General features: G+C 41.6%; 41 protein-coding genes and 1 pseudogene (2 of these 42 cut by a window edge). 24 read left to right on the forward strand and 18 right to left on the reverse strand.

Annotation, left to right across the window (positions count from 1 at the left end):
* From infB to rpsO, 4 genes are all read left to right on the forward strand, one after another.
* A protein-coding gene (gene infB / locus Q4557_RS08805; protein ID WP_102477160.1) for a translation initiation factor IF-2 crosses the window boundary here: on the forward strand, positions 1-2,274 show its 3' portion. The gene continues 357 nt to the left of window position 1, outside the view; 2,274 of the gene's 2,631 nt are visible here — the last part of the coding sequence; its start codon lies off the left edge, out of view; the stop codon is at positions 2,272-2,274.
* Between the two features lie 59 nt (positions 2,275-2,333).
* Positions 2,334-2,759, forward strand: a complete 426-nt coding sequence (gene rbfA, locus Q4557_RS08810) for a 30S ribosome-binding factor RbfA (protein ID WP_102439559.1) — start codon at positions 2,334-2,336, stop codon at positions 2,757-2,759.
* Complete coding sequence (gene truB / locus Q4557_RS08815) at positions 2,759-3,703, forward strand: tRNA pseudouridine(55) synthase TruB (protein WP_303412150.1); 945 nt, start codon at positions 2,759-2,761, stop codon at positions 3,701-3,703. The genes rbfA and truB overlap by 1 nt, the downstream gene beginning before the upstream one ends.
* Positions 3,704-3,880: 177 nt before the next feature.
* Positions 3,881-4,150: a 30S ribosomal protein S15 gene (gene rpsO, locus Q4557_RS08820; RefSeq protein ID WP_076542867.1), complete on the forward strand. Its 270-nt coding sequence runs from the start codon at positions 3,881-3,883 to the stop codon at positions 4,148-4,150.
* A gap of 113 nt (positions 4,151-4,263) precedes the next feature.
* Here the strand turns inward: rpsO and Q4557_RS08825 are convergent, their stop codons facing one another.
* Entirely contained in the window at positions 4,264-6,300 is a 2,037-nt protein-coding gene (locus Q4557_RS08825) for a bifunctional diguanylate cyclase/phosphodiesterase (RefSeq protein ID WP_303412152.1), read from the reverse strand.
* Between the two features lie 365 nt (positions 6,301-6,665).
* On the opposite strand from Q4557_RS08825, the gene pnp reads away from it, so the two are divergent.
* The 11 genes from pnp (at position 6,666) to deoD (ending at position 20,175) form a co-directional block, all read left to right on the forward strand.
* Positions 6,666-8,768, forward strand: a complete 2,103-nt coding sequence (gene pnp / locus Q4557_RS08830; RefSeq protein ID WP_102439556.1) for a polyribonucleotide nucleotidyltransferase — start codon at positions 6,666-6,668, stop codon at positions 8,766-8,768.
* A 163-nt stretch (positions 8,769-8,931) separates the two neighbouring features.
* Positions 8,932-9,837, forward strand: a complete 906-nt coding sequence (gene nlpI, locus Q4557_RS08835; protein ID WP_102439555.1) for a lipoprotein NlpI — start codon at positions 8,932-8,934, stop codon at positions 9,835-9,837.
* A 164-nt stretch (positions 9,838-10,001) separates the two neighbouring features.
* Positions 10,002-11,585 carry a peptide chain release factor 3 gene (prfC, locus tag Q4557_RS08840; protein WP_076542871.1) on the forward strand — a complete coding sequence of 528 codons (1,584 nt, stop codon included), beginning with the start codon at positions 10,002-10,004 and terminating at the stop codon, positions 11,583-11,585.
* Positions 11,586-11,758: 173 nt separating this feature from the next.
* Complete coding sequence (locus Q4557_RS08845; protein ID WP_102439554.1) at positions 11,759-12,520, forward strand: TatD family hydrolase; 762 nt, start codon at positions 11,759-11,761, stop codon at positions 12,518-12,520.
* A 184-nt stretch (positions 12,521-12,704) separates the two neighbouring features.
* The gene (locus Q4557_RS08850) at positions 12,705-13,967 is read left to right on the forward strand and encodes a NupC/NupG family nucleoside CNT transporter (RefSeq protein WP_102439553.1); all 1,263 of its coding nucleotides are present in this window, start codon (positions 12,705-12,707) and stop codon (positions 13,965-13,967) included.
* Positions 13,968-14,031: 64 nt separating this feature from the next.
* Complete coding sequence (locus tag Q4557_RS08855; RefSeq protein ID WP_303412158.1) at positions 14,032-14,292, forward strand: hypothetical protein; 261 nt, start codon at positions 14,032-14,034, stop codon at positions 14,290-14,292.
* Between the two features lie 360 nt (positions 14,293-14,652).
* Positions 14,653-15,480 (forward strand): outer membrane protein OmpK, encoded by an 828-nt coding sequence (locus tag Q4557_RS08860; protein ID WP_303412160.1) that lies wholly within the window; start codon positions 14,653-14,655, stop codon positions 15,478-15,480.
* 394 nt (positions 15,481-15,874) lie between these two features.
* Positions 15,875-16,648, forward strand: a complete 774-nt coding sequence (deoC, locus tag Q4557_RS08865; protein WP_076543290.1) for a deoxyribose-phosphate aldolase — start codon at positions 15,875-15,877, stop codon at positions 16,646-16,648.
* Positions 16,649-16,776: 128 nt separating this feature from the next.
* Complete coding sequence (gene deoA / locus Q4557_RS08870; protein WP_303412162.1) at positions 16,777-18,108, forward strand: thymidine phosphorylase; 1,332 nt, start codon at positions 16,777-16,779, stop codon at positions 18,106-18,108.
* Positions 18,109-18,121: 13 nt separating this feature from the next.
* Positions 18,122-19,339: a phosphopentomutase gene (locus Q4557_RS08875; RefSeq protein ID WP_102436196.1), complete on the forward strand. Its 1,218-nt coding sequence runs from the start codon at positions 18,122-18,124 to the stop codon at positions 19,337-19,339.
* 125 nt (positions 19,340-19,464) lie between these two features.
* Complete coding sequence (gene deoD, locus Q4557_RS08880; RefSeq protein ID WP_076543293.1) at positions 19,465-20,175, forward strand: purine-nucleoside phosphorylase; 711 nt, start codon at positions 19,465-19,467, stop codon at positions 20,173-20,175.
* A gap of 63 nt (positions 20,176-20,238) precedes the next feature.
* On the opposite strand, the gene Q4557_RS08885 is transcribed toward deoD, so the two are convergent.
* The gene (locus Q4557_RS08885; RefSeq protein ID WP_303412165.1) at positions 20,239-21,057 is read right to left on the reverse strand and encodes an AhpA/YtjB family protein; all 819 of its coding nucleotides are present in this window, start codon (positions 21,055-21,057) and stop codon (positions 20,239-20,241) included.
* Positions 21,058-21,144: 87 nt separating this feature from the next.
* Between Q4557_RS08885 and serB the strand changes: the two genes are divergently transcribed.
* Positions 21,145-22,131 carry a phosphoserine phosphatase SerB gene (gene serB, locus Q4557_RS08890; RefSeq protein ID WP_102477167.1) on the forward strand — a complete coding sequence of 329 codons (987 nt, stop codon included), beginning with the start codon at positions 21,145-21,147 and terminating at the stop codon, positions 22,129-22,131.
* A gap of 206 nt (positions 22,132-22,337) precedes the next feature.
* Positions 22,338-23,234 (forward strand): alpha/beta fold hydrolase, encoded by an 897-nt coding sequence (locus tag Q4557_RS08895; RefSeq protein ID WP_102436190.1) that lies wholly within the window; start codon positions 22,338-22,340, stop codon positions 23,232-23,234.
* A gap of 244 nt (positions 23,235-23,478) precedes the next feature.
* On the opposite strand, the gene Q4557_RS08900 is transcribed toward Q4557_RS08895, so the two are convergent.
* The gene (locus Q4557_RS08900) at positions 23,479-25,860 is read right to left on the reverse strand and encodes a PilZ domain-containing protein (protein WP_303412169.1); all 2,382 of its coding nucleotides are present in this window, start codon (positions 25,858-25,860) and stop codon (positions 23,479-23,481) included.
* 226 nt (positions 25,861-26,086) lie between these two features.
* Between Q4557_RS08900 and radA the strand changes: the two genes are divergently transcribed.
* Positions 26,087-27,460, forward strand: coding sequence for a DNA repair protein RadA (gene radA / locus Q4557_RS08905; protein ID WP_102477169.1), 1,374 nt, complete (start codon positions 26,087-26,089; stop codon positions 27,458-27,460).
* 95 nt (positions 27,461-27,555) lie between these two features.
* On the opposite strand, the gene Q4557_RS08910 is transcribed toward radA, so the two are convergent.
* A complete protein-coding gene (locus tag Q4557_RS08910; RefSeq protein ID WP_102477222.1) occupies positions 27,556-28,833 on the reverse strand; it encodes a YjiH family protein in 1,278 nt (425 codons plus the stop codon).
* Between the two features lie 467 nt (positions 28,834-29,300).
* On the opposite strand from Q4557_RS08910, the gene Q4557_RS08915 reads away from it, so the two are divergent.
* Positions 29,301-30,068 (forward strand): hypothetical protein, encoded by a 768-nt coding sequence (locus tag Q4557_RS08915; RefSeq protein WP_303412172.1) that lies wholly within the window; start codon positions 29,301-29,303, stop codon positions 30,066-30,068.
* 156 nt (positions 30,069-30,224) lie between these two features.
* Here the strand turns inward: Q4557_RS08915 and Q4557_RS08920 are convergent, their stop codons facing one another.
* Together Q4557_RS08920 and Q4557_RS08925 are read right to left on the reverse strand one after the other, a co-directional pair.
* Complete coding sequence (locus Q4557_RS08920) at positions 30,225-31,121, reverse strand: U32 family peptidase (RefSeq protein ID WP_303412231.1); 897 nt, start codon at positions 31,119-31,121, stop codon at positions 30,225-30,227.
* Between the two features lie 8 nt (positions 31,122-31,129).
* Positions 31,130-32,131 carry a peptidase U32 family protein gene (locus Q4557_RS08925; protein WP_102477171.1) on the reverse strand — a complete coding sequence of 334 codons (1,002 nt, stop codon included), beginning with the start codon at positions 32,129-32,131 and terminating at the stop codon, positions 31,130-31,132.
* A 136-nt stretch (positions 32,132-32,267) separates the two neighbouring features.
* On the opposite strand from Q4557_RS08925, the gene Q4557_RS08930 reads away from it, so the two are divergent.
* On the forward strand, positions 32,268-32,789 hold the full coding sequence (locus Q4557_RS08930) for an SCP2 domain-containing protein (RefSeq protein WP_102477172.1): 522 nt from the start codon (positions 32,268-32,270) through the stop codon (positions 32,787-32,789).
* 102 nt (positions 32,790-32,891) lie between these two features.
* Here the strand turns inward: Q4557_RS08930 and Q4557_RS08935 are convergent, their stop codons facing one another.
* Complete coding sequence (locus Q4557_RS08935) at positions 32,892-33,143, reverse strand: YfhL family 4Fe-4S dicluster ferredoxin (protein ID WP_055023738.1); 252 nt, start codon at positions 33,141-33,143, stop codon at positions 32,892-32,894.
* Positions 33,144-33,610: 467 nt separating this feature from the next.
* On the opposite strand from Q4557_RS08935, the gene Q4557_RS08940 reads away from it, so the two are divergent.
* Positions 33,611-34,789 (forward strand): threonine/serine exporter family protein, encoded by a 1,179-nt coding sequence (locus Q4557_RS08940; protein ID WP_303412176.1) that lies wholly within the window; start codon positions 33,611-33,613, stop codon positions 34,787-34,789.
* Positions 34,790-34,877: 88 nt separating this feature from the next.
* Here Q4557_RS08940 and Q4557_RS08945 read toward each other — a convergent pair whose 3' ends face one another.
* The 4 genes from Q4557_RS08945 to yegQ all read right to left on the reverse strand — a co-directional run bounded on the left by Q4557_RS08945 (position 34,878) and on the right by yegQ (position 41,479).
* Positions 34,878-36,536: an amidohydrolase family protein gene (locus tag Q4557_RS08945; RefSeq protein ID WP_055023740.1), complete on the reverse strand. Its 1,659-nt coding sequence runs from the start codon at positions 36,534-36,536 to the stop codon at positions 34,878-34,880.
* A gap of 116 nt (positions 36,537-36,652) precedes the next feature.
* Entirely contained in the window at positions 36,653-37,636 is a 984-nt protein-coding gene (locus Q4557_RS08950; protein ID WP_102436176.1) for a GTP-binding protein, read from the reverse strand.
* Positions 37,637-37,713: 77 nt separating this feature from the next.
* Positions 37,714-39,387, reverse strand: coding sequence for an amidohydrolase family protein (locus Q4557_RS08955; RefSeq protein ID WP_102520094.1), 1,674 nt, complete (start codon positions 39,385-39,387; stop codon positions 37,714-37,716).
* Positions 39,388-40,078: 691 nt separating this feature from the next.
* Complete coding sequence (yegQ, locus tag Q4557_RS08960; protein WP_102438026.1) at positions 40,079-41,479, reverse strand: tRNA 5-hydroxyuridine modification protein YegQ; 1,401 nt, start codon at positions 41,477-41,479, stop codon at positions 40,079-40,081.
* A gap of 226 nt (positions 41,480-41,705) precedes the next feature.
* On the opposite strand from yegQ, the gene Q4557_RS08965 reads away from it, so the two are divergent.
* Positions 41,706-42,548: an HDOD domain-containing protein gene (locus Q4557_RS08965; RefSeq protein WP_303412180.1), complete on the forward strand. Its 843-nt coding sequence runs from the start codon at positions 41,706-41,708 to the stop codon at positions 42,546-42,548.
* A gap of 82 nt (positions 42,549-42,630) precedes the next feature.
* Positions 42,631-44,124, forward strand: a complete 1,494-nt coding sequence (locus Q4557_RS08970; RefSeq protein WP_303412182.1) for a bifunctional diguanylate cyclase/phosphodiesterase — start codon at positions 42,631-42,633, stop codon at positions 44,122-44,124.
* 15 nt (positions 44,125-44,139) lie between these two features.
* On the opposite strand, the gene Q4557_RS08975 is transcribed toward Q4557_RS08970, so the two are convergent.
* From Q4557_RS08975 to ettA, 7 genes and pseudogenes are all read right to left on the reverse strand, one after another.
* On the reverse strand, positions 44,140-44,574 hold the full coding sequence (locus Q4557_RS08975; RefSeq protein WP_102438032.1) for a thioesterase family protein: 435 nt from the start codon (positions 44,572-44,574) through the stop codon (positions 44,140-44,142).
* Between the two features lie 179 nt (positions 44,575-44,753).
* Positions 44,754-48,536, reverse strand: coding sequence for an EAL domain-containing protein (locus Q4557_RS08980; RefSeq protein ID WP_303412184.1), 3,783 nt, complete (start codon positions 48,534-48,536; stop codon positions 44,754-44,756).
* 231 nt (positions 48,537-48,767) lie between these two features.
* Positions 48,768-49,241 carry an NYN domain-containing protein gene (locus Q4557_RS08985; RefSeq protein ID WP_102438036.1) on the reverse strand — a complete coding sequence of 158 codons (474 nt, stop codon included), beginning with the start codon at positions 49,239-49,241 and terminating at the stop codon, positions 48,768-48,770.
* A 27-nt stretch (positions 49,242-49,268) separates the two neighbouring features.
* Positions 49,269-52,370, reverse strand: a complete 3,102-nt coding sequence (locus Q4557_RS08990; RefSeq protein ID WP_303412186.1) for a multidrug efflux RND transporter permease subunit — start codon at positions 52,368-52,370, stop codon at positions 49,269-49,271.
* Positions 52,370-53,494: an efflux RND transporter periplasmic adaptor subunit gene (locus tag Q4557_RS08995; protein WP_102438040.1), complete on the reverse strand. Its 1,125-nt coding sequence runs from the start codon at positions 53,492-53,494 to the stop codon at positions 52,370-52,372. Before Q4557_RS08995 ends, Q4557_RS08990 begins: the two co-directional genes overlap by 1 nt.
* 379 nt (positions 53,495-53,873) lie before the next feature.
* The gene (locus tag Q4557_RS09000; RefSeq protein ID WP_102520088.1) at positions 53,874-55,028 is read right to left on the reverse strand and encodes a hypothetical protein; all 1,155 of its coding nucleotides are present in this window, start codon (positions 55,026-55,028) and stop codon (positions 53,874-53,876) included.
* Positions 55,029-55,569: 541 nt separating this feature from the next.
* A pseudogene (ettA, locus tag Q4557_RS09005) lies at positions 55,570-57,233 on the reverse strand (energy-dependent translational throttle protein EttA).
* 262 nt (positions 57,234-57,495) lie between these two features.
* On the opposite strand from ettA, the gene Q4557_RS09010 reads away from it, so the two are divergent.
* On the forward strand, positions 57,496-57,671 hold the beginning of the coding sequence (locus Q4557_RS09010; protein ID WP_303412188.1) for a DUF3943 domain-containing protein. Its footprint extends 1,588 nt past the window's final position; 176 of the gene's 1,764 nt are visible here — the first part of the coding sequence; it begins with the start codon at positions 57,496-57,498; its stop codon lies beyond the right edge, outside the window.

Below are 57,671 nucleotides of genomic sequence, written 5' to 3' on the forward strand. Positions count from 1 at the left end.
GCGAAAGCTGCTGCAGAAGCTAAGGCTAAAGCGGACGCAGAAGCGAAAGCGAAAAAAGATGCAGAAGCTAAAGCGAAGAAAGAAGCTGAAGCGGCTAAAGCCAAAGCAGCTAAAGCTGAAGATCCTGAGTCTGCTGCTGCGCAAGTAGAAGCTGATCGCCTTAAAGCGGTTCAAGAAGCGACTTTAAAGAAAAAGCAAGAAGAAGAAGCGGCATTAGCTGCTGAAACTGCTCGCAAGTTAGCTGAAGAAAACTCAAAGCGTTGGGCTGAAGAAGAGCGTCAACGTATTGAAGCTGAAAAGAACGGTGATCACCATGTGACTACCTCTAAAGCGGCGCGTGCTGCTGAAGATACTTCAGATGCTAACGATGAAAAACGTGGCCGTCGTGCACGTAACAAGAATGCTAACAAGAAACGTGGTGGCAAAGGCGGTCGTGATAACCGTAGCAATGCTGCACGTAACAAGAGCACTGCTCCTGAATCTATGGCACATGGTTTCAACAAACCTGTTGCTGTGGTTAAAGGCGAAGTACGTATCGGTGAAACAGTATCTGTTGCTGAACTTGCTCAACGTATGTCTCTTAAAGCCACTGAAATCATCAAGCAGATGATGAAAATGGGCTCTATGGTTACCATTAACCAAATCTTAGACCAAGAAACAGCACAAATGGTTGCTGAAGAAATGGGTCATAAGGTTATTCTTCTTCGTGAAAACGAATTAGAGCATCAAGTACTTGGTGATCGTGATGAAGAAAATGTGGTACTAGAGACTCGTGCTCCAGTCGTTACCATCATGGGTCACGTTGACCACGGTAAGACTTCATTACTTGATTACATTCGTCGTGCCAAAGTTGCTGACGGTGAAGCCGGTGGTATTACCCAGCATATTGGTGCATACCATGTAGAAACTGAAAATGGCATGATCACTTTCTTAGATACTCCTGGTCACGCGGCGTTTACGTCAATGCGTGCTCGTGGTGCTAAAGCAACTGATATTGTTATTTTGGTTGTGGCTGCAGACGATGGTGCTATGCCGCAAACTATCGAAGCGATTCAACATGCTAAAGCTGGTAACGTGCCGTTAATCGTTGCAGTGAACAAAATGGATAAGCCAGAAGCTGACCCAGAGCGTGTTAAGAGTGAATTAGCTCAACACGGTGTTATGTCTGAAGATTGGGGCGGCGAACACATGTTCGTAAACGTTTCGGCTAAAGCGGGTACCGGTATTGACGAATTACTTGAAGGCATTTTACTTCAGTCTGAAGTATTAGAGCTTAAAGCTGACCGTTCAGGTATGGCTGCTGGTGTTGTTATTGAATCTAAATTGGATAAAGGTCGTGGCCCAGTTGCTACTGTACTTGTTCAAGAAGGTACTTTACGCCAAGGCGATATCGTTCTATGTGGTCTTGAGTACGGTAAAATCCGTGCAATGAAAGACGAGAACGGTAAAGCAATTACTGAAGCTGGTCCATCAATCCCTGTAGAGATCTTAGGTCTTTCAGGTGTACCTTCAGCTGGTGATGAAGCAACAGTTGTTCGTGATGAGCGTAAAGCACGTGAAGTTGCACTTTATCGTCAAGGTAAATTCCGTGATGTTAAACTAGCACGTCAGCAAAAATCTAAGCTTGAAAACATGTTCGCGAACATGACCGAAGGCGAAGTGCAAGAACTTAACATCGTTCTTAAAGCAGACGTTCAAGGCTCACTTGAAGCAATTTGTGAATCATTAGCTAAACTGTCTACTGATGAAGTTAAAGTTAATATCATCGCTCGTGGCGTTGGTGCATTAACTGAAACTGATGCTACGCTAGCTGCAGCTTCAAATGCCATCATGGTTGGTTTCAACGTGCGTGCAGATGCACAAGCGCGTAAGACTATCGATTCTGAAAGTGTTGATTTACGCTACTACAGCGTTATCTACGACTTGATTGATGAAGTTAAAGCGGCGATGACGGGCATGCTTGCTCCTGAATTCAAGCAACAAATCATTGGTCTGGCAGAAGTTCGTGATGTATTTAAGTCGCCTAAGATTGGTGCAATTGCCGGTTGTATGGTTACCGAAGGTACCATCAAGCGTAGCGCTCCTATCCGTGTACTACGTGACAACGTGGTTATCTACGAAGGTGAGCTAGAATCATTACGACGCTTTAAAGATGACGTTGCTGATGTTCGTAACGGCATGGAATGTGGTATCGGTGTGAAGAACTACAATGACGTCCGAGTGGGCGATCAGATTGAAGTCTTCGAGACGGTCGAAGTGGCCCGAACGCTGTAACACAGAAAGGGCGGCGTAAGCCGCCTTTTTTATTTTTATAAGGCTATGGTAACAATATTATGGCAAAAGAATTTAGTCGTACTCGTCGAATCGCGCAGCAGCTGCAACAAGAGCTTGCTATGGTGTTACAGCGCGATATGAAAGACCCTCGCATCGGTTTTGTTACAGTAAACGATGTTGATGTGTCACGAGATTTAAGCTACGCAAAAGTATTTGTGACCTTCTTTGAAGAAGATCGTGAATTAGTCGATCAAAAAGTCGAAGCACTTGCTGCAGCAGCTCCTTACATCAGAACACTAATTGCTGGCCGCATGAAGCTACGTGTTATGCCTGAACTACGTTTTGTCTATGACAGTTCATTAGTTGAAGGTATGCGTATGTCTAACTTAGTAAGCCAAGTGATTACGAGTGATAAGGCAAAGCAAGAAAAGTTTGGTTCTGAAGAATCAACTGACGCTGAAGAAAATACAGAAGGAAAAGACTAATGGCTCGTCGTCGCAAAGGGCGTTTTATTGATGGCATAGTGCTATTAGATAAAGGAACTGGCATCAGTTCTAACCATGCTTTGCAACGTGTCAAACGTCTCTACCAAGCTAACAAAGCCGGCCATACTGGCGCTTTGGATCCATTGGCAACCGGGATGCTACCTATTTGTTTAGGTGAAGCAACCAAGTTTTCTCAACATTTACTTGATGCTGATAAGCGTTATTTAGTGACGGCCAAGTTAGGTGAAAGAACTGATACCAGTGATTCTGACGGTGAAGTTGTGCAGATAAGACCTGTCAATTTTACCCAAGAAAAGCTTGAAGTGTCACTTGAACACTTTCGTGGTAAAACCATGCAAGTTCCTTCTATGTATTCGGCATTAAAGTATCAAGGTCAGCCTTTATACAAATATGCACGTGAAGGCATTGAAGTCCCCCGTGAAGCCCGACCAATTAATGTGTTTGAGTTGCTATACGTCAGCTTAGAAGGTGATGAGTTAACCTTAGACATTCATTGTTCTAAAGGTACTTATATTCGCACCATCGTTGATGATTTAGGGGAAATGCTAGGCTGTGGCGCTCATGTCATTATGCTTAGACGTACTCAAGTTGCTGACTATCCATATGAAAAAATGGTGACCTTAGAGCAATTGATGGCGATGGTAGATGAGGCTGAAAAGTCTGAAATACCTTCAAGTGATGTATTAGACCCATTACTATTACCAATGGATACCGCGGTCGCGAACTTTGCTGAAGTAAATTTACCTGAGACCAGTGCTCAGTATATTTTACAAGGCCAACCTGTTCAGGCTGAAGGTGTGCTAGATGATCAACTTCTACGGATCACTTTAGGTGAGTCAAGAAAGTTTATTGGCATTGGCTTTAAAAATGATGATGGCTTACTCGCACCCAAAAGATTAGTGGTTGACCACAGTCAAGAGTAGTGGCTCTAACTTGTTAGTTTAATCTATATCAATCTGTATATTTTACTGTGGCAAGATTGCCGCAGTCGGATATGCAGATTTTTTATTGCGGTAAGCTGCGCTTTCGGTTAATATATCGCGCCCTCAGGCTGAGTTAGTGATCGGCTTGAGATAATTTAATTTTTTCTGGAGATATTTATGTCACTAAGTAATGAACAAAAAGCTAAAATCGTAGCTGAATTCGCACGTTGTGAAAACGACACTGGTTCAACTGAAGTACAAGTAGCTTTATTGACTGCACAGATTAACCATCTACAAGGTCATTTCAAAGAGCACATCCATGATCACCATTCACGTCGTGGTCTACTACGTATGGTTAGCGCACGTCGTAAGCTTACTGCTTACCTTAAGCGTACTGACGTAGCTCGTTATACTGCTCTAATCCAGAAGTTAGGTTTACGTCGTTAATAACGACGTTTAATTTGCTTATTGCTTGCGGTAAGTAGATCAAACCGTAAAAAAGGAGGCTATGCCTCCTTTTTTATTGGCTAAAATAAATGTAGTTTAACTAGCATTCTTGTTTACGCCTGCTCTACCTTTACCTGCTGCTCACCAAAATAGCGCGCTTCAAACTCGTCTTGTGGTAAAGGTTTACTAAATAGAAACCCCTGACCAACTTGGCAATGATGTTGTTGTAGCCATGCCAGCTGCGCTTGGTTTTCAATCCCTTCTGCAACAATATCCAGATTTAGCTGTTGCCCTAGCATTAGAATAGTGGAGGCGATGGCGCCATCATGGGGTAAGTCAGAGACAAAGCAGCGGTCGATTTTCATTGTGGTAATAGGCAAACGGCGTAAATAAGACAAAGATGAATAGCCGGTACCAAAATCATCCACGGCAATACCAAAACCGGCACTTTTAAGTTGTTCGAGTTTAGCGATGGCTTGAGTGATATCATTCATCAGTGATGTTTCGGTTATTTCGATTTCCAATAACTCGGGGCGAATTTGATAACGTAGCGCCAATTGTTTGATATCGGATACCAAGCTTGCATCAGCAAACTGCTGTGAAGCGACATTTACCGCAATGGGAATGACGCGGTTGTATTTTTTCTCCCACTCACGGAGCAGCTTACAACTTTGCTCAATAACCCATCTGCCGATGGGAATGATAATGCCAGTTTCTTCAGCGATAGGAATAAACGCCATGGGTGGCACAAGTTTGCCGTCTTTTTGCCAGCGGATTAAGGCTTCACAGCCGACAATTTCATTAGTTTTAAGATCTAATTTGGGCTGAAAATAAAGCCTAAATTCATTTCGCTTAAGCGCATTGTGTAAAGAGGCCTCGGTTTTTAATCTAAGTGCGGCATGTTCGGTCATTTGCTGCTTGAAAAAGGCCCACTGGTTTGAACCCGCAGCTTTAGCGCTATACATGGCAATATCGGCGTGCCGGATAAGATCCTCAGCGCCTTGGCCATCTTCAGGGTATATCGCAATACCAATCGAGGCCGCAGGGTGAATCGTATGCTCATTCAGCTGTATTGGCATATTGAGTTGCTTTAACAGCTGTTCAACGAAATCAGCGGCGTGTTGCGGGGTTTTTATATCATCTGCAACTATAACAAACTCATCACCTCCTAGGCGGGCCACGCTGCCTTTATCAGCGATGCCCGATTCTAAAATTCGGGCTATTCTTACAAGGAATTGATCACCGATAGTATGCCCTAAAGAGTCATTTACATTTTTAAATCTATCGAGGTCAATAAATAATAGTGCGAATTGGCGTTTGTGAACGCGCGCACGTTGTATGGTGACACTTAATGTTTCAAGTAGTAGGGTTCTATTGGGCAAATTAGTGAGAGGATCTCGGGTGGCCATTTTTCGTAATTTGTTTTGAGCCTGACTGAACTGCAATAAGATTTGATTTAATTTTGTGGAGACAAGTCCAAGCTCGTCATCTTTATGGGCACAGGTTATGGGAATGAGGTTTTCATCCGGTAATTCAGGATCAATGTTATCAATGGCTTCGCTGATCTGCGCGATTGGCTGAGTGAGGAATCGGTGAAACACAATCGTGAGCACTAAAGTGAGCAATAAGGCTCTGGCTAAGGTGGCGATAAAACTTAACTGAAGTCGGTTAAACAAATTATTGGTCATTGCTTGAATATCGTAATGGATAGATAAGGTGCCAATTTGTTGCTGTTTTTTATCGCCCTCAAAATAGTGCGGTCGATACAAAGGTCGTGAGATTTCCTTTAACTCATCAAAGAGCAAGTAACTCAAACTGTCATAGTAAGTTGGATATCGTTTGGCCTGATGACTTGCTTCAACATACAAGGAATTGTCATCTAAGGTGATGATAGCAGAACGAATATCATCAATTTTTACAATACCTTCTAAGTTTTGCTGGGTCTGTTTGTCATCTAAAGCCCACACCACATTAGATATGGTTTGTTCAACAGAATTGACGAGTTCTTGCTGGGAGGCCTGGATTTGCTGTTTGGTGGTAATAACAACCAGTGCAAGCTCGACAATAAAAATAGCAATAGCAAAAAATAATGCTGTGAACACCACTAAATTTGTTTGCTTCCATGTCAAAGACTTAAACTGTGGCGGCATTATTTTATTTCCATTTGCAATAACGTTGAGCTTACTTTTGTTGGCGGGCTAACAAAATCTTAAATTACCTAAAAAACCTGCTTGTTATTGTTAGGTATTTTCTACCTTTCACTGTAGATAAATTTGTTCAAAAAGTCATTAAGTATAGCGTTTAGCCCAAGGATTAAAGCCTATTTTTCGGCCAGGGCATTGTTATTATCATTTTATATTGCCATGAGATATGAATTCATATAACCATATCGACCTTAAAAGGCAAAATATAAATTATTTTTTAGACTGATATGGCGATGACCTTTAACTATTATAAAAAATTGAAGTATACTTGTGCGCGTAATTTAAAGGTCAATAATTAAGGAATGGGTCACGTGAATCCAATTGTAAAGAGTTTTGAGTATGGTCAACATACTGTCACCTTAGAAACAGGTGTTATTGCACGTCAAGCTGATGCTGCAGTACTAGCGAGCATGGGCGATACAACTGTCCTTGTTACTGTAGTTGGTAAAAAAGTTGCGGATTTAAGCCGTGATTTCTTCCCACTAACAGTTAACTACCAAGAGAAGACTTACGCTGCTGGTAAGATCCCTGGTGGTTTCTTTAAGCGTGAAGGTCGTCCAAATGAAGACGAAACGCTTATTGCTCGTTTAATCGACCGTCCAATTCGTCCTTTATTTCCTAACGGTTTTAAAAACGAAGTCCAAGTCATTATTACTGTTGTTTCTGTAGACCAACAAATTGAGCCAGACATTGTGGCTATGATTGGTACTTCAGCAGCGCTGGCTATTTCTGGTATTCCATTCAATGGACCATTAGGTGCTGCACGTGTTGGTTATATCAACGGTGAATACTTACTTAACCCATCAGTAGATCAAGTTGCTGAAAGCGACTTAAATCTTGTTGTTGCAGGTACTAAAAGCGCTGTATTGATGGTTGAATCTGAAGCTAAGTCACTTGCTGAAGAAATCATGCTAGGCGCGGTAACTTACGGTCACGATCAACAACAAGTTGTGGTTGATGCGATTGCTGAGTTTAAAGCTGAAGCGGGCAAGCCTACTTGGGATTGGACTGCTCCTGTTCAAGATCAAGACTTAGTTGCTAAAATTAAAGATTTAGCTGAAGTTGGCATGACTGAAGCTTACCAAATTGAAGTTAAGCAAGATCGTTATGCGCAAGTTGGTGTTGTTAAAGCAGCAGCAAAAGCGGCATTAGTTGCTGAAAACGCAGATGTTGATCAACGTGAAGTTGATAACTTACTTGGTAGCTTAGAGAAGAACATTGTTCGTGGTCGTATTATCAGTGGCAAGCCACGTATCGACGGTCGTGAACCAGATATGATTCGCGCATTGAATGTACTTGCTGGTGTACTTCCACGTACTCACGGTAGCTCATTATTCACTCGTGGTGAAACTCAAGCGTTAGTTACTTGTACTTTAGGTACAGAACGTGATGCACAGAAAATTGATAGCATCATGGGCGAGCGTACTAACCGCTTCATGCTTCATTACAACTTCCCTCCATACTCAGTTGGTGAAACTGGCATGGTAGGTTCACCTAAGCGTCGCGAAATCGGTCACGGTAAGCTAGCTTGGCGTGGTATGAATGCCGTTATGCCTTCAGCTGAAGAATTCCCATACAGCATCCGCGTTGTTTCAGAAATTACTGAATCAAACGGCTCAAGCTCTATGGCTTCTGTTTGTGGTACTTCATTAGCATTAATGGATGCGGGTGTACCAATCAAGAGTTCAGTTGCTGGTATCGCAATGGGTCTAGTTAAAGAAGGCGACGACTTTGTTGTTCTTTCTGACATTTTAGGTGATGAAGATCACTTAGGTGACATGGACTTTAAAGTAGCTGGTACCCGTGATGGTATTACTGCTCTGCAGATGGATATCAAGATTGAAGGTATCACTCAAGAGATCATGGATATCGCTCTGCAACAAGCATACGGCGCTCGTGTTCATATTCTTAACGTGATGGACCAAGCAATTGGTGGCGCACGTGAAGATATCTCTGATCACGCTCCACGTATTACGACTATCAAGATTAATCCTGAAAAAATTCGTGACGTTATCGGTAAAGGTGGTGCAACTATTCGTGCACTTACTGAAGAAACCGGTACAACAATTGAATTAGATGACAACGGTACTGTTAAAATTGCTTCTTCAAATGGTGAAGCAACTAAAGAAGCTATCCGTCGCATCGAAGAGATTACTGCTGAAGTTGAAGTCGGCCGTATCTACAAAGGTAAAGTTATCCGTATCGTTGATTTTGGCGCATTCGTTAACATCTTACCTGGTAAAGATGGCTTAGTTCATATTTCTCAAATCAGTGAAGAGCGTGTTGCTAACGTTTCTGACCACCTTGAGATGAACCAAGAAGTTGACGTTAAAGTGATGGAAGTTGACCGTCAAGGTCGTGTAAGACTTTCTATCAAAGAAGCTGTTACTAAAGCAGAACCTGCTGCAGAATAGTTGTTAGATTAACTCAGTTAATCTAATCGATAAAGGAGAGCTAAGGCTCTCCTTTTTTATTGGCAAAATTTAGCCAATGATAAATTTATCTTTAACTGCGTAGCCCTTGGCGCTATTGGTTGATATGATGCAAACTAACTATAGAACCTGATAAGGTATTTAAATGGAACATAAATTACGGACCACTGTGGTAGCATTATGTGTCGGTGCCAGTATGTTATTGTCAGGTTGTGCTTCACTTTCAGGCAATGATAATAGCGCAGCGTCAGGCAAAGTGATGGTTTCTCCCAAAGTGCCTGATTACAAGTTAGAAGTCACTTTAGCTAAGCTCAATGACATTTTAGCCTCTATGGAATTAACCACTGAGCAACGAGCACGCTTTCATTATGACCGTGGTGTTATCTACGATAGTGTTGGCCTACGACTACTAGCTAAAATTGATTTTCACCAAGCGATAAAATTACAACCTAATCTTGCTGATGCATATAATTTCTTAGGGATTTATTACACCCAAGAAGGCGAGTTTGAACCTGCTTATGAGTCTTTTGATGGGGTCTTAGAGTTATCCCCCCAATACGATTATGCTTATCTCAACCGTGGTATTGCTTTGTATTACGGTGAACGCTATGAGTTAGCCACTGAAGATATGCGCACATTTTTGGCCCAAGCACCTGCTGATGGTTATCGTGCTTTGTGGTTATACCTAGTGCAAGTGCCGACAGATCAGCAAGCAGCGCAAGCCGAGCTATTAACTAACCGCCAATCGCTTAACGATCAGGCGTGGTCTTCAGTCATCATTGATTATTACCTTGGTAAGCTGACTAAAGAGCAAGTTTTTGATGCAGCTAAAGTCAACCTGACTCAACCTCAGGAGTATGCTGAGCGTCTGTGTGAAGCCTATTTCTACCTAGCTAAAAAAGCGGTGGAGCAAAAAGATTATCAACTGGCAGCGGATTATTATCGCTTAAGCTTGGCAACAAATATTTATGATTTTGTTGAACATCGTTATGCCAGAATAGAGCTAGCCCAAGCGCTGCAAATACTTGAACAATCTACAGTCGCTAATTAATAATAATTGTTAGCTCAGCACAAAGGCTAATGCATCGGCATTAGCCTTTTGGGTTTTTGAGTTTTTTAAACCATCACCATTTGGGTTTAAGTGAGTTTACCTAGCCAACCTAGATGGGAAACGCTATAATTTGCGCCTTTTTATTATGCTAGGGCAAGTAAACCATGTCAGTTCAAACAGTAGAGGTCGATAAACGTCGTACCTTCGCGATTATTTCGCATCCTGATGCCGGTAAGACCACTATTACTGAGAAAGTACTTTTATTCGGACAAGCAATTCAAACTGCAGGTACCGTTAAAGGTCGTGGCTCTAAACAGCATGCAAAATCTGACTGGATGGAAATGGAAAAAGACCGTGGTATTTCTATTACTACTTCGGTAATGCAATTTCCTTACAGTGATTGCCTAGTAAACCTACTTGATACTCCAGGTCACGAAGACTTCTCTGAAGATACTTACCGTACCTTAACCGCTGTTGACTCATGTCTTATGGTGATCGACGCGGCCAAAGGTGTCGAAGACCGAACCCGTAAACTAATGGAAGTTACCCGTTTACGTGACACACCAATCGTGACATTCATGAATAAATGTGACCGTGATATTCGCGATCCTATGGAAGTTATGGACGAAGTTGAAACTGAGCTAAAAATCGCATGTGCGCCAATCACTTGGCCGATTGGCTGTGGTAAGTCGTTTAAAGGGGTTTATCATATCCATCGCGACGAAGCAATTTTATACCAGTCAGGTTTAGGGCATAAAATTCAAGAAGTGCGTACAGTGAAAGGCCTTGATAATCCTGAACTTGATGTAGCAATTGGTGCTGAACTTGCTGAGTTATTACGTGAAGAATTAGAACTTGTGATCGGTGCATCACATGAGTTCGATTTAGAGGCGTTTCTAGCCGGTAAACTTTCACCTGTCTATTTTGGTACCGCATTAGGTAACTTTGGTGTTGATCATATACTTGACGGTTTAACTGAGTGGGCACCTAAGCCTCAACCTCGCGCCACTGAAGTACGTGATATTCATGCTGAAGAAGAAAAGTTCTCTGGCTTTATCTTTAAAATCCAAGCGAACATGGATCCTAAGCATCGTGACCGCGTCGCATTTATGCGTATTGTGTCTGGTAAGTACGAGAAAGGCATGAAAATGCATCATGTACGTGTCGGTAAAGATGTGCGTATTTCTGATGCGTTAACCTTCGTTGCTGGTGATCGTGAGCAAGTTGAAGAAGCCTACCCAGGTGATATTATCGGTTTACATAACCATGGCACCATTCAAATTGGTGATACTTTCAGCCAAGGTGAAAAAGTTAAGTTTACTGGTATTCCTAACTTTGCCCCTGAAATGTTCCGCCGTATTCGCTTAAAAGATCCGTTAAAGCAAAAGCAATTGCTTAAAGGTCTCGTACAGCTTGCCGAAGAAGGCGCTGTTCAAGTCTTTAGACCGCTAGATACCAACGACTTAATTGTGGGCGCAGTTGGCGTACTGCAGTTTGAAGTGGTTGTTGGACGCCTTAAGAGTGAATATAACGTCGAAGCGATTTATGAAGGCATTAGTGTTTCAACCGCCCGCTGGGTTTACTGTAAAGATGAGCGTAAACTCGAAGAGTTCCGTCGTAAGTGCAGCAGCAATTTAGCCTTAGATGGTGGTAATAACCTAACTTATATTGCACCGACTATGGTAAATCTGAATTTATCCATGGAACGTTACCCTGATGTAGAGTTCGCTAAAACTCGCGAAAACTAATCACTGGGGTGTTTGATGTTAAAAGGCGGTCTAACCGCCTTTTTTATTGGCTGTGATTTAAGCTTGAGGCTAATTTTATTCTATAGTGGCAAGATGAGTAACGTAAAAAGTGCTAAACAGGTTTGCTGCATTAGCTGTGATTTGCAGTAAAGTTATTTGTTTGAGGGAAAGTGATGATAGATACCCATGCCCACCTTGATCTTGTGGATTTTGACCACGATAGAGCTGCTTTGTTTGCAAAGATGCGCGCAAACGGGATCGACAACGTCATTATTCCAGGGGTGAGTGAGTCATCTTGGGCTAAACAGCTAGAGGTTACCAGCGAGTTTGACTGCTATTTTGCCTTAGGTATCCACCCTTGGTATGTACCTGCTGACATTTCTCAAGCAGTGGCGGCGTTAAATAATCTCATCGCTAAACATAGGCCTAATCCAAGGTTTGTTGCCCTGGGGGAATGTGGTTTAGATAAGCTTCGACATTGGTCTCAATCACAGTTGGATTTACTCGAGGCTCAATTAGCATCAGCAATTGATTGGCAATTACCGGTGATTTTACATGCCGTAAAAGCTCATCCACAGCTATTAGCCATGTTGAAAAAATACCCTAACCCTAAAGGTGGGGTTATTCATGGCTTTTATGGCGCCCCAGAGTTGGCAAAATCTTATATTGAACTGGGCTATAAACTGGGAATAGGTGGGTTAATCATGAACCCTAGCGCCAAAAAGTTACAAAAAACGGTTACAGAAGTTGATATTAAACACTTCCTAATAGAAACCGACTCTCCCAGCATGGCGCCCTATAATTCACCAGATAAACGAAATACTCCGCTTCAGATAATAAGTTTTGTTGAGCAGATAGCAAAATTACAAAAAAAAACCACTGTTTTAATTATGGAACAGTTGGGGTTAAATGCTCGACAACTGTTTGAGCTGTAATTCTTTTTTTTTAAACACCGTGGTTGATGGGCGTTGCTGTGGGATAAGATCCTGAAATTAAACTCTAAAACTATGAACTAATCCACGATTTTCATCTGCTCGTCAGTTATAATCACTAACTGAAAATAGGTGGGTTAACAACAATTATACATATCGTTAACAAATTAAAAAAGGGTCGTGATTAATGGATATACTAATGAGTCTAGTAGGTGTGGTTACCATACTAGCAATCGGTTATGCACTATCAAATAACAGAAAAGCAATTAATGTGCGTACTGTTGGTGGTGCTTTAGCTATTCAAGCATTCTTTGCAGGTTTCGTTTTATACGTACCAGTGGGGAAAGATATCTTACAAGGTATGTCAGATGCCGTATCTAGTGTAATTAGTTATGCACAATCGGGCATTAACTTCGTATTTGGCGATTTAGCTCAATTCAAAGTTGGCTTTATTTTCGCGGTAAATGTTTTACCCGTTATCGTGTTCTTCTCTTCATTAATCGCAGTGCTTTACTACTTAGGCATTATGCAGTGGATCATCCGTCTCATCGGTGGTGGCTTGCAAAAAGCATTAGGTACTAGCCGTACTGAGTCTATGTCAGCGACAGCGAATATTTTCGTTGGTCAAACTGAAGCGCCACTAGTTGTTCGTCCATTTATTGCGACTATGACTAACTCTGAATTATTCGCAATCATGGTTGGTGGTTTAGCATCAATCGCGGGTTCAGTATTAGCCGGTTACGCGCAAATGGGTGTACCAATTGAATACTTAGTTGCTGCATCATTCATGGCGGCTCCTGGTGGTTTGATGATGGCTAAACTAATGCATCCTGAAACTGAAGAAGCTAAAAATGACATGTCAGATCTTCCTGAAGATCCTGATAAACCAGCTAACGTATTAGACGCTGCTGCTGGCGGTGCTTCATCTGGTATGCATTTAGCACTAAACGTGGGTGCAATGTTAATTGCCTTCGTTGGTTTAATTGCAATGGTCAACGGTATCATCGGTGGTGTAACTGGTTGGTTTGGTCTTGAAGGTATTACTTTAGAACTTATTCTTGGTTACATTTTCATGCCATTAGCATTCTTAATCGGTGTACCTTGGAACGAAGCGCTTGTAGCGGGTTCATTCATCGGCCAAAAGATTGTTGTAAACGAATTTGTTGCTTACCTAAACTTTGCTCCTTACTTACTTGATGCTTCTGCAGAAGGTTTCAAAGTAGTTGCTGAGACTGGCATGATGATGTCTGATAGAACCAAAGCTATCATTTCATTCGCATTATGTGGATTCGCTAACTTATCGTCTATTGCTATTCTATTAGGTGGTTTAGGTTCAATGGCTCCTAGTCGTCGCCATGACCTTGCTAAGCTTGGTATCCGTGCCGTTATTGCTGGTTCACTAGCTAACTTAATGAGTGCAACATTAGCGGGTCTATTCTTAGCGATTTAATATTCGCTATGGTTTAAACCTAGTTAATAAAAAGGCCGTTATTATTTATTAATAGCGGCCTTTTTTGTGTCTAAAAATAGTGGTTATCCTTGCATTGGCATTATGTGGCGCTGCTCACTTATCCGCTATGGCTATGGCTATGGCTATGCTAATAGCTGGATTAGCTGGATTAGCTGGATTAGCTGGATTAGCTGGATTAGCTGGTTCAATGGTTCCTACTGGTCACCATGAACTTGCTAAGTTTGATATACGTGCCGTTATTGAAAGCTCGCTTGTTAACTTCTTAAGTTCAACATTTACGGGTCAATTTTTAGCGATGTTATAACTCCCATGATGTAAACATTACCAATAAAAAGGTCGTTATCATTTAGTAACTACGGCTTTTTTTTGTCTTTAAAAACAGGCATTCTCAGTGAATTTTACTTAATCAACTTTTGCTACAGCTGTTTATGGTATGTTACTTGCTAAGGTTTTATATAATGATATTGGGCATATAAATAGTTTTATAGATTATTTAATTATTGGTTGTTAGTTAAAAGTAGCGACACTGTTCACGTTTTGGGATTAAGTATTCGTATTTTGTCTTTTTTGTATTGAGCTTTTGGCCGAAATAGGTACAATGCGAACGTTTATAAAAAACGCCATCCATGTAGGTGGTTAAAAACAAATATCAATGGGGTTGATAATGAAAAACGTTAAAACTTTAGCTTTAGCTGCAACAACTGTTGCTGCAATGTCTGCACCAGCAATGGCTGCTGACCGTACCGATTTACGTTCTGGCGATTACAGCTGGATGCAGTTCAACGCAATGTATGCTTTTGACGAATTACCAAGTGGTGGTGAAAGTGGTCACGATTACTTAGAAATGGAATTTGGCGGCCGTGCTGGTGTTGTTGATTTATACGGTTACGTTGATGTTTTCAACTTATTTACTCAAGATTCTGGTGATAAAGGTTACGGTGAAAACCGTATGTTCATGAAGTTTGCACCTCGTTTTTCTCTTGATGCAATTACTGGTTTAGACCTTTCAGTTGGTCCTATCCAAGAAGTTTACTTCTCTACTTTATTTAACTGGGGTGGCGGACCAATCGCAGAAGACGTGAATGCATCTTTCTGGGGTTTAGGTGCTGATGTTATGGTTCCATGGTTAGGTAAAACTGGCATGAACATATACGCTCACTACGACATGAATGGTAAAGATTGGAATGGTTACCAATTCTCTATGAACTGGTTCAAGCCAGTAATGAACTTTGATAACGGTACTTTCGTATCTTTCCAAGGTTACGTTGATTACCAGTTCGGTGCAGACGATGATTACGGCAATGAGTTCGTACCTATGTCTAGCAACGGTGGCGCAGCATACTTCGGTTTACATTGGCATTCAGACAACTACGCTCTAGGTTACGGCCTAAAAGCATATAAAGATGTATACCTTCTTGAAGATGGTGCTGGTATCGTAGGTCTAGAAACTACTGGTTTCGCTCACTACCTTACAGCAACTTACAAGTTCTAAGATTGCTTGAAAGTATAGAGCCACACTTGTGTGGCTCTATTTTTTTATTAATTTATGTTAGTATTTACTTAAATATACCGTAGAATTTGCTAAAGTGTATTTAGATAAATATTAAGGTCCAAATAAGTGATATTAGCTTGTCATTAATTTGGATTGATTTGCGCGCTAAAACGGATTTTTCGCGGAATGGATGAAACAATAATCTTTGTTTCACCTCTTCCGGTCTTCAAGGATTCAAGTCGTGGTACTCGTTATCAGATTGAATACTTAGTTCAGTAATTTATGAATTTATTTACTGGCAATGCTCGAAGGCCCGGCTCCATCAACACCCTAATGCCAGCTTAATTGCATTGCCATAACAAGATTAATTTATTTTTTGTTTTGGAGAGCACACATGAGTGATTTAAAAAAAGCAGCACAACTTGGCATTTCATTAATGGATTTAACCACATTAAATGATGATGATACTGACCAAAAGGTCATTGATTTATGTCATAAAGCGAATACTGCTGCTGGACATACCGCTGCAATTTGTATTTACCCTCGTTTTATCCCTATCGCTCGTAAAACCTTAAACGAACTTGATTGTGAAGACATCAAAATCGCCACAGTGACTAACTTCCCACACGGTAATGACGATATTGCTATCGCAGTATTAGAAACCCGTGCCGCAGTCGCTTACGGCGCAGACGAAGTTGATGTGGTATTTCCATACCGCTCATTAATGGCTGGCAACGAAAGCTTAGGTTTTGAGCTAGTCAAAGCGTGTAAAGAAGCCTGTGGCGATCAAGCTATCTTAAAAGTGATTATCGAATCAGGTGAGTTAAAAGATGCAGCGTTAATTCGTAAAGCATCTGAGCTTTCAATTGATGCAGGTGCTGACTTTATCAAAACATCAACCGGTAAAGTACCGGTTAATGCCACACTTGAAGCGGCTGAAATCATGTTAACCGTGATTAGCGAAAAGAACACCAATGTTGGTTTTAAACCAGCCGGTGGTGTACGTGACGCGGCTAAAACTGCCGAGTTTTTAGGTTTAGCTGAACGCATTCTAGGTGCTGACTGGGTTACTCCGGCACACTTTAGATTCGGCGCTTCAAGCTTATTAACTAGCTTACTTCATACTCTTGAGTTAGCCGATGCGCCTGCTGGTGCACAAGGTTACTAATCAAAGTTAGTATTGTACGGTTTTGACATAACGATTTAGCATGCACCGAATGGATCATTTTAGCCCATTCGGTGCCTTATTGTTGTAGCAAGATGGCTCAATAAATTCATCTTGCTGGAGGAAGTAGCATGTTTCTCGCTCAAGAAATTATTCGTAAAAAACGTAATGGTGATGCATTAAGCGCAGCTGAAATTCAATTTTTTGTTGATGGCATTACTCAAAATACCGTTTCAGAAGGCCAAATAGCCGCTTTTGGTATGGCTGTTTATTTTCAAGATATGAACATGGATGAACGTATTGCCTTAACCACAGGTATGCGTGACTCAGGTACTGTATTAAACTGGGATGTACTGTCACTTGACGGCCCCATTATTGATAAGCACAGCACCGGCGGTGTTGGTGATGTCATTAGCCTGATGCTTGGCCCAATGGCGGCGGCATGTGGTGGTTATGTACCGATGATTTCGGGTCGCGGCCTTGGTCATACTGGCGGCACCTTAGATAAATTTGATGCCATTCCTGGTTACCAAACCGAGCCATCAAGTGAGTTGTTTCGCAAAGTAGTTAAAGAAGCTGGCGTTGCCATTATTGGCCAAACCGGTGATTTAGTCCCTGCCGATAAGCGTTTCTATTCAATCCGTGATAATACCGCAACCGTTGAGTCTATCTCGTTAATTACTGCTTCAATTCTTTCTAAAAAGCTCGCAGCTGGGCTAGATGCTTTAGCAATGGACGTCAAAGTCGGTAGCGGCGCATTCATGCCTACTTATGAAGCCTCTGAAGAACTTGCTCGCAGTATTACAGCAGTGGCAAACGGTGCTGGCACTAAAACTACCGCTTTATTAACTGACATGAACCAAGTATTGGCATCATGTGCCGGTAACGCGGTTGAAGTGCGTGAAGCGATTAACTTTTTAACTGGCGCTTACCGTAACCCACGTCTTTACGAAGTCACTATGGGCCTATGTGCTGAAATGCTCGTACTTGGCGGCATTGCGCAAAATGATGCTGACGCACGTACAAAATTAAATACTGTTTTAAATAATGGTAAAGCGGCTGAAATTTTTGGCCGTATGGTATCAGGCCTTGGCGGGCCAGCAGATTTTGTTGAGTCTTATGACAAATATTTGCCACAGGCGAAAATTATTCGTCCTGTGTATGCCAACAAACAGGGTTTTGCTCATAGCATGGATACCCGAGAGTTAGGTTTAGCGGTAGTGACCTTAGGTGGTGGCCGCAGAAAGCCTGGCGACGCATTAGATTATAGCGTTGGATTAACAGAAGTATGTGCATTAGGTGATGAGATATCAGCTGATAAGCCTATCGCCATTGTACATGCTCAATCTGAAGCAGCTTTCGAAGAAGCCTCTGCTGCCGTTCAGCAGGCGATTAACATTGAAGATTCTGCGCCAGAAAAGACGCCTGAAATCTACCGTTATATCCGCGCTTCAGATTTATAATGGAGTAAAAATTATGAAACGTACATTTATTTTAATGTTGGATTCTTTTGGTGTTGGTGCTGCCACTGATGCTGAAAAATTCGGAGATACAGGTTCAGATACCTTTGGTCATATTGCTAAAGCCTGTGCTGAAGGCCGAGCCGATATTGGCCGAAAAGGACCATTAACACTGCCAAACCTGGCAAAGCTCGGTCTAGGCCATTTAGGTTTTGAAAGTACGGGTAAATTCGCCGATGGTTTCGCTGATAATATCGACGTGATTGGCGCTTATGGCCATGCGGATGAATTAAGCTCAGGTAAAGATACGCCTAGTGGACACTGGGAAATGGCTGGCGTGCCAGTATTGTATGAATGGGGTTACTTTTCTGATTTAACCAACTCTTTTCCAAAAGAGCTTACGGATAAAATCCTCAAACGTGCGGGCTTAACCGACTTTTTGGGTAATTGCCATGCTTCAGGTACAACAATTTTAGAAGAACTTGGCGAAGAACACATGCGCAGCGGTAAGCCAATTTTTTATACTTCAGCTGATTCAGTTTTTCAAATTGCCTGTCATGAAGAATCATTTGGTTTAGAAAACCTATACCGTTTGTGCGAAATTACCCGTGAAGAGCTAGAGCCTTACAATATTGGCCGCGTGATTGCGCGTCCATTTGTGGGCTCGGGTCCTGAAGATTTTGCCCGTACAGGTAATCGACATGATTATGCGGTATTACCGCCAGCGCCAACGGTATTAGATAAGCTTAAAGATGCCGGTGGTGAAGTGGTGAGTATTGGTAAAATTGCCGATATTTATGCTAACAGCGGTATTACCCAGAAATTTAAGGCAACAGGTCTTGAAGAGTTATTCGATGCAACCCTTGAGCAAATCAAGCGTGCTGAAGATAACACCATTGTATTTACTAACTTTGTTGACTTTGATTCCCACTACGGACACCGTCGTGATATTGCCGGTTACGCCAAAGCTTTAGAATACTTTGACCAACGTTTGCCAGAGTTATTAGCCTTACTTAACCCTGATGACTTGTTATTACTGACAGCCGATCATGGTTGCGATCCAAGCTGGGTTGGCACCGAGCATACCCGCGAACGTGTTCCTGTGATTGCTTTAGGCGCGGGGTTAGCTGCCGGTTCATTAGGCCGTAGAAACAGTTTTGCCGACATTGGGCAGTCTATTGCGACGTATTTTAAGCTTGAACCTATGGATTATGGCGAATCATTCATTAATTGATGATTCAAATGCTATCTACTAAGGTTAATCTGTTAATAAATATAGTAGAATCACGTCCGGCAGCGAAGGGGATGACTTTGCTGCCCACATATAAAGATATACGATAAAAATATAGGGGTTTTTCCATGGCTACACCACATATTAATGCTGTTGACGGTGCATTTGCTGAAACAGTTTTATTCCCAGGCGATCCATTACGTGCAAAATATATTGCTGAAACATTTTTAGAAAATGTAGAGCAAGTTACTGATGTACGTAACATGCTTGGTTTTACTGGAACATATAAAGGTACTCGTGTATCTGTAATGGGTTCTGGTATGGGTATTCCATCATGTTCTATTTATGCGCATGAGCTTATTTCTGATTACGGCGTTAAAAACCTAATCCGTGTGGGTTCTTGTGGCGCAATTAGCACTGACGTAAAAGTGCGTGATGTGATTATCGGAATGGGCGCTTGTACTGACTCGCAAGCAAACCGTTTACGCTTTAAAGGTCAAGATTTTGCTGCGATTGCAGATTATGGCTTAATGAACGCAGTGATCGAATCAGCTAAAACGCACGAAACTAAAGTGCGTGTAGGTAACGTTTTCTCTGCTGATTTATTCTACACTCCAGATCCTTCAATGTTCGATACCATGGAAAAAATGGGTGTACTTGGGGTCGAAATGGAAGCGGCAGGCCTTTACGGTGTTGCACATGAACTTGGCGCTAAAGCATTATGCGTAGTGACAGTTTCAGACCATATCAGAACTGGTGAAAAAACCACTTCTGATGAGCGTCAAAATACCTTCAACGAAATGATTATCATGACATTAGATGCAGTAGTTACTCTGTAATTTAACGTTATTCATTTGGTTAAAAAGCGTAACTGAGTTATCAGTTACGCTTTTTTTTAATGGTTAACTGGGTTTACTTTTATCATCTAGCCTGAGGCTTTCAGCTTCTATTATCTCTTGTTTAAAAGTCATATTTTCATCGCTATCAGACTCTTTTATCACTGATTTTTTGGGTTTAGCACTTTGCTCATCCACATCTGCCTGTTCAGTTCGGCTATCTTCAAGTTGATGCATTTCTTCAGACAAGCTTTTTTGCACTAATTGGCTATTTTTACGACCTTGTTTGGCGCGCGTTTTACGGCGGTCAAAATCAGCACGCTTAAAAGAAAATACCCGTGACAGCAGTAAACCAATAATGCCTGCAATAATCAGCATAATCTGTTGTTGCTTCATGTTTTCTTGATAATGGCTTTTTAATTCATCAAAGAAAATATGTAAGTTGAGCCTCACCTCGATATAGCCTAAGTTGTTGTCTCCTTGGAGCACATTTTCAATTAGAGGTGGGTAGGGCGATAACATCTCAGTTAGTACTTTATCATCGGCGTCAAATTCGATGTCTGATACGCTTTGGGCAAACGCCAGCCTTACCCCTTGAGTACTGTACATGTTCACTGACATCACTTTTGGGTCGAGCACGAGCGCATTGGCTAGCCATTGTAGTTGCTCATCATTTTGTAGATGCATTGCTGGGGCTGCGCCATTGGCCACTTGTTGAGCTAATAAGCGCGCCATGATTTGGGTTTGCGAACTCAGCAGTTGCTGACCGTTATTAAGGCTTGACTTCCATAAATGCACTAAAGCAAATAATAAAATTACAGCAATGCTGATTTGAATTAATCTGCTGATTTTTTGGCTTTTTTTAAGACCTTTAACAAAAATCACTTTAATCCTTGGTCATTTTTCTATTTAATTAATACTAATCGAAATAATTCATTGTAGATAGTCGCAATCATTGGGGAAATGCAGTCCATGGAAACTCAGGTAAATATTCAGCCATTAACGTGGTTATTCTCAACATTTGATGCGACGTATAGCCATAATCATGTCACTTTAACTCGTTATTTTGAAGACGAGTATCTTAACAATGTTCAGGTTAAGTACCCTTATCGTTTTAGAGTGGTATTTGAAGCGCAATCTTTTGGGGCCATTAATGACTGGCTGGCAAAGTTAACCCAAGACTGCGCGATTACGCCTTTGATGAGACATAACGATTTACAAGGTTTTGAACTTGCCTCAACCTCAGCTTTAGGGACACTGATGAGTCAATTTCCGCTGCAGGTAAAAGCAGAACTTCTCAATATAACCGCGCCGCTAGCGAGCTTATTTAAACCGGGTCTATTAGTGATGGATATGGACTCCACCGCGATTCAAATAGAATGTATTGATGAATTAGCTGTGATGGCTGGCGTGGGTGAGGCGGTATCAGAAGTCACCGAAAGGGCCATGCAAGGGGAATTAGACTTTGAAGAGAGTTTACGCTTAAGGGTCAGTAAGCTTGCAGGCGCCAATGAGAGTATTATCAGCACTTTATGTGAGCAACTTCCTTTGATGCCAGGACTTAAAAGCCTAGTGGCAGAGCTAAAGTCTAACGAGTGGAAGTTAGTGTTAGCCTCGGGCGGATTCACCCCATTTGTGGGCTATTTAAAAGATTTACTGGATTTAGATGCCGCTTACGCCAATGAGCTGGTTATTGAAGCGGGTAAGTTAACCGGTGAAGTAACAGGTGATGTGGTTGATGCCCAATATAAAGCCAATGTGATTGATAAGTGCAGTGCCACTTGGCAAATTGCTGCAGGGCAACGGCTGGCCATTGGCGATGGCGCCAACGATATTCCTATGGTTAATGCTGCTGATTTTGGTATTGCCTTCCATGCTAAGCCGAAACTGCTTGCTGCAGCCGATGCGAGTATCAATAACTTGGATTTACGCTGCTTAGTGTATTACTTGCAAGCCTAAAAACACTGCAAGGGTAAAGAGCTGCAAGCATCAATGGCATCGACTCTTAGCTGTTTAGATATTGGCTGAGAGCACTTTTAAATGGTTCACTTTAAGTGAGCCATTTTTTATCTTGATTAGGCTCATTACTCTAATTAACTTGTAATTAACATTTACACTGATTACCGTATTAAGTTCATACACTCAAAATAGTCATATTCATTCCCATGCAGCAGTCACATTTTATTCCCTATCGAAATGGTCGCCTTCATATTCGGCATATCAAAGCAAACCCTAGCTTGGCTAAAGGCATGCCAATTTTGATGTTACATGGCGCAATGTCAAATGGACGGGTATTTTACAGTGCCTCGGGCAAAGGCTTAGGTTGCTATCTTGCTAGGCAAGGTTTTGATGTGTATATACTCGATACGGCAGGCAGAGGCTTAAGTGAGCCTAAAATCAGCGCGGCCTATTCCTTAGGTCAAACCGAAGTGATTTTAGAGCAGCTGCCCCTTGCCAATGAGTTTATTTTATCGCATTCATCAGCAAGTAAAGTGCATTGGTGCGCGCACTCATGGGGCGGGGTGTTAATGGCGAGCTGTTATGTTCGCTTAGCTAAGGTGCGTACTCAAGTGGCTTCATTTGTCACCTTTGGTAGTAAAAGAACCATCAAAATTAAATCTCTGCGTAAAACCATGATGGTGGATTTATTTTGGAATCGGTTGGCGCCATTTTTGTCAAAAGTGGATGGCTATTTAGCGGCAGATAAATATCGAATGGGTATGGACAATGAAAGCCGGCAATCATTAAGGCAAACCATAGATTGGGTAAAAGGTGATTGGGTAGATTGCCATGATAACTTTGATTATGCCGCTGCAGCTAGGCAGGTGACTTGGCCGCCTTGTTGGTTTTTAGCCGCTAAAAAGGACCGCGTGTTAGGTAACCCTTCAGATGTGCAAGATATGATGGGTGAGTGTCAGATGGTGGCAGCTGAGTATACTTTACTGGCTAAACATCGCGGCTTTAAGCGGGACTACACCCATGCAGGCATGTTAACCGACAAATCCGCAGTAGATGATCATTTCCCGTTAGTGAAAAGCTGGTATGACAGTTTGGCTAAGTAGCAACTTAAAAATAAACTGCAGCGATAAGCGCTAGCTGAAGTAATACAAACCAAGTGATTGCAATATATACTCTATTAGCGCTGTCGAGATTAGTGTATCAATTTGGTTTAGCATTAGCGCACTTTTGGTTTAGCATTAGCGCACTTTTGGTTTAGCATTAGCGCACTTAGGCTAGGAGCCTTCAAGTTTTGAGCAACTCAGGTTTTGAGTCATTCAGGTTTTGAGTCATTCAGGTTTGGGGTATTTAGACTTGGTGTAACTCTGGATATCTCATTTCAACTTCAGCACTAATCTCTAACAGTTCTCCGGCTCCTAAAACCCGCCATAACTGGGCTTCAAGCTGTTTTGCTCTGTGGGAAGCATGGGTGGCAATATATTCCATTTCGCGGCGAATATAGCTCATGTCTGGCTTTTCAGTTGCGCCATAATAAACTCGTAATGCCACAAAGCGGCCAACAGTTTTAGCGTGGCGCACAAAGGCAATTTGAGCATCTCGGCTAGCGAAGTCGTTGACTAACTGAGATTGAATGTTAATTGCTCCTCTACCTTGACGAGACACCTGCAGGAATATCTCTATATATTTCAGGCCATCAATGGGCTTCATTGCTCGAACTGGATTAATAATTAGCTGCTTAAACTGGCTTTCATTAAATAATGGCGTCAAATTATAATTTAATGGTTTAGTGGAGCCAGCGGCAAATAGATGGCTAATAGCATCAGTTTTAACGCCGATCCCTAAGCATGATAGTTGCGCCGATTTTTGCGTTTTTTCTACAAAAAAGGGCACATTAGCCAGCTGTCTTAGGAGTAAGTTTTTCATGCCATCGGCTAGCTCTTTTAACTCGCCTTCACTATCTGATAATTGCTCAAGTTTATCCCGATTATGATTAATGAGTTTATTGATAAACTCAACTCCAGCATGGGGTTCGTGACCAATGTTGGCCGACAAATGCAGGGTTTGGTCATGATTACGGCTGCGGATCAATCGATATGGCAAGTTTGACAGTGATGTCTTGCCTGCAATTTGCTGCAGTTTAGGGAAACTAAGTAACACATCTGTAGGCTTTTTGAGGTTAAGATTATCTTCTAAAGCAAGCTGCAGCCCACGGGTGGATATATCATGGCTTATCCCACGGGTTTTATGGTTGTTGTGCTCAATATCTACCAAGGTTTTAAAGGCATAGCGCGCTTCTCGTCGTCGCTCGCTAAAGGGCATTGATAGACGTTTTATGCTGTTTTGTTTGAGCTTAGTTTGGTTAAACTTTTTAAGCTTATTGACGTTATCACTTGGGTTAAACCAGGTTTGATAATCGGATTGAACCTGCTCATTGGTTAAATCGATTAACTGCAGCACGTAGCTAAAGCCTGCCAGTTGTTGCTCTACTAGCGCTGAGTAGTGGGTTTCATCCCCTGGTAGCGTCGAGGTTTTATAATTCAGTTTATGGTCAATGCTTTGTTGGCTTACTTTGAACACTCGCCAACTAGTTTTGCTTGCGCCAAAGCCAAGGAATAACCCTAAGGCATCATGTTGCTTTAACTCATAAAGCGAGGCTGAAAAGTATTGGATTGTGTCGTTTGCTTGGTAGGTGAAGCAAAAAAATAAACTATGGTCACTGTCTTGTGGGTGCTTAATGAGATTGACTAAGCGATTATTGGTCAGTAAACCGGGTAGCTGATTAATCTCTTGCTCATCTTGAAAATATTGTAATGAAGCTTGGTTGCCTTGACTTAATAGCAAATGGCTAATGGTCGGTTTACCGTCATTTAAACTGATATAAATGGGGAGGTGAGCTAATAGTGGTAAATAATGGCGTTCAAACCCAAGCCCGGTTGCATTGACAATCACATCGTTGACATCCACTTTATAGCGAAAGCGGTAACTGCGGATCAGCTGGGTTAATAAGTTATCGAGCTCGTTACTTTCTCCAATACGGCATAGGCGCAATATGGCACTATCATCTTTGTGTTGTATATCGACGATTTTATAGTCGATGCCTTTTTGGAGATCGTCAAAAAAATACTCTTCGTTTAATTCAAGTAATTTAATACGCAGCGGCTTATCTTGATCAAAGCGAATGTCAGCAGGTAAGCGAACTCTCGCGCCACCGACAGATAAATCTAAGCTGGCGCCATTAACTTCGGGGCCACCTGTTTGTGAGGCTGAAATACGAATACTGTAATTCATTCGCTCTTCGCTACGATTAAAATAGCTGCCTAAAACCACCCCTGGCACAGTTAACTGGGAGGTTTGTGCTACGGGTTGCTGATTGTTTTGGCGGGCTTTTTCTTTGCGTAATTTGTGCTGGTTGAGTACATGCTCATAAACGCCAACGATATACTTATTGCGATACAGCTGCAGTGCCTCTAGCAAGGAAAGCTTTGCTGGCTCATCGAGAAAATGACGTAGTTTTCCAACCTGAACCTCTTCACATTCAAGATCGCTTTTATCACGTAAATCAATGATCCGAGTACAAATCACCGCAATGCGATTTAATTCCATTTTCAATAAAAATCGAGTCGAGTTTGATTCGTCAGCCGTAAACATTTCAAAGGCATCCTTAAAATCAGGTTCCATTAAAAGTGGCTTTAATTGCTCTATAAGCTGACTGTGCTCTTCTAAACTCATGGCTTCTTTTCTATTGAGGGCTCAGATAAAGGTGATAATTGCAGGCTCGACTGGTAATCTTATCGGCTAGCATCAGGCTTACTTTATACAAAATTAGTCTAGGTGTCTGTTAAAGCTAAGGTAATAATGCGATTTTGGCGCCATTAGCTTAACAATTGAGCTGTGTAAATTTAATAAATTAATAAGTGCTTAAATCCCATAAGCAGCAATCTGACAAAAGTGATCTATGGCAAAAAATAAAACAGCGTATGTGTGTAATGAGTGCGGACAAGATTTTCCTCGCTGGCAAGGACAGTGCAATGCCTGCCAAGAGTGGAATACCATATCAGAAGTGCGCATTTCTGCGGTTAAATCGTCGACTAATTCTGTTGCTGGTTACGCCGGTTCTGTCGGCGGCGGCTCAAAAAAACTCCATGAAGTGGAAGAGTTTGAAGCCCAAAAAATGCTTACCGGCATTGGTGAACTTGATAGGGTCTTATGCGGTGGCTTAACCACAGGCTCAGTGAATATTATTTCAGGCGATCCTGGTGCAGGTAAAACTACTTTACTGTCCGATTTAATTGCCCGCATGTCACAAGTTATGCCTTCATTATATTGTACTGCTGAAGAGTCACTATCGCAGTTCAAAAATCGTGTTAACCGCTTAAAGCTCAGTTATAACGAAGAGAACCTATATTTAATGGCTGAAACCAGCGTTGAGGCGATTATTGCTGAGCTGGACGCTAAACAGGTAAAGTTTGCTGTTATCGACTCAATCCAAGCTGTGGTGTCTGAAAGTGCCAATGGTAGTCCGGGGTCGCCTTCACAAGTTAAAAGCTGTGCGCAGGCATTAACCCAATATTGTAAGCAAAACAATGTCACCATGTTTTTAGTGGCACACGTTAATAAAAATAATGAAACTGCCGGCCCGCAAACGCTTATTCACATTGTCGATTGTCTGACCCATATTGAATGCAATGACGGCCAGATTAGAACTCTAAGAGCCAATAAAAACCGTTTTGGTGATGTGGATACCGTGGGCATTTTTAAGATGACCGAGCGCGGTATGATAAGTGTTGATAATCCCAGTGAGATTTTTCTTTCGGGCTCTACCACTGAATCACCTGGCGCGGCCATTACCTGTATCCGTAAAGGCAACCGTAACTTATTGCTAGAAATTCAATGTCTAACCACTGAGACTGAAGGCGAGTTTCCGCAGCGAGTTTGTGTGGGGTTAAACATGAACCGGATTAAAATGCTCACGGGGATATTACGCAAGCATACTCGCACCAAGATTTATCATGATACTTATTTTAATTTGGTGGGTGGTTTGAAGATTGATGAATCAGAAACCTGTATTGATTTAGCCTTGGTGACGGCATTACTCAGCAGTTTAAATGACTTTGTGGTGCCCAGAACCACCTGCATTATGGGAGAGCTAAGTTTAAATGGTGATGTTAGGCCGATTGATAGTGGTGTGCCGAGAGTAAAAGAAGCGGTGCAACATGGTTTTACCGAGGTGTATATTCCCCATCGTAACTACCATAAATCAATGGAAGGGCTAGGCGCTAAAATCCATCCGATTAAAACCATTCATGAGTTATTAGAACTGATTAACTAAATTGATTAATAAATGGATTAACAAAACTTGTTAAGCATTAAAAAAGGAGCCAGTGGCTCCTTTTTTGTATTTACTTTATGACTCGAATCAAGCGACTAAATCAGTAAGTGTCCGCAAAGGGCGATAACCGGTAATGTCACTAAGGTACGCAAAATGAAAATCACAAACAACTCGAAGAAGTTAACTGGGATTTTACTGCCAATAAGTAATGCGCCGACTTCACTCATATAAATTAATTGGGTTACTGATAGGGCTGCAATCACAAAGCGAGTTAAGTCTGACTCAATTGAGCTGGCTAAAATTGAAGGCAAGAACATATCAGCAAAGCCAACCACAATCGTTGTCGATGCAACATCGGCTTCTGGTATTTGCAGTAATTCGAGCAGTGGAATAAATGGCATACCTAGATAATTAAAAATCGGCGTATTTTCAGCTAATACCAATGCGATGGTACCAATGGCCATAACCACAGGAATAATACCAAACACCATATCAACCACGTTCTTAACGCCTTCAGTTAATAGCTGTTTAACCCCACCAGCGCGCGAAGCTTTATTCATCGCTTGCTCAAAGCCCCAAGACATTACGCCATGACCTTGTGGGATCATTTCATCATCTGGGTGACGTGGGGTGTTGTCGATATATAAATCTTTTTTCCATGATAGCGGTGGTAATTTAGGCACTATGATAGCGGCAACAAAACCAGCGAGACAAACGGTTAAGTAAAATGGCACAAATAAATGCTCAAGTTTGACTTGAGAAATAACCACTAAACTAAAAGTAATAGATACTGCTGAGAAGGTAGTACCAATTACGGCCGCCTCACGCTCGGTATAAAGACGGGTTTCATACTGCTTGTTGGTCATTAAAATACCAACACTGCCATCACCTAACCATGATGCCATACAGTCAATGGCACTTCTTCCTGGAAGGTTGAAGATTGGACGCATTAATTTGGTCAGCATGGTACCGAAAAATTCTAATAGACCGAAGTTAAGCAGTAACGGCAGCAGCATGCCTGCAAAAATGAACACTGACAGTAGTACTGGTAATAGGTCATTGAGTACCAAGGCTCCGGTATCAGCTGAGTAAATCACTTCTGAACCGATCTCTAAGTAGGTTAATACAATGAATATTGCCCCTAAGACGCGTACTAATAACCAAAATGGTGAAACATTCAGCAGCGAATGCAAAAACGGGCTCTTACGAACTAACTTTGGGTTTATTAGTTTAGTAAGCACCGACACGATTGCCATAAAGACTACGATACAGGTTACGATTAAAGGTAATATATCGGCGAATTGGTTTTGTACAAATTTTGATACGATAGCAATCGGAATGGTGATTGAGCCGTCGTAGCTAATAGGTGTCATAAACAATAACAATCCGATAAGTGACGGAATGATAAAGGTAAGTATTGTTTTGAGATTATATTTTGGTTTTTCTTGAGTCACTTTGTATATGCCTTACCAATTAACTAAATAATCATGGTTGAGTTAATCAAACCGTCTTATGGGAAATGCTGTATGTCCATTCATAGGATATCTAAGCGAGGCAAGGTTACCTGCTTATCTATTCTAAGTAAAACTATTCACTAAAACGAATAGTTATGGGCTTTTTATGCTTATCTATATTGTATCGTTTCCCAACCGAATTGCACGGATTATTTTGTTTGTAATCATGGTGTTATATAAACGTTGTTACGGTGGGGTTTTGTTATTACAATGAGTAAGTAGATGGTTGTAAGGTTGTTCTGGTAGTGTCCTCTATATTGACGCGGTTAATTGACTGAATACTAAACATTAGATGTCGATAGCGTTTTTATCAAAGGCGATTAAGTATGATAGAGCCTAATTTACAAGGAACAAGATACGCTGTGATAATAAGTAAAACGGAAAAAATTGCTCGATTAGCTTACCTGTTTGGTTTATTAGGCTTGATAGGGCTTTTTATCGGCATAGGTTTATCTGTGTTTATTGAGCATATGCAGCATGGTGATAAGTATAGTTTACTGCAATTTTCAATCAGTGAACTGGGGACTTACAACCGCTCTTCTTCTGCAATACTGATTAATGCGGGGCTATTTTTTGGTAGCTTAAGCCTGACGATGAGTGCTTTATTTGGCTTGCAAATAAATCGTACCATTACAGGTACGTTATTTTGGCTATCTCTTATAGTGACTTTTCTTGCCCTTGCAGCAACGGGGTTATTTCCACTCAACGTTTACCATTTACATATTCAAGCAGTGTCTATTTTTATTTACTTTGGCTTTTTCAGTGCGCTTCTGGGCTTGATTGATGGCTTAATTATGCGTAAAGCCCAATATATAATGCCAATGGTGTTTGCTTGCTTAATGGTGGGGATTCACGGGGCGATTTTAACTTGGCCATATTGGGGGGGAGGGGTAGGGGTAGGTGAGAACCCGTTTTCTGAAGGACTACTATTTCAAGCCATTGTGTCGCAGTCTCCTAAACCGCAAACCTGGTGGTTATCCATCTTATTTTGGCTAAGCATCATAACTACATGGCTGTGGGTTTTGAGCATTTGCCGCTGCTATTTTCTGCCCCAGGGGCAAAGTAAAGCAGATAAGCCTAAGCCAAAGGTATGACTCTTGGGCAATTGTAAGTAAGAGCCTTGTAAGTAAGAGCCTTGTCAGTAGGAGACTTGTTATAAGCCTTGTAAGTAAAAAGACTTGTAAGCAAAGAGGCTAAAGCTTACAGCGTTATTCACTGCCTTGCATTAGCCCCGATTACTAAGGTGTTAACTAGATTTTTTGTAAACCAGCGCCGCCGAACCAATAGCCATTACAGGATTTTGTGTTAGCAAACTCGCGAGTTTCCATCGCCATATCATCTTGAGTCTCATCACTGTTTGCTAAGCGCTTTGTGAGTTCATCTGCAAGCTCAATACAGGCTAATTGGCTAGGTGATACTCTAAAGTAGTTCACTCCCATTTGCTGCATTTGCATCATTTCAGCGGTTAAATCAACAAATGAAGCCGATTGAGTTTGGATGCCATTTAATCTCAGTAAATCCTGATGCTCTTGAGTTTGCACCAAAATCCCCTTTGGGTGTTGCTGACAAATGGTCTCACAATTGTCTTTACTCAAATTAAAGTGTTTGGCAGTAAAGCAGCGCGCCGAATGTGCCAGTGGCATATAACCATGGCCCATAATTTCCACTTCAAATTGCGGCGTGTTTTCGCCCTCACCAATCACGGTTTCAAGCCATGACTTTGATAACTCAAATGGCATGACAAAGCGTTGCATGCCCATTTTATGCAAAATATCTAAGCTGGCTCTATTGTAGTTATTAATGGTTGGGCCACAAATGAACGGCAGTTTGGCCTCAGAGGCCAATTGCACGCCTGCCATATCATTGGCTTCAATAATAAACTCGCCATTATCGATATACTTTTTGAGTTCGCCAAGCTCAGATTGTGCCTCGATTAATGCCATGGTTGAAAGTACCACATTTTTGCCAGACTGCTTGAGCATAGTGGCGATGGCGAAGTAATCTTTAAATTTCATTAATCGACGTCTGCTGCAGACGGTTTCACCTAAATAAATAGTATCAACCTGGCTTTGTGCTGCCCGATGATAAAATTGTTCCGTGGTGTCTTTGTCCCAGCAATAGCTAATAGCGCCCAGTGAGATTTTCATATTGTTATTTACTGCCATTGACGCTCGTACGCTCCTAATGTGGTGACTTGTCCTTCAGATACCTTGGCTAAGGTATGATTCCATCTTGCTTGCTCTTTAAAAGCGCTAGGATTGTTTTGATAGCTATCAATCGCTTCTCGCCAAACCCGCGTTACTTGCTCTACATATGCAGGGCTGCGTTGACGGCCTTCTATTTTTAGCGATTTGATCCCAGCTTGGGCAAGTTGAGGTAATAGGCTTAAGGTATTTAAGCTGGTGGGCGACTCTAACAGGTAATCGGCTTTGGTATCCGCTTCGGCAATGTAGCGGCCTTTACAGACCACGGGGTAGCCAAGTTGTTGGTCAATACCTGTGGTATCAATCAGCACGTCATTTAGCCTAGTTAGGCATTGGTTGCCTTGCTCTTGCCATCTCACATCTTTTGCTGGCGAGCAAGACCCGCCTGTATTAGGTGATTGGCCAGTGACATAAGACGATAAATGACAACGTCCTTCAGCCATAATACACAAGCTACCAAAGGCAAATACTTCTAACTCTACCGAGCTGCATTTGGCTAGGTCACGCACTTGCTTCATTGATAACACTCTAGGTAATACCGCGCGTTCAATATTAAAATTTTGCTGATAGAAATCGAGTGCGGCTTGATTGGTGGCCGAAGCTTGCACTGAAAGGTGCAATGGCAAATGTGGATAACGGTTGCTGGCATAATGAAGCAGGGATATATCAGCGGTAATAAGTGCATCCATTTGCAGCTGGGCGGCTAAATCTATTGCCTGATACCAGCGGCTTTCCTCTCCAGGTTTTGGATAAGTATTTAAGGTTAAAAATACTTTTCTGCCTTGGGCATGGGCAAGCTTGGTGGCTTGTTTTAGTTGTTCTGGGGTGAAGTTTAAACCTGCAAATGAACGGGCATTAGTATCATCCTTTAAACCTAGATAAACGGCGTCAGCGCCCGCTCTAAAAGCGGCTTTTAATGAGGCTAAATTTCCTGCAGGGCACAAGAGTTCCATATTCTCTCTCTCAAATTTCGATTGAAAGTGAGTGTAAAGTTGAATGACATCACATGATTTGATTTGAAACAGGTTTCAATTGATAAAATGTGAGTAAACTAGCTTAAATTGGAATCTTGTCAGTGTAGGAGTATGAATGTCTTTCGGTTTTTCAGGAAAGGTTGCTAAAAATTTGCTTAATATCGCCCCTAAAGTCGCCACCCAGTCTCTTGCTGTTGTCCCTGAAAAGGTAAAGTTGGATATTCTGGCTAAGATGTTGTCACTTTCGTTAAGTGAACAAATTAAATTTGGTGAGTTAGATTTTCTGCAAGGTAAGTGGGTTGCTATTTGTGTGCAAGACATCGCGCTCAACTTTGAAATTAGTTACGATCAACAGTTATTATTACGTCCTTTGACGCAAGCCGATGTAACTTTTACTGCCAATGTGCCTGAGTTATTACTGGTTGCTGCGGCCAAAGAAGATCCTGACACGTTATTTTTTCAACGTAAGCTGCGTATTGAAGGCGATACCGAACTCGGCCTTGAAGTGAAAAACTTATTGCTCGGTATTGAGCTTGATACGTTACCAGCAGCGGTAAAGCTTAGCATTGAAAAGTTAGCTATTACGCTACAAACGTTACAAGGCTATGCTAATGAGCAGGCAGCCGCAACGGCGTAATATTCAGTCATAATGACTCAGATGAAGAGCGTTAGACATGGGATGAATATAAACATCAAAAAAGGCGCTAATTAGCGCCTTTTTTGTCATGTAGTTTAAGGGTTAAACCTTACCTGTAATGACTTCATATTTATATTGCAGCTCAGCTGGGGTTTCTGCGTGGCTGGGATCAGGATCAATGCAATCAATAGGGCAAACCGAAACACAGGTCGGTTTAGCATAGTGGCCTACGCATTCGGTACATAGCGCAGGATCAATTTCATAGATCTCTTCACCCATGGTGATGGCCTCATTAGGGCACTCAGGCTCACACATGTCGCAGTTAATGCAGCTATCGTCGATTAGTAATGCCATCTAGTTCATATACCTTATAAAATTCATCTGTAACAATTGCTTATGTATATTCCATATAATGGTAAAAATTACCCTGTCCCGACTTTCAATGATTCATACAGCGGATTTTCATGCACTTAACCATGAATAATGACCTGAATGAAGACAAAGACTTAATAAGCGTTGAATGACTGCGCTGATCTAATGCGTTTTAACACGCTATAAATCTTTCAATCGATGATTATATCACACAGAGATAGCCCGCCTAGGGTTAAGCGAGAAATTCACCGGCTAGCGCATGTTTTGCAGTGGAGATTATCGCGACCACTGCTAATTCAATGAAAGGATTCATTTTTGAAGGGTTTGACCCTCTATTTCAGATTATGAAGTGAATGAGTTCGCTACTATTATGTAGCAATTATCATTTAGCTACTATGATTTAACTAAGCCCTCAGAACCACTTTTTGCTGACTTATCGAGAATAAAAAATGGAAGATAAAAGCCCAACCCAGCAACAGTATGATGATGTTTTATCATTTTCAGATCGATTACATCAATCAGGGTGCGCACCATACTCAGTGGCGAAATATACTCAGTCTTATGCGGCTCATCATCAGATAGATATCGCCATTGATGTTACCCCAACTAAAATTGTGACCATTTTCGAGCAACCCACTCAAAAAATGGTGATGCAAACTAAAAATCCACCGTCAGTCAATTTACGCAATTTGGTGGCAACCCTAAAGGCAATACACTCAAAAGAAAACTATCAAGGGGTGCCGAGTTACTCAAATTTTACTTTAGGTATTGCCAACCTATTACTGCCGCCTTGCTATTTGATGCTGGTGGGCAGCACGTATCTTGCGGCAATGATTTCGGTTTTTTTAGGGTTAATCGCCTGGTTAGCTCAACTAATGTGCACCGGGCAGCGAGCAATGCTGGTTGAGTTCATTGTGGCGTTTATTGCCAGTTTGGTGGTGGGGATATTAGCCGCTCAATTTCCTGAGTTACCGGTGTTAGCTTTATGTATCTCATCCATTGTACTGTTTATTCCAGGACTCACTGTCACCAATGGTTTAGCTAGTCTTGCCTTAAATGACTTTCGCTCAGGCATAGAGTTATTGGCCCAAAGTAGTTTGGTGGTAATAAAAATATTCATTGGCGTGGTTATGGGCTTAGGCTTATCAAGCTTGCTTGTCGGCCATGTAGCCGCTGCGCCATTTATTAATGAAATCCCTTTAGGTTTGCATATTCTGGCGTTAATTGGCATATCGGTTGCGATTGGACTGATTTTTAATGCCAGTTGGCAAGACATTATTATTGGCCTGCCCGCTGCTGCAGTAGGCATGTGGGGGCCACATTGGTTTACCTCTGATTGGGTTATCGGCACTTGGATTAGCACCATGATTATCACTCTTTATGGGCTGTTAGCCGGTAAAGCACGTAAAGTGCCTGCGTTAGTGTATATTATCCAAGGGGTGATCATTTTAGTGCCAGGAAGCCGGATCATCGTTGGTGCCAGTGAGTCATTCTTTGCCACTGCAATATTGCCTATCCCCAGTATTGGTATGTCAGCATTATTGATGTTTTGTTCGATTATGGCAGGGCAGATCATGGTTTATTCTATTTTCAATGACCGCTTTTTGTTTAACCATAAACGCAACTAATCGATATTAATTGAGAAAAACTAAACACATGAAAAAAGCGCCTAATGGCGCTTTTTCGTTGTCATGTTTTATCGAGGTTGTTTATCGATTAGACTGTCACATCGCGACGTATGGCTCTGCCAGGCTTAGCATCCATAAGCAATTGTCCCTTATCAATAATCGATTGGCCATTGACTAGTACATGCTGCATACCCACTGAAAGCTTATTGGGCTCAGTAAATGAGGCCATATCTTTAAAGCTATTGAGATCAAATACCACTATGTCAGCATCTTTACCCACTTGCATACGGCCTTTGTTACGCATTTGCGGCACAGCATCTTCGATGATATGACACGCATTGAGGCTGGTGCGCTTCATTGCCTCGACTAAATTGACTTCTTTATACTCAACCACGTATTTATTTACAAAGCGGGCAAAACACCCTACCGAGCGGGGGTGAGCAAAAGCATCGTTAGGCAATGGCCATACATCACCTTCAATCAATTTACCTTTGCTGTCCATCCACGGCATGGCATCAGAGGCAATAGCGGCGTTAGGAAACAACACCGAACGCTTCATCATGCGTAAGTCTTCTTTACTGTCGTCAGGCTTTAAGAAGTGAATAACGATTACTTCACCAGGGTTGGTTTTTCGTAGTTCATCGATTTTGGTTTGGGTCATAGGTACGCCATTGGCTTCCATGTAACTTGCATCGGGAACGCCAAAGCGGTCAATCCATTCTGGGCCAGCAAATAAGGCCGCGCCCACAGGTGTTGAGCCTGCGCCATAGGGGTAAGCTTCAGTGGTAATCGGCAAACCAGAATCAACAGCTTCTTGCACTAGGTCGGCGCAATCATCAATGTCTCGCACCGAGGTACTGTTGAGGTGACAAATATGCATATGTGCCCCAGTGGTGGCGGCTAAACTGATTAACTCTTGATAGGCTTCAAAGCTTGATCTGGGCTCCATGCCGTTGGCATAACGTACATGGGTGAAGGTCGGTACATCAAAACTTTTGGCCAGTTTAGCTAAGCCGTAATACTCTTTATGGCCATAGGCGGGAGCATAACCGCCATTAATACCAATCCCTAAACCACCTTCTTTTAAGCCTTGTTCAACATCAGACAATATCGTATTTAGCTGTGCGTCGGTGGCGAGATCATTTTGCCAATTTTTTAAACTAAAGGCATTCTGAAACCAAGTAATGGTGCCATCTGCGGGCGAAATTTCACTTTCAATTGCCATAATGCGGGCATAGGTCCAAGCTACTGAGGCGCCGTAGTTAATTGGGCGACCTTCTTTAGCTGTGTCATCATAATACTTACCAATGGGTAATAGGCCTGATTCCAACTCAAGGGCGGTGGTGACACCATCGAAGGCTTGAGCTCTGGCTGCGGGTAATTGTTGTCCATGGGCGTGAAGGTCGATAAAGCCAGGGGCAACCACAAGCCCGCTGGCATCAATGACTTTTTTACCTGTGAGCTTTTCTGTCGATATAGCGGCAATTTTGTCGTCTTTAATGCCTACATTGCGTACGGCATCTAAACCCGTTTCGGCATCAATGACACGGCCATTAGTAATCACTACATCAAACGGGCCTGTTTGATTTGGCATTAACTCTGGCTTTTGTGGACCCTTGTTAGTTTCTGCTGTGGCAGTCGATGAAAGTGTTATTGCAGCGGCGCCAATAGCCAGTTTTTTCATGGTATCGCGCTTGGTTTGATCAACTTCAGCGGTTAATTTGTCATCTTGATTTAACTCGGACATCATTTACTCCTTTCTCGCCAATATCCTTGATTATCATGCTATTAATTATCAGCCAAGCATTTACAGCTTGTCATTAACAGCTTTAGTGGGCCGTTTACTGCATAGTCGTTTTATATTTAAACCACTAAGCTAGCTAACTTTTCACGCATTATTTTTTCGTCCATGCCACCTTTGGGGGCAATAAAGACTAAACGGGTTGCTCTTGCTTCATCGTGTTCCCACGGCTCGCCAACAGTGACATTGGCGCGTTGGCCAGTACATTGAAATATACAGCGATGATCAGGTCGATCAGATAAATTTAAAATACCTTTCATGCGGTAGGCATCGACTGAAAACTGCTGTAATAGCGGATAGAGGCTTTGTAAAGACAGCGGCTTGTCGGTTTCGAAGCTAAAAGTATCAAAGCTGTGGTTTACATGGTCATGATGGTTGCATTGGCTGTGGTCATGGTCTGCACCTTGGTGCTGACAAGTATGCTCATGGCTAAGTTTTACTAACCGCTCAGGTACATCAAATAAAATCGGTAGTGCGACGTTTCCAAACTCCATTTCAACCAGTTTGGCAAAAGGGGCTTGGGTTTGGCACCATGCTTTAACTTTTTCCAGCTGCTCAGTTGCCACTAAATCAACTTTATTAACTAACACGATATCGGCGACTTGTATTTGTTGCTCTGACAAGCTGGCCATTGAACCTTCTAAACTTAAAATATTCTCAGCATCGATAGTGGTGATAATCGCGTTCAATGGTGCGTGTGCTTGTAGTTCAGGATCTTCAAATTGCAATGCCACTTCTTTAGGTTCGGCAATACCTGAGGTTTCAACAATAATATGATCAGGGCGCTCTTCAAGTGCCAGTATGCGCATCACTGAGACCACTAAACCTTCGGCAAGATTGCAACACACACAGCCATTTTCGAGGCTAATCATATTGTCGCTTTGGGATTTTACTAGCTCTGCATCGACATTAATTGAACCAAAGTCATTTACGATAACGGCCATACGCATGCCATCGGCATTGGTTAGGATATGGTTTAACAGGGTGGTTTTCCCGGCACCTAAAAAACCCGCTAAAATGGTCACAGGAATAGGTTTTTTATTCATTGACGTTTCTCTATATGATTTACTTTTTAACGAAAAAGCTCGGTATTACCCGAGCTTTATGATTTTAGGCATAATGGTTATGCAACCACTGGATTACGAACTGCTAAGCCAGGATTTACATCTAAATGCAATTCACCATTTTCGATAATAGGTGTACCATTTACGATCACATGATGCATCCCTTCTGAGAGTGCATTAGGCGCATCAAAGGTCGCTAGGACTTTGATTTCGTCAAGTTTAAATAAGACTAAATCAGCATCTTTACCCACTTGAATACGGCCTTTGTTTTTCATTTGAGGAACACTGTTTTCTAATATTCGACACGCATTTAAGCTCGTACGCTCCATCGCTTCGAGTAGTGTAACTGCTTTGTATTCATTGAGGTATTTACTGATAAAGCGAGTAAAACAAGCAAGCGATCTTGGATGAGCAATAGCATCACTTGGTAATGGCCATACATTACCTTCGATTAATTGCCCCTTAGGGTTCATCCATGGCATTGCATCGGATGCAATGGCTGCGCCTGGAAATAATACTGAGCGGTCCATTTTATGGCGATCGGATTTACTTTCATCAGGTTTTAAAAAGTGCATTACTACCACTGTACCTGGCGCATTTGCTTGAAGCTCAGTGACTTTTTCTTGTGTTAAGGCTTTACCATTTGCTTCCATGTAGCTTGCACTTGGCACTCCCCAGCGCTCTAGCCAGTCATCACCGCGGAAAACTTCTGCGCCGATCACTGATGAACCAGCACCGTAAGGATAAGCTTCTGTTGTCACCGATAAGCCTGCATCAACCGCATCTTGAACTAAATCAGCACAATCTTCGATATCTTGCACTGAGGTACTGTTAAGGTGACAAATATGCATGTGTGCACCGGTGGTTGCCGATAAACTGATCAGTTCTTGGTAGGCTTCAAAGCTTGATTTAGGCTCTGCGCTATTTAAGTAACGCACGTGGGTATAAGTAGGCATTTCATAGCGTTTAGCTAGCTTTGCTAATTCGTAGTACTCTTTATGGCCATAACCTGGTGCATAGCCAGCGTTAATACCAATGCCCAAACCTCCCTCTTTAAGGCCTTGCTCAACATAGTTTAAAATGGATTTAAGCTCATCTTTTGTCGCAAGGGTGTTTTGCCAGTTATTTTTAGAAAATGCTTGTTGAAACCAAACAATCGTACCGTCTGCTGGTGGCATTGTGGGCTCTTTTGCCGTGATACGAGCATAAGTCCATGCAACAGAGGCGCCGTAGTTAATAGGGCGGCCCTCTTTGGCTGTGTCATCATAGAATTTAGCAATAGGTAGCAACCCCGACTCCATTTCAAGAGCGGTGGTTACACCATCAAATGCTTGTGCTCGTGCAGCCGGAAGCTGTTGACCATGCGCGTGCATATCAATAAAGCCCGGCGCAACCACTAAGCCTGTGGCATCAATGACTTTTTTGCCTTGTAATTTATCTGTTGAAATGGCGGCAATACGATTGCCTTTAAGGCCGACGTTACGAATGGCATCTAATTTAGTTTCAGGGTCAATGACCCGGCCATTTTCAATAACAATATCAAATGGGCCCTTTTCATTGGCCATTAGCTTAATTTGCTGCTCAGTGAGTTTGTCTGATGCGGCTTGCAAAACTGAGGCAAATGGAAGCGCTGCAGTACTAACAGCCCCCGCCGCAAGCTTAGTTAGCGTAGTACGTTTTGACTGGTCGACATTGTTAGTGGTTAAATCATTTAGCTTGGTATCGTCTTTCATTTTTTATCCTCATTTATTCATGCAATAAAAATAGTAAAAACTGGCAACATGTGAAACGGCAAGCACCATAAAAGCTACTTTAAACAGCTTTGCTCTAAATTTAGATAATGTAAAGCACACTTTGATACTTTTGTTGCGCAAGCGTGTCTTTGGGGGCGAATAATAAATATCTCAGGGCTTAGGGTTACGGCTTTGTTAGCTTCGGTTGCTCGTATCGCTTTGAGTTTGTTACTGATATTGCGTTAATGATAAAATTTTGCCGCTGTAAAACTTATTACTGATATTAATTAATAGCATAGATTAGAGGAACTCACATTTGAAGGATCTAACCCTTCAAGTTTTGACCAACCTTGGCCAATAATAAATAAATGATAGGTGATAACTGACTAAATGATAGGTCATGAGTTTTTATATGCAGTAGGCTGGATCTTGAGTGGGCGATAGAGTTGGGTAGGTGATAGAGTTGAGTAGGTGATAGAAGTTGAGTAGGTGTTAGAAGTTGAGTAGGTGATAGAAGTTGAGTGAAAGGTAGAGATTGAGTCAAAGGTAGAGATTGAGTCAAAGTGGTGGCTTGTATTGCATTGGCGGGTAAACACTTTCTCAACAGTCACAGTTATGGCCTAAAAGGCAATAACTGCAACAGCTGAAAACGGATAACCATCCCCTGGTTAGACTGACTTATGTAGCAGGTCTAGGTAACGGGTTCAATCGCTTGATGTGGATTGCGGCTATCTTGCCCTTGAGGCAGATTGCGCATTAAAATTGCTTTATCCAGCTCGACTTCTGCCGGCACAGCTAAGAATACAAAGTGCCCTGAACCTAACCCGGCTTCTACTGATTCACCTTTGCGATTAACTAATTCTGAAATGGTTAAGGTGATATTGCCTTGCGGGGTCATCAATTCAACACTGTCACCGACAGAGAACTTGTTCTTAACGTCAATTTCAGCTGCGCCGGCATCATTGCGTTTACCGGTAAATTCACCAACAAATTGTTGGGTATCACTGATTGAGTAGCCGTAATCATAGTTCTGGTATTCGTCATGAACGTGACGACGTAAGAAGCCTTCGGTATAACCACGATGCGCCAAGCCTTCAAGGTTATGCATTAGCGTGCGGTCAAAATCTTTACCTGCCACAGCATCCTCAATGGCTTGACGATATAACTGTGCGGTTCTCGCTACGTAATAAAAAGATTTAGTACGGCCTTCAATTTTTAATGAGTCGACACCCATTTTGGTTAAACGCTCAACGTGTTGAATGGCACGTAAATCTTTTGAGTTCATAATATAAGTGCCATGCTCATCTTCATAAGCAGGCATATATTCGCCTGGGCGTCCTGGTTCTTGCAATAACACCACTTCACTTGATGGCTGACCTGCGCCCAATGTTGGCGGCGTCTCTAATTGCACACCATGTTGGTCAACAAGCCCTTGTGGGTTTACCGCAATAATGTCACCGGTTTCAGTTTGCTTGGCTTCATGGACATCGTACTTCCAACGACAAGCATTGGTGCAAGTGCCTTGGTTAGGGTCGCGCTTATTGATGTAACCAGAGAGTAAGCAACGGCCTGAGTAAGCCATACATAATGCGCCATGGACAAATACTTCTAATTCAATATCAGGGCATTGCTGACGAATTTCTTCAATTTCATCTAACGACAATTCTCGAGATAAAATAACGCGTTTAATACCTTGTTGCTGCCAAAACTTCACCGAAGCCCAGTTAATGGCATTGGCTTGTACTGATAAATGCACTACTTGATCGGGAAAGGCTTCTCTCACCATCATGATAAGGCCTGGATCTGACATGATTATGGCGTCAGGTTTCATCGCCACGACAGGTTCCATATCACGAATGTAGGTTTTTAGCTTGGCATTGTGGGGCGCAATGTTGCTGACCACATATAATTTTTTATTGAGCGCATGGGCTTCTTGGATCCCCATGGCGAGGTTTTCCATTTTGAAGTCATTATTACGAACTCGAAGGCTATAACGAGGCTGACCGGCATATACAGCATCTGCACCGTAGGCAAATGCGTAGCGCATATTTTTAAGGGTTCCAGCTGGAGACAATAGCTCTGGTCTAAACATAATAACTCTCAATTTGATGAAAACTCGCACACAGCGCGGGGGCGGCATTTTACTGAAGTATGGCTGCTGAATGCAAATTTTTCCTCTGTGATTGCGGTTACAGTCAAATTTGATCATCTTTAATGGAATAAAATCCCCATAGTCGTTCTTTTTCTTTATTCAAATAAGCCACATAACTGGTACAATTGCTTACAAAGCGATAATAATAATACAACGGGCTGAATTGATGACGACTGAACACCAACTCCTAGTGGGTTTACTGAAAAAGCTTAAAGATGACGCATTGGTACTGCCAACGCTTCCTGAAGTTGCCATGAGAGTGCAAGAGGTGGTATCAAACCCTAATAGCAGCTTGAAGCAAGTGGGTGATATTATTGGCCAAGATGCGGCGATTTCGGCGCGCATTATTAAGGTGGCAAATAGTGCATTGTATAGCCGTGGTAAAAAAGCTGAAAATATCAGTGCTGCCGTTAATCGAATTGGCTTAGTGCAGATTAAAACCATTGTCACTTCAGTGGCGTTAGAGCAACTTTTTATCTCAACCAATGAAATGGTATGGGAGGTGATGGATGAAGTATGGCAAACCTCCATTGAAGTGACAGCAGCGGCAGGGGCATTACTTGCAATTTATAATAAGCGCAACCCCAGTAAAAGGTTAGATGCTGAAACATTGACCTTGGCTGGCTTAGTGCACAATATTGGCTCGCTACCTGTGTTATCAGAAGCTGAAACAAGGCCTGATACCTTTACCAGTATTGAACAATTACGCGGTCTCGTACGTAAAATGCAAGGGCCAATAGGTAGAGCTATTTTAAAAACGTGGGACTTTGCCCCTGAAGTGATGGAAGTGGTTGAGCGCTGGGCTGATTTGCATTACATCTCTGAGCAGGTCACTTATTTAGACTTTATTCGCTCAGCGGCCTATTACTCTGGTGAGTTAAGAGCAGGTCCCGAGCTTGAGCAGCGGTTAGCATTATTTGCCACAAGAGGCTTACCAGTTACCCCTGAAGATTTAGAGAGTGATGAGTTTTTAGATGTTTATCATTCGATAAAACAGAGTTATCAATAAGCATAAATTCAAGCCCGATGGCTATTGAGTTAACGCTAATAAGGCTAACGCTAATAAAGCAAGATAATAGAGGCACTCGGTTGTGTTAACTGTTGAAATAATGATCATTGTGTTTATTGGCTTAGTTTTGCTGCTCGGTATTGTACTGGGTGGCTATTTTCAGCAAGGGCGCTTTATTAATGAGTTAACCCAAACCCTTGATGTCAATAGTAGCAATAAACTACCGTTAAGTTTCAAACATACCCCTCGGGCTTTTAAACCCCTTATTCGCAATCTAAATCAACTACACAAAAATAATCCTGTTAATCTTGATCGTGACAAACTAACAGGACTGTCCAATCGAGTGGGCTTTAAACGCAAAATGTTTGCCAAAATGCCAGCGACCGAAGGTATGTTGATTTTGGTCGATATTCAACAGTTTAGATTTGTGAATGACTTATTTGGCTTTGTTTTTGGCGATCAATTATTGCAAGCATTTGCAGTGAGGATTAAAGGCTTAACTACCCCCCCTGCGTTTGTATCGCGAATGAATGGTAATGAGTTTTTGCTTTTTTATCCAAATTCATTATTGAGCCAGGATTTACAGGATATGAAGCAGCATTTACAACGACCATTTGAAATTGCTCAAACGCCAATCTGTATTAAAGTTCAACTAGGTGTATTGGAGTTAAATAAACACCATGCTGATGTCAGTTTAATGCTAAGAAGGCTGGATTTAGCCCTTAAAAAAGCTAAGCGCAGCAGTGGCTCTGTTGCTTTTTATAATCAAGATGATGATAAAGCCCAATATCGTGAATTATTAATTATCAATAGCTTACCAAAAGGTTTAAAGCAGAATCAATTGTACATGGTATATCAACCAAAGCTGGACATGAACTCAGGTGCTTGTCATCAAGTTGAAGCACTCATTCGTTGGAAACATGCTGGTCTTGGTGACATTTCTCCTTCGGAGTTTATTCCATTAGCTGAGCATACTGGCATTATCGATTTAGTTAGCCATTGGGCGCTGGATGAAGTGTTAAAACAACAGGTTAAGTGGATTAACAAAGGTTTAAATATCAAAGTGGCAGTGAATTTGTCCACCAAAGATTTAGAGAATAAACAGCTTCCGATCATCATAAGCAGTAAGTTGCTGCAATATAAAGTGCCTGCGCAAAACTTGACCATAGAAATTACTGAAAGCGCCTTGATGATTGATTTGAACAGCACCATAGAAACGCTAAATACCCTCAGAGACATCGGCGTCTCCATCGCCATTGATGATTTTGGCACCGGCCACTCTTCTCTTGCTTACCTGCGCCATCTTCCAGTGGATGAGGTAAAGATTGATAAAGCATTTTTGGACGATTTTAATTGTGATTTACAAGCTAACAAAATTGTCAAAACCAGCATAGATTTAGCTAGTAGCTTAGGGTTTAATGTCACGGTTGAAGGGGTCGAAACAAAGGCGGTATTTGATACCTTGATTGGATTTGGCGCCAATACCATCCAAGGGGATTATTTTAGTAAACCCCTTCGGCCTAGTGAGTTAGAGCATTGTTTAGCTCAGTTAACTTATCCGGTTAGCGCGACGTAATTTATTGCTAAATAGCTAATCTTGACCAAATTGTGATCGTAACTGTGCGATCAGCTCAACTGGCATCGGCGCCATTTGTCGTTGTTGATTCATACAAACCATTTCTATGGTCGCTGTCACAGCAGGCTTGTTAGCATTAGGTCGCCAAATTTCCTGTTGCCACACAGTACGATATTTACTTTCAAAATAATATCGAGTGCGAACATCAACAATATCTGCAAACTCAACCCCATCATGACAAAGCATATCGGTGCGATACACTGCAAATCCCAATTGTTGTAGCTGCCATAAGCTATTTAGTACATCGGCCCCAATAACATGCTCTCTGGCTCTTTCGAAATACTTTAAAAAGTTAGGATGATACACAACCCCAGAAAAGTCGGTGTCTTCATAATAGATTTGCACCGGAAAGTGAAATATTGGGCTATATGCTATTGTTTTTGTGCTCATTCGCTACTCAGTTGGGCTGATTTGGTTATTAAGGTAAAACGGATGCTTATTGTCACCTATTTAAACCACTTTAAACAGACTCTTGCTGTTGATATACCTCAGTTACATACTGCTCAGACCTGCAACGATATTGCATTGTGAGTAGCTTTAAGCATCACAGTCAAACTGATGCTTAATTTTTAGCTGACCTTTTGCTGCATAGACAATGGCAGTAATTGTGTTTCCCCAGTAAGCATTTGGTAAGCGCTTTGCGCGTTGACCGCTGGGCTGAAGATATAACCTTGGCCTACATGACATTGATACTGAATTAACTTTAATAATTGCAGCTCGGTTTCAATACCTTCGGCAACAATTTGCATATTCAAGTCCTTACCGAGATTAATAATGTTTTTAAGTACATTACCAGCCGCTTTGTTATCGATAAAGTTATCGATAAAGCCTTTATCAATCTTTAAGGTATCTAGCGGGAAATGGGTCAGGTAATTCAATGAAGAATAGCCTTTGCCAAAGTCATCTAAACTAATCCTGATATGCAGTTGATGCAGCTGGTTAAGTACTTTTTCAGCGACTTCCACGTTTTCAATTAATAATGATTCGGTAATCTCGAGCTCCAGTTTCTCGGCAGGAAAACCTGTTTCAACTAAAATCGCTTCAATTTGCTGGCAAATATCCGGCTGTGATAGTTGCACTGGCGAAATATTGACTGAAATATTGCCACTTAATAGCCCTTGCTGATGCCATTGATTGCCGGTTATGCAGGCTTGTCTTAATACCCAGTAGCCGATCTCAATAATTTGACCGTTACTTTCAGCTTCTGGAATAAAGCGATTAGGCGGGATCATGCCTTCTTTAGGGTGAAACCAACGCAGTAATGCTTCAAAGGAGCTGATCTCACCGCTGACTAAACAGACTTTCGGTTGATAAAATAACTCAAATTCACCATTCTCTAATGCCAGTTGCAGTTGCTGTTTGATAGTGATTTTTTCTTGCAGGGCGATGGAGAGCGCCTCATTAAAAAAGTATGCACTATTACGGCCTGCATGCTTGGCGGCATACATTGCCGTGTCGGCGTGCTTTAGCAAGGTCTTAGCATCTTGGCCATCTTCAGGGTAACAGGCGACCCCAATACTCGCTGAAGTACTGATCCAATGCTGTTGTACCTGGTAACCGCAATTAATGGTTGCTCTTATCCGTTCAACAATAGTCACTAATTGAGCCAACTCACCAGGATTTCGAATGATAATGGCAAATTCATCGCCACCTAATCGAGCTAATAAGTCATCCCTTTTTATATTGGCTTTTAAACGCTGACTGACCTGAATAATAAGCTCATCACCAATGTCATGGCCCATGGTGTCATTCACTTCTTTGAAATAATCAAGGTCGATAAAAACAATGGCTGCGTGAGTATTTTTAATGCTAATGGACGCTTCAAGTTTGCTATTAAATTGGAAGCGATTCGATAACCCCGTTAACGCATCAAAGTTCGCTCTTTTTCTAAGTTCAGTAATTTTTTGATGGCGAGTTAATAGGTATAAAAACAGTAATAAGGCACATATTATCAGCAAGCTAATAATGGCGTAATGCCACCAAGCTTGGTTTATTTTAAAAGCAAATATGGCTTGATGAGGGCTCCATAGGCCGTCGCTATTACTCCCTTGTACGATGAAGTTATATTCACCGGCACTGAGGTTAGTATATGTGGCAGTGTTGGTGTTACCGACATAGGTCCACTCTTTATCAAACCCTTGCAGCATATAGCGATACTGGTTTTTAGTGGGGGCACTGAAGTCTAATGAGGCAAAGGTAAACTGGACCATATTTTTTTGATAATCTAGGCTTAACTTAGCGAGCTGATTATTACTATTAGGGCCAATATATTCTTGGTTAGCAACAAGTGCCGAAGTAATATGCACTTGAGGCTGAAAGTCATTTCTTGTTAGCTGCTGGGTGTCAATTTTAAAGGCACCATGATTAGTGCCAATAAGTAACTCGTGGTTTCTTATTGCTATTGCACCATCTGAAAATGAACTGTCTTTTTGAGTGATGGCACTGGGGTATTGGGTGATTTTATTGGTTTTTGTATCCATGTGCGCAAATTTAGCTTGCGAGGTGATCCATAAATTTCCTTTACCATCACCCACCACGCCCTTGAGGGTATTGCTGGTAAACCCATGCTCTTTGGTGAAGTACTGGATGTTTAATTCATCACTCCATTTCTCGCCAATCTCAATTTTAGCCAGCCCTAACCCTTGAGTAGCAACCCAAATAATATTATCTTCATCTTGGTAAATTTTGACGGTGCGAATATTTTCAACCTCACTGCCTAGAGGCAAGTGTTTCACTTCATCAGTTTCAGGGTTAATTCGGAAAATAGCATTGGTTGTGGCCATCCATAATTCGCCGTTATGAATGATTTTCTTATCAAAGGCAAAGTTACCTCCAGAGCGATATGCATTATCGTAGTGCTCGAAATAGCGCTTTAAAATGCCTTTATCAGGATTGAACAGTATTAAACCCACGTCTAAATAACCGCTTATCCAAACATTGCCTTTGTTGTCAGGTATGGCGAGGTAAAACTCATTACTGGGGAATCCATGGGGGTTGTCAGGGCTATTACTAAAATGCCTTAAAGTATCATTATCAATATTATACTGTGATAAGCCATTGGCACCCGCTATCCATAAATTGTTTTGTTCATCAACAATGGTGCTATAGGGTTCATTGATCACAGCATCTGTTATTGGCGCTATGGTAATTGTTTCTGTGCCAGCGTTAATCTTATCGATACCTTTATCAGTGGCTATCCATATATTATTTTGTTTATCGGTATCAAACCAATAAACGAAATTACCTGATAACTCGGGTTTAAAAGGGTGAGGGCGATATAATCGAGAGCCTTGTTTAAAGCTTGAGTAGCGCGATACACCATTGCCAGTGCCGAACCAAATACCGTTTGAATAATCGATTAAGATGCTTGCAACGTAATCATCAGCAAGTGAATTATCATTATAATCTTGATGTTTGATATGGCTGAAGGTCATGGTATCGAGTTGTAATCTTGTGGCACCATGATCGTGCGCAATCAACAGGGTATTGTTATCTTCAGCGGTAATGTAAAAAATTTGATTTGAAGCGAGTTGCTGGGAGGAGGGATTATCCCCTTGATGTTGAAATACCTCAGTAGCCAGTGTTTCAGGGTTAAACTTGATTAAGCCACTTTGATAAGTGCCAATCCACACAAGGCCATCTTCAGCCTGATACACGGTCGATAAGCTTCCGTCAAAGATCTCTTGGGTGCGCTTATCGTTAAAATTGACTAATTCCAGTTTCTGCTTCAGCCGATTTACCTTGGCCAAGCCAAAGTCTGAGGTTACCCAAATGTTATGGTTACTATCGTAAAAAAAGCCTGCGATAGAGGTATCATATGCTTTATCCGTTTCAACTTCATAGAGGAAGTAGGGGGTAAAGGTTTGAGTGTCTATATTATAGTGACTGACACCAGAGCCGGTGCCAAACCATAGATCGTTATTATCATCTTCAAATATATCTATTATCCAACTGGAACCTAAGCCATTACTTGATGATTTCATATCATGAATAATAATCTGATTATCTGTGGTTAACTGATTTAGACCATCTTCGGTTGCTATCCATATATCACCATTTGTATCCTCGTGGATTTTAGTGACGTAATTGTTTGATATATGGTGTTTATCATTTAATGAAAATTGGAAATTGGTGAAGTTAACCCCATCATAGCGACTGGCACCCGCATCGGTACCAAACCAGATAAAGCCATTTTTTTGTTGATAAAGGGTAGTAATACTCGAAGAAGGTAGACCGTCACTGATGGTCAGGGTTTCTAATCGAAATTGTTCGCCATAGCTTTGAGGCGTAAAAAAAACAGTGACGCAGGCGCAAGTGATTAACAATACAAACTGCTTTAACGCTCCAAACATCGACTAGCCTCAATTATTATTATTTTTTATTAATGAAGTTCGCTAGTAATTCTACATAAATTTAGAAGTGATGTAATGCGGATAAACAGCACAATATGGGAAGTGAGCACTGTGACCATATAGGAAAGCCTAGTTAGTTGTTTATATTGGTATTTTAAAACATACTAGCCAGCTTATATATGTGTATATATTTGTTTACACGAAGCCGAAGAGTGATGAAAAATGTGACAGTTAAAGTAGCAAGTCATGGTTAATCGCGATATGGCTGCCAGTGACATCAAGCAGTGACTTTGCTGTTAAAGGCGCAACGCTGATCACTTGGGTATTACAGCCATATTTTTGTGCTACTTTGGCAAGCAATAAATCAAAGTCACCATCGCCAGACAATAAAATTACCTTATCGACATGCTCGGCAATATCAAGAATATCTATGGTAATTCCTACATCCCAGTCGCCTTTGGCGCTGCCATCACTGCGCTGAATATAAGGTTTGAGTTTGACTTCAAAACCTATGTGTTTTAATGCATCTTGAAACTTTCTCTGACCGTCGTCTGCAGGGGCAATGGCATAAGCAATAGCATGTTCAATGTGATATTGCTGACTCAGTAATTTATATAAAGCGCGGTAATTGAATGAGCGCCCAAAAGCTTGTTTACAGGTGTAATAAATGTTTTGTACATCAACAAAAATAGCCACTTTTTCCATTTTTACACCTGTATTAAAGTCATTAAGTTAAGGTCGTTGTTTTTGCGCCTCAATAGCATCATTGAGTTGTTGTTCAACATACCCGGGTGAATGCGTTGCCCCTGAAATGAGTCGATACATGGCAGGAATAACTAATAAGGTCACTAGAGTAGCAAATGCCATCCCAAAGAACACTACTGTACCCACTGCAATTCGACTTTCCGAGCCTGCACCTGTTGACATAATGAGTGGAATTGCGCCGATTAGAGTGGTAAAAGCAGTCATTAAAATCGGTCTTAAACGACGAGCTGAGGCGTCGATAATGGCTTGCTCTATTTCAAGGCCTTTATCTCGCAGCTGGTTGGCAAACTCAACAATCAAAATACCATTCTTAGTCACCATACCAATGAGCATTATCATGCCTATCTGGCTATAAATATTTAACCCCTGACCGGTTAAATAAAGCCCTAAGAAGCCGCCAAAGATCCCCATTGGTACGGTAAACATCACCACTAATGGGTTGATGAAACTCTCGAACTGCGCCGCCAGAACTAAATAGGCAACCAATAGCGCTAAACCAAATACGATAAATACGCTGCTCTGGTTTTCTTTAAAATCCTTCGACTCACCGGTATAGGACACATTTATATCACTGGGGAGCATCTCAATGGCTTTTTGGTCCAGAAAATCTAATGCTTCACCGAGTGTATAACCCGCGCCTAAATTCGCCTTTAAGGTTATCGATTTTTGTTTATTTAAATGGCTTAGTTTTTGCGCTGAAGCCACTTCATCAATCTTGGTAATGGTATCAAGGGGGATAAGTTCACCGGTTTTAGTGCGCATATATATCTGACTTAAATCTGCCACGCTATTAAAACTATTTTCATCGCCGCGTAAGTAAACATCATATTCTTCACCGCGCTCGATGAAGGTGGTTTCACTTTTGCCGCCGAGCATAATTTCTAAGGTGTCGGCTACTTCTGAGACACTGACGCCCAGCTCTGCAGCGCGTTGCCTATCAACACTCACCAGTAATTCGGGGGTGGTTTCTGCATAATCAAGATCAGCGCCTTCTAGAAGTGGGCTATGATCCGCTTCAAGTTGCAGTGCCTGTGCCCATTTAAATAGCTCCTGATAATTAGAACCACCTAACACAAATTGTACCGGCTCACTGGATTGGCCTCTAAAGCCAGGCAACATTGGCCGAACCATAACGTCAGCAATGCCATCAAGTGCTTTAGCGATAATGCCTAAAGATTGCTGGGCATTAATATCACGGTCTTGCCACTCTTCTAATTGGATAATCACAAAGCCGGTCTGGTCGCCTGCGCGGCCACCAAAAGCAGGCGCTTGAATACTAAATGACTTAATAACACCATCGCCTAACATGGGCAGTAGTCGCTGCTCGACAATATCCATGTTGGCCGCCATGCGGTTATAGCTGGTGCCTTCAGCGCCTTTAACAAAAGCAAACACTACACCGCGATCTTCTTGTGGTGCTAGCTGTGCTGGTACTTGGTTGAGTAACCAGCCACTACCAATCACACAAGCAATAATGATAATAGGCGCGATATAGCGGTATTTCACCGCTTTTGAAACCAGCTTACGGTATTGCTGCTCTAGGCGCTCAAAAAGGTCATCAACCCACAGATTAAATCGATTAGGTTTGACGTTAGCCTTAAGTAATTTACTACCAAGTACTGGGGTTAAGGTTAGGGCAATGAGTGATGAAAACAGCACTGATACAGCCAACATGACTGAGAATTCAGTAAATAGCAGCCCCACCATACCCTCCATAAAGGAGATAGGTAAAAATACCATGACCAGTACCGCTGTGGTTGCCATTACAGCAAAACCAACCTCACGGGCACCTTTGTACGCGGCAAGTATCGGTGGCTCACCTTTTTCGAGGTGATGAAAAATATTTTCTACTACTACAATGGCGTCATCGACCACTAAACCAATGGCGAGGATCAGTGCCATTAAGGTTAACAAGTTGATTGAAAAGCCAAAGCTATTGGCCGCAATAAAAGCAGAAATTAATGATACCGGAACCGTCACCGCAGGGATCAATGTGGCTCTCACTTGGCCAATAAAAATGTATAGCACCAGTATCACTAAAATAGCAGTGATAATAATAGTGTTATACACCTCATCAATAGAACGAGATATAAACACGGTAGAGTCATAATCTACCGCGAGGGCTGTGCCATCAGGAAGAAACTGTTGAATGTTATCAACCTCTTGATGAACCAATTTAGCGACATCCAAAGGGTTAGCATCTGATTGGGCAATAATGCCTAAACTAAGGTTAGGAACACCATTACTTTTAAAGGTTGAGTTTTCATTCTCTGCACCGATAAATACATCAGCGACGTCTTTTAGATAAATAGGACTGCCATCTTCTGCAGTACGTACAACCAAATAATCAAAATCATCTGGATTATTATAAAGTCTGGCCGTTCTCACAGTCATAACAGTGGTGTCATTACGGACCTCACCACCTGGGGTTTCAACATTTTCAGTATTTAAAGCAGAGACGATATCATTGGCTGACACGTTACGCCCGGCCATAAGTTCAGGCTTTAACTGAACGTACATGACTTTATATAATCCACCAGTGATTGAAATAGAACTCACTCCGGAAATTAAGTTAAATCTGTCCTCTAGCACCCGTTGGGAGTAATCAGTTAACTGGGTCCTATCCATCGTCGATGAGCTTAAATTGACATAGATTGCCGGCTCGCCAGAGCCATTGTCTTTAGAGACCACAGGATCATTAGCTTCATCAGGTAAGCGTCTTTGCGCGCGCGCGACAGCATCACGAACATCGCTTACCCCTTCGGTTAAATTCCAGCCTAATAAGAAGGTTACAGTAATGCGCGACATGCCATTGCGGGTTACTGAGGTAATTTCATCAACACCACTGATACCGGTTAATTCATCTTCAATGGTGGTGGTGATCTGGCTTTCCATAATGGTTGCCGAGGCGCCATCATAGGTGGTCATTACAGTTACCACAGGGCTTTCTACATCTGGCATTTCTCTGATTGAAAGCTTAGACAGTGATACCAGTCCAAATACCCCTAAAAGCAGGCTCAGTACGATGGCGACAACAGGGCGTTTTACCGAAACGTCAGAAAGCCACATTAACTTTTCTCCAATTCAGTGGTTAGCATTGCGCTGTCATCTTCTTTAGCGATTTTCTCAGTGGTTGAGTTGGTTTGTAAAATATCGACACTGACACCATCACGCATATTGACAAGTCCCTGAACCACCACATTGTCGCCAATTTTAAGGCCATTTGAGATCAACACTTCATTATCAATACGGGCACCAAGAATGACTTCAGTACGTTTAGCAATGTTGTTCTTTCCAATCAAATAGACAAAGCGTTTAGTACCTGAGTATTCAATAGCCTGTACAGGAATGACTGGCTCAGCAATCGCAGGAAAGTTAAGTGTCGCCGCCATCATCATTCCCGGCTTGAGTTGACTATTGGAGTTATCAAACTGCACTCTAACTCGTAAATTTAAGGTGTCTTGATTAATGCGGGAATCAATGGCGGTAATCTCGCCGCTAAAGACTTGTTCAGGCCAGGCTTTACTTTGTGCCGCTACAGGCATACCAATGGATAACATAGATAAATAATGCTCAGGCACTTGCAGGTCGAGTCTCATACTAGAAAGGTCGTCAAATGCCAGTAACTCGGTGCCGACAGCAATCATTTTACCTACACTGAAATCAACTAAGCCAGCGGTGCCAGAAAAAGGCGCATTTAATGAATGGTAATCAAGTTCTGCTTGGGCAGCGGCTAAACGCGCCTGAGCTATATCTACACTGGCTTGTTGGGCATCGATTTCAGTTTGGGTAATGGCATTACTTTTAACTAATTTTTGGAACTCTTTGAGCTTTCTTTTTTCATCAGCAAGGTAAGCCGCGGCTTCTGCTGTTGCCGCTTTGGCTTTGGCGTCGTCTAATTGAACAATGATTTGCCCAGCTTGAATATCTTGATTGGACTGAATATTAATTTGACCGATTTGCCCAGCCACTTGCGAAGAGATATACACTGATTGTTCAGCGTCGAGCTTACCAATCAAAGACAGTGATTGAGATAATTCATGTTGCTCTACAAGCCCTGTAACAACCGGAATAGATTTTTTGGCAGGGCCTTTTTGAGACGGCGTAGCTTTATTGGCTTGTGAAAAATCACTATAGATGACTGCGGCAGCAACTAAGCTGCAAATGACAATAAGGGGAAGTAATTTTTTCATAATAGAACTCGATGACTCGTTGCTGAATTGCGGTCTATATTAATAAATAATTAGCCATATAAGCGTAAATGAATGTAAAGCAAAGAAGATAAGAGTGTAACTGAACATTCCGATAACAAGCTCATCAACAGTTCGTTGCAACTATAGGCGATTAGCTGATCATTTTGTAATGAATAGATAACATTAGCTTGGCTTATGTTGTTGGTGACTTTTGGTGTTCGACATTGTTACTGTGACAATTTGCTAGCTTTTGATATTAACAACCTGCGGCTTAGTTATTCTTCTCATTAAAATAGCTCATTAAGCTAAATGCACTTAAATAAAAAAGCCACTTAGGTAATACCTAAATGGCTTTTTTTACTCGCAGCTTATAGGGCTATTAGTCGAAGTTTTTTTCATGCTCACTATTAGCGGGTTCAATACCCATAAAGTATTCATAACCTTTATCGGTTAAGCTTTTTTTGGAGGTGGCGTTCGCTTGGTTATTGGTATTAACCTGTTTAGGCTTCATTTTTATAACTTGTTTTTTACTGTCTTTGTTTGGCAAGCTGACTAGGTCATTTTGTCGAGACATATTATTGAAGTTATAGTTAAAAACGCCGTTTCCTTGAATGAACTCAACACTCGATTTATCTTGAGACTGGTATGATGCCAAAATGCCATGTTGCCCTAATGGCACCTCATGAAATAATTCTCGGCCTGTACCGATTTTTACCCCATCAATAAACCAATCAGCAGCAACATTACTCACTAAGGTGATCATGGCTGATTTTAACCCTAGCTTTTCATTAATGAGCGAATCAATTTTACTGTTATAAGAAGGTTTGAAGGCCATCTTGATCTTGTAGTTTAAATTACCACTCATGTTCATGCTGGCATCAATAACATCGTATGAAAGCAACACGCTACGATCATTTAAGAATGGATCCGTTTTAATGGTATTAGTGACAATGTAATTTTCAGAATCTTTAAGACAGTCGTTTATTGATTGGAATTTAGAACATAACGTCGAACCGTCTAAATCAACAGTTTGGACAGTATCTGGTTTTGATACATCAGCGATTAGACGTTTGGTAATATCACTTTTTAAGGCGGCTAACTGCTCATCTTTATCGGTACGTTTAGTATTAATGGCATCGTACTCGGCCATAATAGTCTTGTACTCTCTACGAAGTGATTTGCCGTCAATATCATATTTGGTTTCTAACTGGTCAATTTTAAGCACCAGTTTTTCGATATCTTGGTAATAAGCATTAATGTTTGAGCGCGATAAAATTTTAGCCGGTAGTTTTGAGATAACGTGATCATACTCAGTTTTCTTACTCTTTATTTCAACACTGAGAGCATGATAATCAGATTCTTTTTTCTTATGAGTCGATAACTTGTCATTGGCAGAAATAAGTAAGCTGTCAATGTTGTATTTTTGCTCAATTTCTTCAAGTGCTTTAGTTTCACTGCTGGTAATAATTTCTAAACCAAATGAGCTGCTTGCATAAAAGCATAAAAACATAAATGTTATTCGACTATATCTCACTGATTTCTCCGTTTTTTCTTAATTTTTTTGGTGTATAGCAATTGCGCCATAACAAATGGTCAACAGTAAAACAATCCGTCAATAATTTTATATTACTGAAGTTGGTATGTCTTTACAAATAGATTGTTGTTTTTGAGTATTTTTTACAACATCGCCACAGCTCACGAAAATTAATTCATCTAGGCCATTTTTATACACTAAGGGATAAGTTGTAAATGATTTTTAAGCTGTTGTTAATTAGTAAAAATAGTCCATATGGATGATGAGTTTGGCAAGGGGCGGATAAACATGAACATAACGGCGCCGCTGCAATATGGTTTGGCGAGTTGTTAATATTTCAATTGTTTTTGGATATGAATTAATGGTGTCATTTTTATGACATTAATCAACAAAACTGCAGCTTTAACCTGTTTAGTGAATTTTTTAGTCATGAGATATAAAAATGCTCCTTTAGACTATTTACTTAAAAATGGGTAAATCGTCATAAGGAGCATTTATTAACTTGCATCACCATTGATAGGTATCGGCAGTGACGCGATTGTTATTTTGCAATACGTTTGTATTTCAAGCGGTGCGGCTCAATGGCTTCTGCACCTAAGTTTTCTTTCAGCCAAGTGGTATATTCACTGTAGTTACCTTCATAGAAGTTCACTTGGCCTTCATCACGGTAATCAAGAATATGGGTAGCGATTCTGTCTAGGAACCAACGGTCATGGGAAATAACCATGGCACAACCTGGGAACTCTAATAAAGCTTCCTCTAATGCACGCAGTGTTTCAACGTCCAAGTCATTGGTTGGTTCATCGAGTAATAATACGTTGCCGCCAGCTTGCAATAATTTAGCAAGATGGACACGGTTACGCTCACCGCCTGATAAAGTGCCAATGATTTTTTGTTGATCGCCGCCGCGGAAATTAAAGCGGCCTACGTATGCACGACTCGGGATCTCAGTATTGTTGATACGCATGATATCTTGACCGTCTGAAATCTCTTGCCAAACTGTGTTCTTATCATTCATTGAATCTCGGAACTGTTCAACAGAGGCTATTTGCACTGATTCGCCGACTTCAATGCTGCCGCTATCCGGTTGCTCTGCACCTGAAATCATCTTGAATAGTGTCGATTTACCTGCACCGTTGGCGCCGATGATACCGACAATCGCGCCTTTTGGAACAGCGAAAGTTAAGTCATCAATCAATACTCGGTCACCATATGATTTGGTCAGGTTATTTACTTCAATAACCTTATCACCTAAACGTGGCCCAGGTGGAATGAATAACTCATTGGTTTCATTTCGTTTTTGGTAATCATTGGTGTTCAATTCTTCAAAGCGAGCCATACGGGCTTTGCCTTTTGATTGACGACCTTTTGAACCTTGACGTACCCATTCTAATTCTTTTTGAATGGTTTTTTGGCGGGCGCTTTCAGTGGCAGACTCTTGTTGCAGGCGGGCATCTTTTTGCTCAAGCCATGATGAATAGTTGCCTTCCCACGGTATACCTTCACCGCGGTCTAGCTCTAAAATCCAACCTGCAGCATTATCCAAGAAATATCTATCATGGGTAATAGCCACAACGGTGCCAGTATAGTCTTGTAAGAAACGTTCAAGCCAAGCGACTGATTCAGCATCCAAGTGGTTGGTTCATCGAGTAACAACATGTCTGGCTTTTCAAGCAGTAAGCGACAAATAGCGACACGGCGACGTTCACCACCCGAAAGTACTTCGATTTTTTCATCCCAATCAGGCAGACGCAGTGCATTGGCTGCTCTATCTAATACCACATCAAGATTATGAGCATCTTGAGATTGAATAATTGCTTCAAGCTGCCCTTGCTCTTTTGCAAGCGCATCAAAATCGGCATCTGGTTCAGCATAAAGTGCATACACTTCATCTAAACGTGTAAGGGCATTTTTAGCTTCGCTTACGGCTTCTTCGATAGCCTCACGGACGGTTTGAGATTCATCCAGCTTAGGTTCTTGAGGAAGGTAGCCGATTTTTAAATCTTGCATCGGGCGAGCTTCACCTTCGATTTCAGTATCTAACCCTGCCATGATTCTAAGCAGAGTAGATTTACCTGAACCGTTTAAACCCAGTACACCAATCTTGGCGCCAGGAAAAAAACTAAGGGAAATATCTTTAAGGATTTGTTTTTTAGGTGGAACAATCTTGCCCACTCTAAGCATGCTATATACAAACTGAGCCATATTTATATCTCTTTGACTAAGATTCGGACTAGGAAATTTAATTAATTCTACTTCAATCTCGCCGTAACTGAAAATCGAACTTTTGTCATTGAAGGTTTATTCCACACCGATACGTCAAAAAACTACTTAACAAAAACAACCGAATAAAGTAATAATCGTCTACAACATAGTTGTAACAACCCGATTTGTGGATAGAAAGAGGGACAATCACTGATTGTTGGTGATATCAGGTTAATTTTTCAAAATATGTTAAGGGATTAAAGTGAGCACGATACAAAGGAAGGCTTTAAAGAGAATATTACTGTGTAATTCGTTGTTTTCTGTTTCAATATTCTGCTTGTGTAGTCAAGTTAATGCCCAAGAACACCAAGCAAAAGAATACAGGTCTTTATTCATTGAAAAAGACCAACCAACCGCTGTTTTCACCATTAGCAGCAA

The sequence above is a fragment of the Shewanella sp. 5_MG-2023 genome, assembly GCF_030547465.1.
Lineage (GTDB): Bacteria > Pseudomonadota > Gammaproteobacteria > Enterobacterales > Shewanellaceae > Shewanella.

Coding starts and splice junctions, on each gene's coding strand:
- Q4557_RS08925 (WP_102477171.1), bottom strand. CDS start 32,131: ATGGAACTCTTGTGCCCTGCAGGAAATTTAGCCTCATTAAAAGCCGCT.
- deoC (WP_076543290.1), top strand. CDS start 15,875: ATGAGTGATTTAAAAAAAGCAGCACAACTTGGCATTTCATTAATGGAT.
- Q4557_RS08915 (WP_303412172.1), top strand. CDS start 29,301: ATGATAGAGCCTAATTTACAAGGAACAAGATACGCTGTGATAATAAGT.
- Q4557_RS08955 (WP_102520094.1), bottom strand. CDS start 39,387: ATGAAAGACGATACCAAGCTAAATGATTTAACCACTAACAATGTCGAC.
- Q4557_RS08940 (WP_303412176.1), top strand. CDS start 33,611: ATGGAAGATAAAAGCCCAACCCAGCAACAGTATGATGATGTTTTATCA.
- Q4557_RS08860 (WP_303412160.1), top strand. CDS start 14,653: ATGAAAAACGTTAAAACTTTAGCTTTAGCTGCAACAACTGTTGCTGCA.
- Q4557_RS08910 (WP_102477222.1), bottom strand. CDS start 28,833: ATGACACCTATTAGCTACGACGGCTCAATCACCATTCCGATTGCTATC.
- nlpI (WP_102439555.1), top strand. CDS start 8,932: ATGGAACATAAATTACGGACCACTGTGGTAGCATTATGTGTCGGTGCC.
- Q4557_RS08965 (WP_303412180.1), top strand. CDS start 41,706: ATGACGACTGAACACCAACTCCTAGTGGGTTTACTGAAAAAGCTTAAA.
- truB (WP_303412150.1), top strand. CDS start 2,759: ATGGCTCGTCGTCGCAAAGGGCGTTTTATTGATGGCATAGTGCTATTA.
- rbfA (WP_102439559.1), top strand. CDS start 2,334: ATGGCAAAAGAATTTAGTCGTACTCGTCGAATCGCGCAGCAGCTGCAA.
- Q4557_RS08945 (WP_055023740.1), bottom strand. CDS start 36,536: ATGTCCGAGTTAAATCAAGATGACAAATTAACCGCTGAAGTTGATCAA.
- Q4557_RS08900 (WP_303412169.1), bottom strand. CDS start 25,860: ATGAGTTTAGAAGAGCACAGTCAGCTTATAGAGCAATTAAAGCCACTT.
- radA (WP_102477169.1), top strand. CDS start 26,087: ATGGCAAAAAATAAAACAGCGTATGTGTGTAATGAGTGCGGACAAGAT.
- rpsO (WP_076542867.1), top strand. CDS start 3,881: ATGTCACTAAGTAATGAACAAAAAGCTAAAATCGTAGCTGAATTCGCA.
- yegQ (WP_102438026.1), bottom strand. CDS start 41,479: ATGTTTAGACCAGAGCTATTGTCTCCAGCTGGAACCCTTAAAAATATG.
- Q4557_RS08825 (WP_303412152.1), bottom strand. CDS start 6,300: ATGCCGCCACAGTTTAAGTCTTTGACATGGAAGCAAACAAATTTAGTG.
- Q4557_RS08895 (WP_102436190.1), top strand. CDS start 22,338: ATGCAGCAGTCACATTTTATTCCCTATCGAAATGGTCGCCTTCATATT.
- serB (WP_102477167.1), top strand. CDS start 21,145: ATGGAAACTCAGGTAAATATTCAGCCATTAACGTGGTTATTCTCAACA.
- deoA (WP_303412162.1), top strand. CDS start 16,777: ATGTTTCTCGCTCAAGAAATTATTCGTAAAAAACGTAATGGTGATGCA.
- Q4557_RS08990 (WP_303412186.1), bottom strand. CDS start 52,370: ATGTGGCTTTCTGACGTTTCGGTAAAACGCCCTGTTGTCGCCATCGTA.
- Q4557_RS08995 (WP_102438040.1), bottom strand. CDS start 53,494: ATGAAAAAATTACTTCCCCTTATTGTCATTTGCAGCTTAGTTGCTGCC.
- Q4557_RS08845 (WP_102439554.1), top strand. CDS start 11,759: ATGATAGATACCCATGCCCACCTTGATCTTGTGGATTTTGACCACGAT.
- deoD (WP_076543293.1), top strand. CDS start 19,465: ATGGCTACACCACATATTAATGCTGTTGACGGTGCATTTGCTGAAACA.
- Q4557_RS08920 (WP_303412231.1), bottom strand. CDS start 31,121: ATGAAAATCTCACTGGGCGCTATTAGCTATTGCTGGGACAAAGACACC.
- prfC (WP_076542871.1), top strand. CDS start 10,002: ATGTCAGTTCAAACAGTAGAGGTCGATAAACGTCGTACCTTCGCGATT.
- Q4557_RS08975 (WP_102438032.1), bottom strand. CDS start 44,574: ATGAGCACAAAAACAATAGCATATAGCCCAATATTTCACTTTCCGGTG.
- Q4557_RS08875 (WP_102436196.1), top strand. CDS start 18,122: ATGAAACGTACATTTATTTTAATGTTGGATTCTTTTGGTGTTGGTGCT.
- Q4557_RS08985 (WP_102438036.1), bottom strand. CDS start 49,241: ATGGAAAAAGTGGCTATTTTTGTTGATGTACAAAACATTTATTACACC.
- Q4557_RS08980 (WP_303412184.1), bottom strand. CDS start 48,536: ATGTTTGGAGCGTTAAAGCAGTTTGTATTGTTAATCACTTGCGCCTGC.
- Q4557_RS08850 (WP_102439553.1), top strand. CDS start 12,705: ATGGATATACTAATGAGTCTAGTAGGTGTGGTTACCATACTAGCAATC.
- Q4557_RS08930 (WP_102477172.1), top strand. CDS start 32,268: ATGTCTTTCGGTTTTTCAGGAAAGGTTGCTAAAAATTTGCTTAATATC.
- Q4557_RS08950 (WP_102436176.1), bottom strand. CDS start 37,636: ATGAATAAAAAACCTATTCCTGTGACCATTTTAGCGGGTTTTTTAGGT.
- Q4557_RS08935 (WP_055023738.1), bottom strand. CDS start 33,143: ATGGCATTACTAATCGACGATAGCTGCATTAACTGCGACATGTGTGAG.